The sequence below is a fragment of the Aminobacter sp. HY435 genome, from assembly GCF_027568395.1.
Classification (GTDB): Bacteria; Pseudomonadota; Alphaproteobacteria; order Rhizobiales; family Rhizobiaceae; genus Aminobacter.
Map to the genome: position 1 here is coordinate 225319 of NZ_JANKZL010000001.1, position 55885 is coordinate 281203.

A 55885-nucleotide genomic window follows, 5' to 3' on the forward strand; every position below is an offset into this window, starting at 1 on the left:
GCGCACCGGCAACAAGAAGCTCGCCGCCGCCACTCTGCTGCTCGATGCGCTCAAGGGCACCGTCGCTGTCATGGTCGCCGCGAATTGGAGCCATGATGCTGCGATCGCCGCCGGCTTCGGCGCCTTCATCGGCCATCTCTATCCCATTTGGCTCGGCTTCAAGGGCGGCAAGGGCGTCGCCACCTATCTCGGCGTGCTGTTCGGCCTGTCGGGACTTGGCGCGCTGGTCTTCGCCGTGACCTGGCTGCTCGTCGCCTTTGTCAGCCGCTACTCGTCGCTTGCAGCGCTTGTCGCGGCGGTAGTGGTGCCGGTCGCCCTCTACATGACCGAGCAGCCGAAGGCTGCCGGATTGCTTGCCTTGATGAGCGCCATCGTCTTCATCAGGCACCGCGCCAACATCTCGCGGCTGCTCGACGGCACCGAATCGCGGATCGGATCCAAGGGATGACCCTGCCCGCCGCCGGACCGCAACTCAGCGACCGGCAGCGGCTCCACTGGCTGCGCCTGATCCGCACGCCCAATGTCGGACCGGCCAGCTTTCGCGACCTGGTCAATCGCTTCGGCTCCGCCGAAACAGCCATCGCAATGCTGCCTGAAGTCATGCGTGCGGGTGGCGCAAGCAGGCAGGCGCATGTCCCCTCCCTTGCCGAGGCCGAAGCCGAGATGGCGGCGGCCCACAAGGTGGGTGCGCGTTTCGTCGCCATCGGCGAGCCGGACTACCCGGCCATCCTCAAGCGCATGGACCATCCCCCGCCCCTGCTGGCGATCAAAGGCACAGGCGCCGTGTTCCAGTTGCCACCGGTCGCCGTCGTCGGCGCTCGCAACGCTTCATTGGCGGGCATGAAGATGGCGCGATCCCTGGCATCGGAGCTGGGTCGCAGCGGCTTCGCCATCGTTTCCGGGCTGGCACGCGGGATCGACACCGCAGCGCATCGCGGCAGCCTCGATACAGGAACCGTCGGAGTCCTGGCCGGAGGACTGGACCGTCCCTACCCTCCCGAGAACTCCGGGCTCTGCGACGAGATCGCCGAGCGCGGCGCAATCGTCTCGGAAATGCCGTTTGGCTGGGAGCCGCGCGCGCAGGATTTTCCACGCCGCAATCGCATCGTCGCCGGCATGGCGCTCGGCCTCGTCGTCGTCGAGGCGGCGCAACGCTCGGGCTCGCTCATCAGCGCCAGGCTCGCCGGAGAGATGGGCCGGCTGGTCTTCGCCGTGCCCGGCTCACCGCTTGATCCGCGCGCCGCCGGCGCCAACGGCCTGCTCAAGGAAGGCGCAACCCTGGTGACCGAGGCGAGCGACGTCGTCGAAGCCTTGTCGCCGCTGGCCGGGATCGCGATCCAGGCGCCGTCGAAGCTGGAAGAACCGCCGGATTTCAGCGCCACGCCGCCGCCACAGGACGATGATCGCGCGCGGTTGGCTGAAGCGCTCGGCCCGACGCCCGTGGAGATCGACGAGCTCATCCGTCACACCGGGCTGCACCCGGCCCAGGTTTTCATGATCCTTCTGGAACTGGACCTCGCCGGCCGCCTCGAACGCCATTCAGGAGGACAGGTTTCGCTTCTTATGTCCGAGCGATGAAGGCAGGTCGCCGCCGATGATGTCGCTGGCTTCGATGCAGGCCATTTCGATCAGGTAGGCCAGCATGTAGCATTGCTCGGTCTCCGCCATCGCGCGCAGTTGTCCGAGCATGGACTGCATGTAGTCCAGCGTTTCGGTCCGCCTGCGCCGTGGCGCCGCTTGGTGCATAACAGTGACTTTCCTCGAATGGCCCTATGGAATCAGGCGGTCCGCCGCATGCTGACGCCGGCCAATTCTGCTCAACCTGCGCTGGCGAAAGCATATCAAAGCTACTTACGATTGCAATACATTCAAATATACACGCCGACGTTGCATTCGGGCCAGGCAGGTCCGTTTTTGCCCCGCTCCCCTTGACCGAACCGAAAAGCGCGGCCATGTGACGAGCGAATTGATAAATCGTCGCCACGCGCCTCAGCCGTTGTTTTGGCGCTTCACTGGAAAATCAGCCACATATGGACGTCGTTGTCGTCGAGTCACCGAACAAGGTGAAAAGCATCAACAAGTACCTGGGCAAGAACTACAAGGTTCTGGCCTCGTTTGGCCACGTCCGCGACCTGCCGCCCAAGGACGGCTCGGTCAAGCCGGACGACGATTTTGCCATGTCCTGGGCAGTCGACACGGCCTCAGCCAAGCGGCTCAACGACATCGCCAAGGCGGTGAAGGACGCCGACGGCCTGATCCTCGCCACCGATCCGGATCGCGAAGGCGAAGCCATTGCCTGGCACGTGCTCGAGGTTCTCAAGCAGAAGCGCGTGCTCAAGGACAAGACGATCAAGCGCGTCGCCTTCAACTCGATCACCAAGCAGGCGGTTCTCGAAGCGATCGAAAACCCACGCGAGATCGACCCGCCGCTGGTCGACGCCTATCTGGCCCGCCGTGCGCTCGACTATCTCGTCGGCTTCACGCTGTCGCCGGTGCTGTGGCGCAAGCTGCCGGGCGCTCGCTCGGCCGGCCGCGTCCAGTCGGTCGCCTTGCGCTTCGTTTGCGACCGCGAGGCAGAAATCGAGCGCTTCGTACGCGAGGAATATTGGCAGATTGCAGCCATCCTCGGCACCCCGCGTTCCGACACGTTCGAAGCCCGGCTCACCGTCTATGACGGCAAGAAGCTGCAAAAGCTCGACATCTCTTCCCAGGCGATGGCCGATGACATCAAGGCGATGCTCGACGGCGCGAGCTTCAAGACGCTGTCGGTCGAAGCCAAGCCGACGAGGCGCAATCCGGGCGCCCCGTTCACCACTTCGACGCTGCAGCAGGCGGCATCCTCGCGCCTGAGCTTTTCGGCGAGCCGCACCATGCAGGTGGCGCAGCGTCTGTATGAAGGCATGGAGATCGGCGGCGAAACGGCCGGCCTGATCACCTATATGCGTACCGATGGCGTGCAGATGGCGCCGGAGGCCATCGAGGCGGCGCGCGAGGCGATCGTCAAGGAGTTCGGTGCCAGGTATCTGCCCGAGAAGCCGCGCCAGTACACGACCAAGGCCAAGAACGCGCAGGAAGCGCACGAAGCCATCCGCCCGACCGATTTCAATCGCACGCCGGCCGAGATGCGCAAGTTCCTCGACCCCGACCAGGCGCGTCTTTACGAACTGATCTGGAAGCGCGCGATCGCCTCCCAGATGCAGCCGGCCGAGATCGAGCGCACCACCGTCGAGATCGAGGCGCGCAACGGCGCCAGGACCGCGGGCCTGCGCGCCGTCGGCTCGGTCACCCGCTTTGACGGCTTCATCGCCGCCTACACCGAGCAGAAGGAAGAGGATGCCGACGACGAGGAAAACCGTCGCCTGCCGGAGATCCGCGCCGATGAGGTACTGAAGCGCGAACAGGTCACCGCCTCCCATCACACCACCGAGCCGCCTCCCCGCTATTCCGAAGCGAGCTTCATCAAGAAGATGGAAGAACTCGGCATCGGCCGTCCGTCGACCTATGTGGCGACGCTGAAGACGCTCGAAGACCGCGAATATGTGAAGATCGACAACCGCAAGCTCGTCCCCGAACCCAAGGGCCGGCTCGTCACCGCCTTCATGGAGAGCTTCTTCGAACACTACGTCGAGTATGACTTCACGGCGTCGCTCGAAGAAAAGCTCGACGAGGTCTCCGACGGCAAGCTCGCCTGGCGCGACGTGCTGCGCGATTTCTGGAAGGATTTCTCCGGCGCAGTCGACGAAATCAAGGAACTGCGCGTCACCGACGTGCTCGATGCCTTGAACGAGGAACTGGCGCCGCTGGTCTTCCCCGAGCGCGAGGACGGCTCCAACCCGCGCATCTGCCCGAAATGCGGCACCGGCAACCTGTCGCTCAAGCTCGGCAAGTACGGCGCCTTCGTCGGCTGCTCGAACTATCCGGAGTGCGGCTTCACCCGCCAGCTCGACGGACCCGGCGGCAATGGCGAAAATGGCGGCCTCGAGGACGGCACCAAGGTGCTTGGCACCGACCCCTACACCAACGAGGAAATCACACTGCGCAGCGGCCGCTTCGGCCCCTACCTGCAGCGTGGCGACGGCAAGGAAGCCAAGCGCTCCAGCCTGCCCAAGGGCTGGACGCCGGCGTCGATCGATCACGAGAAGGCGCTTGCCCTGCTTGCGCTGCCACGCGACGTCGGCCAGCACCCGGAATCGGGCAAGATGATTTCCGCCGGTCTCGGCCGCTACGGCCCGTTCATTCTGCATGACGGCACCTACGCCAATCTCGAAGGCATCGAGGACGTCTTCTCGATCGGCTTGAACCGTGCGGTCACCGTGCTTGCCGAAAAGCAGGCCAAGGGCAAGGGCGGACGCGGCGGCGCGGCCGCTGCAGCGCTCAAGGAACTGGGCGAGCATCCGGGCGGCGGCGGGAACGTCACCGTGCGCGACGGCAAGTACGGCCCCTATGTCAATTTCGGCAAGGTCAATGCTACCCTGCCGAAGGGCAAGGATCCGGCGACCGTGACGATGGAAGACGCGCTTGCGCTGATTGCCGAGAAAGAGGCCAAGGGCGGCGGGGCGAAGAAGCCGGCGCGCGCTGCGGCGAAAAAGCCGGCTGCCGCCAAAAAACCGGCGGCGGCAAAGAAAACTGCCGGCGCTGCGGCGAAGAAGCCGGCCGCCAGCAAGGCCAAGAAGAAGGACTGACGCACCTTGGCGCGAAAGATTTCCGGACGGAACGCCGGCACCAGACGCGCCGCAAGCGACGAGATCCGTGGCAAGGACGTCTACAGGCCATCGCGCGACGAGATTCTCCGCTACATCGCGGAGAACCCGGATCGCAGCGGCAAGCGCGACATCGCCAAGGCCTTTGCGCTCAAGAACGAAGACCGCATCTGGCTCAAGGGCCTTTTGCGCGAGCTTCAGGATGAAGGCCTGCTGGAAAAGAGCCGCAAGCGCCTGAGCCGCGCTGGCGCTATCCCGCATGTCGCCGTGCTCGACATTTTCGGCCGCGATGCCGAAGGCACGCTTTTGGCGCGCGCGTCCGAGCAACCGGATGGGCCGATCATCGCCGTCAAGCTGTCGCGCGGCGCGAGCGGCCCGACGCCGGGCGTCGGCGACCGCGTCCTGGCCAAGACCTTCCCGATCGAGGATCACCTCGACGACAACGAGCCCGCCTACACGGCGCGCATCATGAAGGTGTTCGAAAAGCGCAGCGACACTGCGCTCGGCATCTTCCGCATCCTCAAGGACGGCACATTCCGCATCGAGCCGGTCGAGCGCCGCCAGCCTGAATTGGTCATCGACAAGGACCAGCAGAACGGCGCCAAGGACGGCGACCTCGTCGAAGTGGTGCCCGAGCGGGCCAGCCGCTACGGCTTGCCGCGCGCCAAGGTGGTTTCGGTGCTCGGCTCGCTGACCAACGAGAAGGCGGTCTCGATGATCGCCATCCACGCGCACGACATCCCGCATATCTTCCCGACAGAGGTGATTGCCGAGGCCGATGCGGCCAAGCCGGCGACTCTCGACGGCAAGCGCGAAGACTGGCGTGAACTTCCGCTGGTCACCATCGACCCGGCCGACGCCAAGGACCATGACGACGCGGTCTACGCCGAGCCCGACACGGACGAGAAGAATCCTGGCGGCTTCGTCGCCACCGTCGCCATCGCCGACGTCGCGGCTTACGTGCGGCCAGGCACCGCGCTCGACCGCGAAGCCCTGAAGCGCGGCAACTCGGTCTATTTCCCCGACCGCGTCGTGCCGATGCTGCCCGAGCGCATCTCAAACGACCTGTGCTCGTTGCGCGAAGGCGTCGACAGGCCGGCGCTCGCGGTGCGCATGACCTTTTCGGCCGAGGGCCGCAAGATAAGGCACAGCTTCCACCGCATCATGATGCGCTCTCACGCACGCCTCGCCTATCCCCAGGCGCAGGCGGCGATCGACGGCGCGCCCGACGACAGGACCGGGCCGATCCTCGAGACGATTCTCAAGCCCCTGTGGGCCGCATACGAGGTCCTCAAGCGCGGCCGCGATGCGCGGCAGCCGCTCGAACTCGACCTGCCCGAGCGCAAGATCCTGCTCAAGCCCGACGGCACGGTCGACAGGGTCATCATTCCGGACCGCCTCGACGCGCACAAGCTGATCGAAGAGTTCATGATCCAGGCCAATGTCGCTGCGGCCGAAACGCTGGAGAACAAGAAGCAGAAGCTGGTCTACCGCATCCACGACGGCCCCTCGCTCGCCAAGCAGGAATCGCTGCGCGAGTTCCTCCAGACCATCGGCCTGTCGCTCGCCCGCGGCGCCGAGATGCGCCCGAGCCAGTTCAACGGCATTCTCGCCAGGGTGCGCGGCAACGACAACGAACAGCTGGTCAACGAAGTGGTGCTGCGTTCTCAGAGCCAGGCCGAGTACAACCCTGACAACATTGGCCATTTCGGCCTGAACCTGCGCCGCTATGCGCATTTCACCTCACCGATCAGGCGCTATGCCGACCTGATCGTCCACCGGGCGCTGATCGGTTCGCTCGGGCTTGGCGCCGGCGGTCTGACGCCGTCGGAAGAAGCCCGCATGGAGGAGATCGCCGGTCTGATTTCGCAGACAGAACGCCGCGCCATGGCAGCCGAACGCGACACCGTCGACCGTCTGGTCGCGGGCTTCCTCGCCGAGCGCATCGACGAGACCTTCGAGGCGCGCATCTCCGGTGTGGTCAAGGCGGGACTATTTGTCCAATTGCCGCAATATGGCGCAGATGGTTTCATCCCCGTGTCATCGTTGGGTGACGACTACTACCACTTCGACGAAGCCGCACGCTCCCTGTTTGGGGAACGCACCGGCAAGGGCTACCAGCTTGCCGACCGCGTCGAAGTGCGCCTCGTCGAGATTGCCCCCCTGGCCGGCGCCATGCGCTTCGAAATGCTGACCGAACCGAAGCCATTGCCCGGCTCCAAGCGGTCGTTCCACAAGGCGAAAGGGCAGCGATCGCGTGCCCGCGCTTCTCAGCCGAGACGTGGACCGCGCGACAGGAGATGACGATGGAAGAACAGGTTTTCGGCGGTGGTCAGCAAAAGGTCGCCCGACAGGCGCGCCCGCTTTGGCCGGCAATCAAGCGTAGCCTGTTCTGCAAATGCCCCAATTGTGGCCAGGGCAGGCTGTTTGCCTCGTTCATCAAGACGGTCGATCGCTGCGAAGTCTGCAATGAGGAGATATCCCACCATCGCGCCGACGACCTTCCGGCCTATCTGGTGGTGGTCATCGTCGGACACATCGTCGTTGGCGCCTTCATGGGCGTCGAAGCCACAAGCACGCTGTCGACCTGGCAGCATCTGGCCATCTGGGTGCCGCTGACCATCGTTTCGTCGCTCGCGCTATTGCGCCCGATCAAGGGGGCGGTCGTCGGCATGCAGTGGGCGCTGTACATGCACGGTTTCGGCGGCGAAGACGACGTGATCGAGACCCACCCCGAAGCCTGATCGGTGGCTGGCGCAATCGCAAGGCACAGCCAAGTGCTTCCTTCCGCTCCGACATTCCGTTAGGACAGCCGCGATGGATGGCATAACCATGACCGAACTCGACAAGCTCGAACCAAGCGCATTGGCGCGCAACGGCCCCTTGAGGCCACGCGATGCCGCCACCCTCATTTTGCTCGACCGCAAGGACGGCGATGTCGTCGTCCTTATGGGACGCAGGCATATGAAGCATGCCTTCATGCCCGGGAAGTTCGTCTTCCCCGGCGGCCGCACCGACCCAGCCGACAGCCGCATCAAGGCGGCGGACGACCTCCATCCCGACGAAACGGCCAAGCTGCGTGCCGGCATCGGCCGAGTCAGCCTTGCACGCGCCAGGGCAATTGCCCTTTCGGCGATTCGCGAGACCTACGAGGAAGCAGGCCTGCTGATCGGCCGGCGCGGTGCGTTTTCGACCACCAAGGCCGACTGGCAGGGTTTCGCCGACCATGGCGTGGCGCCTGCTCTTGCTCCGCTGCGTTTCATTGCCCGCGCCGTGACGCCTCCCGGCCGCGTACGCCGTTTCGACACGCGCTTTCTCTCGGCGTGGCGCAGCGACGTGGCGGTGGAGTTGCCCGACGGCGGCCCGACCAATGAACTTGAGGAGCTGATGTGGCTGCCGCTCGACGAAGCGATGCGGTCCGACATCCCGGCCATCACGCAGTCGGTGCTCGGCGATCTCAAACAGCGGCTGGCCGTCGACCCAGGTCTCGAGCCGGGCGGCGACGTGCCGTTCTACCGCATGATCAACCAACGCTTCCGGCGCGACATCCTCTAGGCCCCAAATGAACGACATACCCCAGGAGGCCGAAACCGTCGAAGGCGTGCACTGGCGCTCCATCTCGGCAGCCATTGCCTCGATCAGTGTCGTCGGGATCGCCATCGGGCTCGGCATCCCCCTGCTCAGCGCGATTCTCGAATCGCGCGGCTACTCCTCCTCGATGATCGGCCTGAACACGGCGATCGCCGGTGTGGCCTCCATCGCCGCGGCGCCGCTCGCAACGCCGATAGCCGTGCGCTTCGGCGTCGTGCCGACAATGCTGGCGATGATTCTGGTCGGGGCGCTGGCATTCATCGGCTTCTATTTCGCCCCCGCTTTCTGGATGTGGTTTCCGCTGCGCGTGGCCTTGCACTTTGCCCTGACGGTGCTGTTCATCCTGTCCGAGTTCTGGATCAGCACCTGCGCCCCGCCGCACCGGCGCGGCCTAGTGCTGGGCGTCTACGCCACCGTCCTGTCGCTCGGCTTCGCTGCCGGGCCCTGGCTGTTTTCGATGATCGGCAGCGGCGGATTCCTGCCGTTCGGCCTGACTTTCGGCCTGGTCATGTTCGCATCGATCCCGGTGCTTCTGGCTTACGGCGAAAGCCCCAGGATCGTCTCCGATGGAAGCAAGGGCGGCGGTTTTTTCCGCTACATCTGGATCGTGCCCACCGCAACCGCGGCCGTTCTGGTCTTCGGCGCGGTTGAAACCGGCGGGTTCGCGCTGTTTCCCGTCTATGGCCAGCGCATCGGCTACAGCGAAGCCGAGGCTGCGCTGCTACTGACCATGATCGGGCTTGGCAACGTCATCCTGCAGATCCCGATCGGCATGCTCAGCGACCGCATGCGCGACCGCCGCACGCTGCTGCTGATCTGCGCCGCAACCGGCCTTGCCGGCACGCTCGCCATGCCCTGGCTGGTCGGCAACTGGCATGTCATGGCCGGCATGCTGTTCTTGTGGGGCGGCGTCGTGGCGGCACTCTACACCGTCGGCCTCGCCCATCTCGGTTCGCAGCTTTCCGGCCGCGATCTCGCCTCGGCCAACGCAGCCTTCATCTTCTGCTACGGTCTCGGCATGATCCTGGGGCCGCAGATGATCGGCATTTTCATGGATCTGTTCGGTCCCAACGGATTCGGCTGGGCTCTGGCCGTCTTTTTCGGCGGTTACATCGTCATCGGCCTTGGTCGAATTGCCGCGAGATCGGGCCTTTCACGCTCCGAGGCTTGACTTTCCAGGCGCGATCTTTATGTGTCCCGCAAGGTTTTCCGCGTCCGGGTTGTTTTCCCGTCCTGAAGCGGGTGCAACTCTAGACGAATAACGGACGAGAATCATGGCCAAGGCTGCAAACATCAAGATCAAGCTTCTGTCGACCGCCGACACCGGTTTCTTCTACGTGACGAGCAAGAACAGCCGCACGAAGACGGAAAAGATGTCGTTCCGCAAGTACGACCCGGTTGCCAAGAAGCACGTTGAATTCAAGGAAACCAAGATCAAGTAATCTCGGTTTTCCGCCGGAATACCAAAAACGCCGCCCTCTGGGCGGCGTTTTTCGTTTGAGCATCCCCCGCGCATAGGGTCGGCGACAGTCGGTCACTGAGTCGCCGGCGGCGTTGGCGCTTGCTGGCGCAGCCGCTCTATCACCTTGGCCAGCTGTGCGGGGTAGTCGGGCGTGAATGTCCAGTAGTGCGCGCCAGTTCCCGCCTTGCCGGCTGCCAGCCCGCGTTCTCCGGCCGGCAGATGGTGCAGGAGAGTTATCAGCACATCGCTGCTCACCCAGGGATCGTCGTACCAGAAGGTGTGCGAGCGATTGGAGAGGCCGGGAATGTTTTCCGGGCGCACCCTGAGAAGCTCGGTGCCATAGGTCTTGCTCGCCCCGAGCAGCCAGTTGGTCGCTTCCGGGTCGAGTTCACTCATGTCCGGACGCCCTGCCCGGGACGCGCGGTTGATGACCTGGGAGAGCCGGAGCGCACTGTCGCTCATGTTGACCGCGACCGTCACCCGCTCGGCCTTGTCGGCATAGTCGCGCATGTCGTCGACGAAGCTGCGGAAATCGGCGTCGGGTGCTGCGTGGTAGACCTCGCCCAGCCGCGGCGCTGCTGCGCCCGGCCGCGCGGCGTCGCGACCGACCATGGCCATCGCGTCGCTGCCCACAGTCGCGCCGGCGCTATAGGTGAAGACATCGACCTTCGCGGCATCGGTGTTCTGCGACAGCAGCTCGACCAGCTTGGCAAGGTGCGGGGCAGCACCGAATGCCGTTACCATATCCCGGGAATAGCGCAGGAAGTTTTCCGCCGTGGGCCAGACGAACAGCACCACGACGGAGTTACGGCCAGTGAAGTGATGCAGCTGGGCTGCCTGGCCGGCGGCGCGCTCGACCGTCGTGTTGGCGCCATGCACGTAGACGATGATGTCCTTGTCGGCGCTGTTCCTGAGCGCTTCGTTGATCTCGGCGAACCAGGCCTTCGCCTCGCCCGAAAGATCGCCTTCGCTCTCGATCGTCGCCTGCTCGTTCATGCGCTGAAGGTGCAGGAATGGGCGGCGGTCGTCGCTCATGCCGGTCGACCAGGCATATATCTTGTCCCAGGTCGTGCCCTCCTCGCCGATCCGGACAGTCGCAACACCGGCCTGCATGTCGCGGCCTGGCACCACCGCATAGAGCCGGTTGTCGCGGGGACCGACCGGAAGACGATTGGTGGCGAAAAACAGCGATATCTCCGGATCGGCGGCTTTTTCGGGGTTGTCCGAAAAGGCGCTGCTCTGTTGGTCGACGAAGACGAACGGCGCCGGCATCAGACGCATCGGCGGTTGGTAGAACGACATGGCGATGGTGCCGACAGCGACCACAAGGGCAAAGATTCCAACGTAGCGAAGCATCATTTCTTCCCTGCCCCTCAGGGCGTATGTCTAGCTGAACGGGATGGCACCAACAGCCTTCCCAACCTCGATGCGACCGGCCAGGTGGCTCAGTTCCCCAAGCCGCGGCGCAAAAGCTCACGCCAGGTCAACTTGTGATCGAACTGTCCGGTGCGCAGGAAACTCAGCGTCTGGGCGATGACAAGCGGGTTGTTCATCATGAAGGTGTGTGTGGTCGGCAGCACGATATGGTCCTTCATGCCTTCCAGCTTGGTGCTTTCGACCGAGACCTTGCCGTCATTCGGCCCCTTGAACATGCCCGACAGCAGCGGGTTGATCGACCGGTCGCCTGCGATGATGCCCAATTCGAAATCTGCTGCGCCGAGCTGGCTGGGGACGCTGTTCGGGCCAGTTCCGAGCTGCACCCCGGCAGGTCCGTTCACCATCTCGAAGATCGCCAGGTCACCGAACACGTCCACCACTTCCGAGCCATGGTTCGGCGGCCCCAGCATGACGACCCGGCCCATGTTCTTCGGCCTGTTGTCCATCAACCATGCCCGCACCAGGATGCCGCCCATGGAGTGGGTGACGAAATGCAGCTTGCTGGCCTCACCGCATTTGGCGACGGACCCGTCGACATAAGCCATGAGCTTTTCGATCGGCGCGTCGGTTGACGGATAGGACTCGTTGACGACCTTGAAGTCGAACACCCTCAACGTCTCTTCCATCAGCATCAGCGACGCATCGGTACGCGACAATCCGTGGAGCATGACGACGCATTCCTGCGCCAGGGCAACGGGGGACAAAAGCAGAAAAATCAAAAATGAAAAAATACGCATGACCAAGACTAATCCGAAAATTCGGCAAGTCTCAAGGTGTCGGCAACCAGCGGTTTAAGAAAGAAAATTGGGGGCCGGTCGGCGCTGGCAGCGGTACGAGGAGGCCACTAATTGCCAGAGCCGGCCGGCCGACCCCACGGACCCAGGAGATGCGGCGGACCTGAGCATCATGGGGTATCAAACAGGGCTACCCGGCCAATGCTCCTCGCGCCGATGCCCGTCCTTTTGCTCGACCTCACAGTCGCGCAAGATCACTTGAAAATCAACACTTTCTTAACCACGGCTGGCCGTTGGCCATAGTTAAGGTAAACAATCAAGGTTAGCGCGAGAGACCGATTGAATTCAGGTCTCAAGCCGCACGCGCGACCACCCGGTTGCGGCCACGCGTCTTGGCATCGTAAAGCGCAAGGTCGGCGCGCTTGAGCAGCGCCGCCACCGAGTCTTCCTGTGGCCAGACAGACGACACCCCCACACTGACGGTGACAGCGACACTCTTTGCTCCGCCACCTATGGCAAACGGCGCCCTGGCGACCTCCGCCCGGACCCGCTCTGCCACCATCTCGGCCAGCGCCGCATCGGTATCCGGCATCACAATGATGAATTCCTCGCCGCCAAAACGGCAAGCAAGATCAATGCCTCGAACACTTTTCCTCAATCTTCGCGCAAATTCGCGCAGAACCTCGTCGCCGCCATCGTGACCGTAGGTGTCGTTGACGCTCTTGAAGCGGTCGAGATCAGTAATCATCAAGGACAGTGGACGTTTCCGCGCCATCGCCCGATCGAACAGGCGGGGCAGATGCCCGTCGAGGTAGCGCCTGTTGTGCAGCCCTGTCAGCCCGTCGGTGACGGCCATTTCGATGGACTGGCTGACGCTCTGCCGCAATTCGTCATTGTAGCGCTTGCGGCGCACCTGGGTGCGCAGCCGGGCAATCAGTTCCTGTCGGTCGAGCGGCCGTACGAGATAGTCATTAATGCCGAGCTCGAGCCCACGAATGATACGGTTGTCTTCCTCCTTGCCAACCAAAAGGATGATCGGAAGCGATCGGGTACGGTCGAGCGAGCGCAGCTGCGAGCAAAGCCTGAGCGGGTCGAAATCGGCGAAGCCGTTCGACACGATCACGCATTCGAACCCGCCCTCGGCGGCATGGAACAGGCCTGACTGCGGGTCGGCGGCGACTTGAACATCGGCCGCGCCGTCGAGCAATGCGCAGATGTGAGCAACCGAGGAAGAGCGTTCGTCGATCAGCAGAACCCTTGGCATTGTGCCTTCCGGCAGGTCGCCTTGCGCCAGCGGTTCCTCGATCCCGATGTTCTGGGTCGTCAGGGCGCGCAGGCGCAACTCGTCCGTCAGGACCTTGAGCCGGACCAGGCTTTTGACCCGCGTCACCAGTTGCAGGTCGTTCACCGGCTTGGTCAGGAAATCGTCGGCGCCGACGTCAAGGCCGCGGACACGGTCGGCGACATGATCGAGCGCTGTCACCATCACGACGGGAATATGGGCGGTCGCCGGATCGGCCTTCAGGCGGCGGCAGACCTCGAATCCGTCCATGCCGGGCATCATCACGTCGAGCAGCACGACATCGACCTGGCCCGCAGCGCAGGCCTCCAGCGCATCGGGACCGTTGAAAGCGGAAAGCACTTCGAAATATTCGGCCAGAAGCCGGACTTCGAGCAGTCTTACGTTCGCCGGGATGTCGTCCACGACGAGGATGCGAGCTGTCATGCCAGTACCTCGTGAGGGGCCGGCGAGCGCATCAGGCGTCGCCGAGATAGGATTTGATTGTCTCGATGAAGCGCGGCACCGAGATCGGCTTGGAAATGTAGGCTTCGCAGCCTCCCTGCCGGATCCGCTCCTCGTCGCCCTTCATGGCGAATGCGGTGACGGCAATGACCGGGATGGTGTGGAGATCGTCGTCCTCCTTCAGCCACTTGGTCACTTCCAGACCCGAAACCTCGGGCAGTTGGATATCCATCAAGATAAGGTCAGGCCGGTGCTGGCGCGCGAGATCAAGCGCTTCCAGGCCGTTGCGTGTGCGCACGGTCTCGTAGCCGCTTGCTTCGATGAGGTCGCGAAAGAGCTTCATGTTGAGCTCGTTGTCCTCGACGATCATCACTTTCTTAGCCATCGAATTTCCGTCCCGGATTGTGCGTCACGATTCGGCAACGCCAATCATGTGCGCCGAACGCGCACACCAAGCCCGAATCCAACGTTAACTCAAGAACATTACGAAACGTAAAACACGGCAACCAATCACGGATGGGTGCTTTTCATGGATTTCAGATTGCCCCGTAACGTGCTTGGGGCTACTTCGGCTGGGGCGTACACGGAGCGGGATCAACGATGCAAAAGAACCAGAAACTGCAGGAAAACGCTGAATCGCTTGCTATTCAGGCCCTGGGATTCGTCGCTTCCGATCCGGAACTTTTGCCTCGTTTTCTGGCGATCACCGGCATCGAGGCGCAGCAGATCCGCCGGGCAGCCCTGGAGCCGGGTTTTCTCGCCGGCGTCATGCAGTTTGTTCTGGCCCATGAGCCGACCCTGCTGCGCTTTGCAGAGGTTGCAGGCATCGCCCCCGATGAGATCGCCCGCGCCGCCCGCGCCCTGCCGCTCGGCGATACCAACCACGAGCGGTCGATATGAGCGAGGACCCCGAAACCGCCCGCCAGATCGCCGAGCTTGCGCGCGATACGCGCCCTTTGCTGGTGCTCGACGTCGATGAGGTGCTGCTCGAATTCATGAGCCCGTTCATGCGCTTCCTTGGCACTCAGGGGTTCGAGTTCCTGGCCCGCTCGTTCCGGCTGACCGGCAACATCGTCGACATCAAGACCGGAACACCGGTGACGCAGGAGGCAGTCACGGCGCTGCTGGACGGCTTCTTCCATGCCCAGCGCGACTGGCAGACAGTGGCACAGGGTGCGGCCGAGGCAGTGGCGGCAATAGCCGCGAGTGCCGAGGTGGTGATGCTGACGGCGATGCCGCACCGTCATCGCGCCATCCGGCGCCAGCATCTCGACGCGCTCGGTTTCCCCTATCCGTTGCTCACCACCGAAACGGCGAAAGGTCCGGCCCTTCGGCAACTCAGGGGACAGCACGCCCGACCGGTCGCCTTCGTCGACGACATTCCGCACAATCTCGTGTCGGTGCGCGAGGCGGTTGCCGACGCCCACCTGTTCAATCTCATGGCTTATCGCGAAATGCGCCCCCTGCTGCCGCCGATGCCTGATGGCATCATCGTCGCCGACGACTGGACCGAGGCAGCACCGAAGATCGCCAAGGCGCTCGGGATCTAGCGTCGCGCGCCCAATGGGCGGCGCGATGCAACGCAGCTTCTACTCGCCGATGTTGCGCCACCAGTCCTGGCCGGACTCCAGCCTCTCGATGCCGGCGCGGTCGAGGCTTGACGCCCATTCGGCTGCCGTCTTGCCGGCGAGCATCAGCTCGGGCGCGATTTCGGCAAGCGGCACCATGACGAATGCCCGGTCGAGCATGCGCGGATGAGGGATGTCCAGCCCGACGTCGCTGACATTGGTATTGCCGAGCAGAAGCACGTCGATATCGATCAGGCGCGGTCCCCAGCGCTCGATGCGCACGCGCTTGAGCCGCCGCTCAAGCTCCAGGCAAAGCTCCAGCAATTCGAGCGGCGCCAGCGTGGTTGCAACCTCGGCGGTGACGTTCAGAAAATCGGGCTGGTCGACCTTGCCCCACGGCGGCGTGCGATGCAGCGACGACACCGCGACCACCCGCGTGCTGCCGCTGGCGTCCAGCATGTGCAGCGCTGCAGCCATCGATTTGGTCGGATCGCCGAGATTGCCGCCGAGGCTGAGAAAGCCGCGCTCCTCAGCCTGGCCAGACAACGGTCACCTCTACGTAGTCGAGAACGCCGGGTACCGGGGCATTCGGCTTGCGCACCGTGATCTCGGCGCGCCTGATCTGCGGGAAACGGGCTGCAAGCGCCCTGCCGACCTCTTGCGCGAGAGCCTCGATCAGGAACCGGCGCTGGCCGGTGATGATCTTTTCGATGACCTGGTACGCAACACCGTAATCGACAGTACTCTGCATCGAATCGTCATCGAGCGGGCGATCCGGCTCGACTGTCAGTTCGGCATCGACGTAGAATCGCTGGCCCAGCCGCTCTTCTTCGTCGAGCACGCCGTGCCGGGCAAAGAAGGCGCAGTTTTTCATCCGGATAAGGTACATTTTCGGTCAGCGTCCCGGCAGGTTAGCGTTGCGCGCCAGCATAGCATCGGCGAAGGCCAGCGCGTCCATGTTGATTGCGACATTATGGACGCGAAATATATTCGCGCCCTGCAAGCGTAGTATGACGCTTGTGGCTGCTGTTCCGGCATCGCGCTCGGCGGCGTCGCGCCCGGTCACGTGGCCGACGAACCGCTTTCGCGAGGTGCCGGCAAGCAGCGGATAGCCAAGCTGAGACAGTTCGACAAACCTTGCCATCAGGTCCAGGTTTTCGTCGGCGTCCTTGGCGAAACCAAATCCCGGATCGAGCATTATCTGATCGCTGCCCACGCCCGCTTCCCGGGCAATCTCCAGGGATCGGCGAAGGAAGAGCAACTGGTCGTCGATCACGTCAGGCAGTTTGTCGCGATCGCGACCGGTGTGCATGATGACCAGTCCCGCGCCGGTCTCGGCGGCAACCTTGCCAATGCCAGGTTCGCGCTGCAGTCCCCAGACGTCATTGACGATGTGCGCGCCGGCGGCGACGGCCAGCCGGGCGGTCGTCTCGCGATAGGTATCGACGGAAATCAGCGCCTTGCTCTCGGCGGCAAGCGCCTCGATGATCGGCAACACGCGATCCTGCTCTTCTTCGGCGGAAACGGGAGCAGCGCCGGGTCGGGTCGATTCACCGCCGACGTCGATGATTGTGGCGCCCTCGGCGGTCATCCGCCGCGCCTGTTCGAGCGCGCGCGCCGGCGCATCGAACTGCCCGCCATCGGAAAAGCTGTCCGGCGTGACGTTCAAGATGCCCATCACGATCGCCCTGTCGCCGAGGTCGACATGACGTCCATGCGCCAGTTGCCATCGTTTCCCGGTCATGCCGTCGCCACAAAAGAACTCCAGAGCACTCACCGCGTCACGAAATATCAACGCTTGCAGCATCAACTCGCCGTGCGGCCACGTCTTGCGCACGACCCGATTTCCATTGCGCCGCCAACGCCCCTAACGCAAGGTAGGCCAAGAGGCAACATAATGAAGCAACTCTTCCTTGCCGCCCTGCTCGCCGCAGGCATCGCCCTGCCTGCCCAGGCGGCGAATGTTTCGAAAACCTACAGCTATTTCACCATCACCGGCAAAACGCTGGACGAGATCGAACAGCAGCTGATGACGCGCGGGCCGGAAGTGAAAAGCACCGGTGGACGGCATCCCGGCGCCACCCAGATGGAGTTTACAAGCCGCATCGGCTACGGCGAGGTCAAGGGCGGCTGCGCCATCGTTTCGGCCCAGGTCAACGTCAAGGCCAGGATCATCCTGCCGCGGTGGCGCCAGAACGGCAAAGCGCCGCAGGACGTCAAGCTGATCTGGAACACGCTTTCCTCCGACATCAAGCGCCACGAGGAAAGTCACGTCGTCATCGCCAAGAACCACGCCCGCGAGCTCGAACAGGCGCTGAAGAAGATCGGCAAGCAGAAGTCCTGCGATATCGCGGCGGCCAAGGCCAAGGCGACCAGCAACAGGATCCTCGGCGCCCACGACCGGGCTCAGGAAGAGTTCGACCGCATCGAAGGCATCAACTTCGAGAACCGTATCGTCAGGCTGCTGCGTTATCGGCTGGAACGCATCGACGCCGGCAAGCTCAAGAATTAGTCGGGCACGCCGAGCTTCTTGTGCAGGCTGGTCGAAGAGGTCGTGTACTGGAAGACGATGCGCTCGGTCGGACTGACGATGTGCTTCGCGGCCTGCGCCATCAAGGCGGCCTCGTGAAAGCCTGACAGGATCAGCTTGAGCTTGCCGGGATACCAGTTGATGTCGCCAATGGCGAAAATCCCGGGCTCCGAGGTTGCGAATTTCTCCGTGTCGACCGGGATCTGGTTTTCGTGAAGATTGAGCCCCCAGTCGGCAACCGGTCCGAGCTTCATCGTCAGCCCGAAGAACGGCAACAGCTGCGTGCATGGCACCTCGACCTCGGTGTCCGCCCCCTTGACGCTGATCGAGCGCAACTGCCCGCCCTCGCCGCTCAACCCGGAGACTTGGCCAAATGCCAGGTCGATTGCCCCGGCGTCGTGCAGCGCATGCATCTTGTTGACGCTGTCGGGCGCCGCACGGAATTCCGGCCTGCGATGAACGAGGGTGACGCGCCTGGCGACAGGTTGCAGGTTGCGGGTCCAGTCGAGCGCGGAATCCCCGCCGCCGACGATCACCACGTCCTGGCCACGAAACGCCTCCAAGCGACGCACGGCGTAGTGGACGCTTTTGCCCTCATAGGCCTCGATGCCGGGGATGGGCGGACGCTTGGGCTGGAATGAACCGCCACCGGCGGCGATAACCACCACCTTGGCTTCGAAAAGCTCGCCCTCATCGGTGGTGATCCGGAAGCCGCCGTCTTCCAGCCGTTCGAGCCCGGTCACCATGCGGTTGAAGGTAAAGCCTGGGTGGAACGGCGCGATCTGTTCGAGCAGCTTGTCGACGAGTTCCTGCGCCCCGATCGAGGGATAGCCGGGAATGTCGTAGATGGGCTTGTCCGGATAAAGCTCGGCGCACTGACCGCCCGGGCGGTCGAGGATGTCGATCAGGTGGCAGCGCATGTCGAACAGGCCCAGTTCGAACACGGCAAAAAGGCCGATCGGGCCGGCACCGATGATCAGGACGTCGGTTCTTGTGATGTCGCCCACAGCCGCCCTCGCCGCTTGGTCAGATCAGCCGAACTGTGCACGACATGGTCAGGCATGCCAAGCGTCGCGGCGAGCGTCGAAACGGCTAGCCCTGTCGCTCTGGAACCGTAACGACCAGCCCGTCGAGCTCGTCCCTGACCTTGATCTGGCACGACAGCCGCGAATTCGGCCGCACATCATAGGCGAAGTCGAGCATGTCTTCTTCCATCGCCTCGGGTTCGCCGACCAGCGCGGTCCATGCTTCATCGACATAGACATGGCAGGTCGCGCAAGCGCAGGCGCCGCCGCACTCCGCCTCGATGCCGGGCACTGCATTGCGAATGGCATTTTCCATCACGGTCGAACCGTTTTCGGCCTCGACGTCAAAACGTGTCCCATCGTGGGAAATATAGCTCAGCTTGGTCATGCTCGTTCCTGAAAGAGATCACCCGGCAGATAATCACTCCACCGGTCAAGTCAACTGCAGCGCAAAAGCGCCCGACGATGTCGGTGGCAGGCCTGGCCCTATCGATTGATGGCGGAAACGAAGTCCCTGACCTCGTCGATGAGCATGGTGAGGCGCTTGATGAGCGTCTCGTCGTCCGGCTGCAATTCGATCCTGGCGACGCAATCGGCGACATGGAAAGCGCCGACACCGCGCGCCGACCCCTTCAGGGCATGTGCCAGTCTCAGGCGCTCCTGGATGTCGGCAACGGCAATTTCGTCGCGAACCGCGAGAGCCTGGTGGACGAACATATCGAGCACCTCGCGTTCGACGTCGCGATCGTCCATAGTCTGTCTGGCGAGGTGTTCGAGGTCGATCGGGCGCCCGTGGGTAAGCCCTGCGGATTCGCCTCCCGGCATGCCAAAGGCCACGGAATCCGTTTCGCGCGCCACCATAGAAGCCCTACCCTGCCACTCGCCCTAGGGTTGGTAAGCTAGGGCTTTCATGTGGATAACCCGTTAACCCGACAACCCCAGCAATCGCATGGCCTCGCGGCCAATAATCACTCCAATGTTAACCTTATATTTAAACTTTTACGTATCGCGGCGAATGCATGTTTTCTTTACCCGATTGTGTCATTACGATACGGGCGGTCCATATTGAGCCTCGGACGCGGTCAAAAATAGGACAAAAAGTCCAGCAATTCCGCGTCGTTAGTACAGGGTAGCGAAGGCATGGCGAAGAAATCCACTCCGAGCAAGAACCTCGATCTCGACGTAGCCAAGGAGCTCGAGGATGCACTCGACCTCGACTTGAGCGGCGGCGACGGCGGCCTCGACATGGCGGCCTCGATGGACGATCTGGAATTGCAGATTTCCCAGGCCGCCGAAGAGCTGGCGCGCGAAAGCAACAAACAGAAGCCGCAGACTCAAAAGCCGGCGCCTGCTCCTGTTGCCGCGAAGCCTGCCCGCGCTCCGGAGCCCCCGGCCGAGCTTCGCCCGGTCGAAACACGGCCCCCGCTGCAGCCTGCCGGCTTCACCCCTGCCAACGACGACCGGCAGAAGGATTACAAGTCGCTGCTGCACGGTCTGAACCGGCGTGCGTCGAGCACCATCTACTGGATGGTCGGCCTCGTTTCCGTGGCCTGGGTCGCCGGCGCCGTGGCGCTGGCCGACCGCATCGTCACGCCCAGTATCTGGACCATCCGGTCGCTTGACGACGCCCTCGCCCGCCCCGGCCTGCTGATGCTGCTGGTCGCGACCATCGTTCCGATCGCCTTGTTCTGGGCCTTTGCTGCGATGATCCGTCGCGCCCAGGAAATGCGCATTGCCGCCCAGTCGATGACTGAAGTGGCCTTCCGCCTCGCCGAACCGGAAAACATGGCGCAGGATCGCGTCATGATGGTCGGCCAGGCCGTTCGCCGTGAAGTCGCCGCAATGGGCGAAGGCATCGAGCGCACCTTGGCCCGCGCGGTCGAGCTCGAAACGCTGGTACACACCGAAGTCAACCAGATCGAACGTTCCTACTCCGAAAACGCCGCCCGCATCCGTTCGCTCGTCGACGGTCTCGGCAGCGAGCGCGAAGCCGTCGTCTCGCACGCCGAACGCGTCCGCGCCTCGATTGCCGGCGCACACGAGACGCTGCGCGACGAGCTCGGCTCGGCCAGCGACATCATCCGCGACAGCATCCTGAATGCCTCGACTAAGCTGTCGATGACGATCACCAACTCCGGCGACACGCTCATCGACCGCATAAACGAAGGCGGCATGGGCCTGTTCGAGGCCATCGACAACCGCATGGACTCGATCAGCGACCGCCTGTCGACTTCGGGCGAGGCCTTCGCCAGCCTGCTCGATACCCGCATCGCCAAGCTGACGCAGAGCACCGACGAGGTGACGCGCTCGCTCACCGACATGCTTGACGACCGCACTTCGGGCATGGTCTCGCTGCTCGGCGGCGCCGCCAAGACGATCAACTCCGAATTCGAAACCAGCCTGCACGGCATCGAACGCACCTTGGCCGAACGCGGCCAGGCGCTGATCAGTGAGTTCCAGACCCGCGCCGAGGCGCTGGACACCGGCACCGCCAAGCTCAACGCCGCTCTCGAAGCGCGCGCCCGCCAGATCAACGAAACGCTCGTCGAGCGCGCTCGCGAGATCGCCACGACCTTCGTCCAGGGCCGCGATTCGCTGTCTGCGATGATCGACCAGGGCAAGACCCAGATCGGCACCGACCTCGCCGACATCATCACCTCGACCTCGACGATGCTCGAAGCACGCGCCAGCGATTTCGCCGGCCGCATGGAAGCCGCCCGTCATCAGGTTTCAAACGCCTTCGACGGCGACATCCAGCGCCTCTCGGACGCCCGCCAGGGCATCGAGCAGGCTGTCGACGAGCACACCCGCAAACTCTCCGAGGCGCGCGACCGCATGGCCGCCGCCCTCAAGGACGATCTCAGCAAGTTTGCCGAAGGCCGTGCCAGCATCGAAGCCGCCGTCGGCTTCCAGGTTCAGAAGCTGGCCGAAGGCCGCAGCCTCATCACGCGCGCTCTCGACGACGACATGCGCAAGCTGGAGCAGTCGCGCCAGTCGATCGACGACACGCTGTCGAGCCAGTTCCGCCAGCTGGCCCAGGGTCGCGAACAGCTTGCCCAGGCGCTCGTCGAAGACTCCGAGAAACTCGTCCAGGCCCGTACCAACATTGACGAAATGGTCGCTGGTCACGTCGGCAAGCTGGCCGAGGGCCGCTCGATCCTGACGCGTGCTCTGGAGGCGGATCTCAACAAGCTCGCCGACAGCCGCGGCAGCATCGACGGCCTCGTCGCCGGCCAGGTCGAAAAGATCGCGGAAGGCCGCGCCATCCTCGCCAAGGCGCTGGAAACCGACCTCGACGGCATCAAGGCGCTGGTCGATGGTCACTCCTCGAAGATCGCTGCCGACCGCGCCGGCCTGTCCCAGGCGCTCGAAACCGATCTGGGCGGCATCCAGGCCCTGATTGAGGGCCATTCGTCGAAGATCGCGACCGATCGCACCAACCTGTCCAACAATCTGCAGACCGACATCGCCGCCGTTCACGGCCTCATCGAGGACCACGCAGGCAAGCTCGCCGATGAGCGCGTCCTGCTGTCGAGGACCCTGGAATCCGACCTTGCCAAGCTGGCCGAGAGCCGCGCCGGCATCGACGGCCTCGTCGCCGGTCAGGTCGAGAAGCTGGCCGAAGGCCGCGACATCCTCAAGCGTGCGCTCGAAGCCGACCTGAATGCGATCCAGAGCACGATCTCGTCGCAGTCGGACAAACTCGCAGCCGACCGCGCGACCCTGTCGCAGGCGCTCGCTGCCGACGTCGACAATGTCAGCGGCATGGTCGCCTCGCATGCCGAGCGCCTCGCCGCCGAACGCGGAGCGCTCTCCAAGGCCCTTGAGGACGACATTGCCAAGCTGGCCGAAAGCCGCTCCGGCATCGACGGCCTCGTTGCCGGCCAGGTCGAGAAGCTGGCCGAAGGCCGTGATATCCTCAAGCGCGCGCTGGAAGCCGACCTCAACGCCATCCACGGCACGATCGCGTCGCAGTCGGAGAAGCTCGCCGAAGACCGCGCGTCGCTTACCCGCTCGCTCGAAGCCGACCTCGAGAACGTCCGCGGTTTGGTGTCGAGCCATGCCGACCGGCTCGTCGCCGAACGCAGCACGCTGTCGCGGGCCCTCGAAGACGATCTCGCCAAGCTGGCCGAAAGCCGCTCCGGCATCGACGGCCTCGTCGCCGGCCAGGTCGAGAAGCTGGCCGAGGGCCGCGATATCCTGCGCCGCGCGCTCGAAGCTGACCTCGCCAAGATCGACGGCATGATGCTCGGCCAGGTCGACAAGCTGGCCGCTGGCCGCGACGCCCTGACCAGGGCGCTCGAAGACGATCTGGCCCTGCTCAACAGCAGCCGCTCCAGCATCGACGACCTCGTCGCCGGTCATGTCGGCAAGCTCGCCGAGGGCCGCAACATTCTGTCCCAGGCACTTGACACGGACCTCGCCAAGCTCGGCGACACCCGCCGCGAGATCGACCTGGCCATCTCCGGCCATATCGACCAGATCGCCGCCCGCCGCGTCGACATCTCCGACGCGATCGCCGGTGACATCGAAAAGATCGAGGAAAGCTTCCGTCGCCAGACCGGCGTCATCGAAGAGCGCACTGGAACCATGGAGCGTGCGCTTTCGCTGGGCGTCGACAATGTCCGTGGCGTCCTCGAAAAGAGCGCGGTGTTCGTCGCCGGCGCCCTGCGCGAAAAGGTCATGGAAGTGACCGCCGCGCTCAACGAGGAAGCCGGCCGCGCCTTCACCGACGCCGACCGCGTCATCGCCGAGCGCGCCGAGCAGACCTCCAACGCCCTGCTCGCCCGTGCCGAAGACATCAGCCGTGCCTTTGAAGAGGCAGACCGCCGTCTTGCCGTCCGTGCCGAGGAAACCTCCAGTTCGCTGCTCGCACGCGCTGAAGAGACCGCCGAAACGCTTTCGGCCAAGGCAGGCGAAATCTCCCGTACCTTCGACGCGGCCGACCGCACGCTCATCTCCCGCGCCATCGAGACGGCGGAATCGCTGTCGGCCCGTGCCGGCGACATCCTGCGCAACTTCGACAATGCCGACGAACGACTCGGCCTGCGCATCGGCGAATCCGCCGACGCGCTTGCCGCCCGCGCTGCCGAACTCGGCCGCATCTTCGACACCGCCGACGAGAAGCTGGCTACCCGCATCTCCGAAGGCGCGGATTCGCTCGGCAATCGCGCCGGCGAACTGAGCCGCATCTTCGATGCCGCGGACGAGCGCATCGCCGCCCGCGTCGCAGACAGCTCGGCAACGCTCGGCAGCCGTGCCGGCGAAATCGTCCGCAACTTCGAGGAAGCCGACGAACGGCTCGCCGCACGCGCCACCCAGACCGCCGACAGCCTCGCAGGCCGCGCCGCCGAACTCGGGCGTGTCTTCGAAGAAGCCGACGGCAGGATCGCTGCACGCGTCGACCAGACATCGCAGTCGTTGCTTGGCCAGGCTTCCGAAATCGGCCAGGCATTCGACGAGGCCGGCCGCCAGCTCGCCGCGCGCATTGCCGACAGCACGTCGGGTATCGGCGAACACGCCGCCCAGATCGCCAACGCGTTCACCGAGACCGAACAGCGCGTGGTCGCTCGCGCCCACCGCACCTCTGCCGATCTCGAGGCCCGCGCCAAGTCGATCGAGGAAACGCTGGCCAATGTCGACGAGCGCCTCGCTGCCGGCGCAGAGGGCGTCGCAGCACGCATCGGTGAGCACCTGTCGAGCGCCGAGAACCGCCTCGCCTACGGTGCGGAATCGATGGGCCAGAAGCTCCACGAGCAGGTCGCCCAGGCGGAATCCCAGCTCGTCGCCCGCGCCAACGTGATCGCCGAAACCTTTACCGCTGTTGGCCAGCACATCGGCCAGAGCACCAACGAGGCGGCCCGCGCCATTGGCGCCAACACGCGTGAACTCAACGCCATGCTCTCCGAGCGTTCGAACGAGATCGCCAAGATCCTCGACGAGACCGCCCGTCCGCTGGTCGACAAGTTCGCCGAAGGCGGCACCGAGCTGCAGCGCAGCATGGAAGCGGCAACCGCTCGTGCGACCGATAAGTTGCGCGCCGAAAACGCCGCCCTTGTCGATGCCCTCGCCAGCCGCACGGCCGAGACGCTGTCGGCCGTCGATGGCGCCCGTTCGACGCTTGCCGAAAGCGTTGCCGATCTCATCGGCCGCATGACCGCTTCCAGCTCGCAGCTCGGCGAACTGATCGAGCGCGCCGCGCAGAACCTTGCCAGCGTCGACGACCGCCTGACGGGCAGCACGACCAACTTCTCGGCGACCACCGAAAAAGCGGCGCAGACCTTCGCCAGCGCCGCTCGCCTGGTCGATTCCAACACCAATCGCCTGACCGACCTGTCGTCGAGCACGTTGCGCGAAGTGGCCTCCATTGCCACCAAGTTCGACGAGCACAGCCGCCTGCTGTCGAGCGCGTCCAACCTGCTGGCATCGGCGCAGAGCAATCTCGAGCACACGCTCGAGCGCCAGTCGTCGCTGGAAGACCTCGCCGTCGGCCTGGTCAAGAAGTCGGAAGACCTCGAGCGTGTGATGCAGTCGTTCGAGCATCTCGTCGGCCAGACGCTGGAAAGCGCCGAAGGCAAGACGCTGGCGTCGGCCGACAAGATCCGCGCCGCAATCTCCGATGTCGTGGAAACCGCCACCAAGCGCTTTGCCGACGCCACCGAAGACATGCGCCGCACCGCCGGCTCCATCAAGAGCGAGCTCGAAAGCACCCGCGCCGAGCTCAAGAAGGGCGTGCTCGACATGCCCGAGGAAGCCAAGGAGTCAACGACCGCCATTCGCCGCGCCGTTTCCGAGCAGATCAACGCGCTCAAGGAACTGTCGGCGATTGTCGCCAAGTCCGGCCGCAACGTCGACGTTTCGGATGCGACCTTGCGCAACCCGCAGCCGCTGGTGCAGCAGCCGCGTCGTCCGGCCCCGCAGCCTGAGCAGCGCCGCGAACCCGCAGCGCCCCAGGTCCCGCTTGGCGGCGCCGGACTGCGCGGTGCGCTCGATGTCGAACGTCCGGCGGCACAGCCGCAACCGGCGCGCGACAATCGTGGCCAGCAGCAGGGCGGCTGGGTCCGCGACCTCCTGACGGGCGCTTCGCGCGAACAGCAGCTCGCCCGTCCGAACCAGGCCGAGCCCCGCGCGGTCCCGGCCCAGCGTTCGCCGATGCATGTCGTGGAATCGCTGAACTCGCTGTCGGTCGACATCGCCCGCGCCATCGACCATGACGCCTCGATCGAACTCTGGGACCGCTACCGCCAGGGCGAACGCGACGTCTTCACCCGCCGGCTCTACACGCTCAAGGGCCAGCAGACCTTCGACGAGATCCGCCGCAAGTACCAGTCCGACAGCGAGTTCCGCGCCGCCGTCGACCGCTACTGCGACGACTTCGAAAAGCTGCTCAAGGACGTCTCGCGCAACGACCGCGATTCGATGATGACCAAGACCTACCTGACCTCGGATACGGGCAAGGTCTACACCATGCTCGCACATGCGGCCGGCCGCCTGAAGTAAGGCGGATCAGACGCCCGGAAGGGCGCTCCAAGACGACAAAAAGGCGGGATTTTGTCCCGCCTTTTTTTGTCCATGTTCGCTTGCCCCTGCCGGCCCTCGCCCGTCGGGCGGTTATTAGAGCGCCGTGCGTCCGAATGGACGCACAAAGGGACGCTGTAACTTACTGAGTTGGCGCATCGTGCTTTCCGAAAGTCGATTCCGATTTTTGGGCCGATGCGCTAGATCTGCGATTTGGTCCAGCTGACGATCTCGCCCGCCACCTGGCCGAATGCCTGGTTGAGAGCCGCGACATAGGCGTCGTTGCCGGTGCCCGGCACCGGCACGCTGGCAACGAAGTCGCGCGAGGCATGGATCTGGCCGGTGCGGTCGTTGAGCAGGCGGACGAACAGCTCGACCTCGGCGCGCTGGCTTCCGCCGACGCTGATGCCGAAACTGCGCATTTCCATGATGACCTGGTAGTCGATGGCAAGACCGTCGCCCGGCTTGCCGACGCCAACATAGCCGGTGCGCTGGAACGTCTCGATCAGCCGCGCCTGGACGATGCGCGGCAGCCGGTCCGACCATTGCGCGCCCTTGAGAAATTCAACCGATCCGGCACTTGGCTTGATCACGATGTTCTGGCCGTCGAGCTGCTTCAGCGTCGATGGCTCGACGATGAGCAACTGCCGCTGCGTGCGCACGGCCTGGCCGTTCACGGCGGGGGTGGAGAGTTCATAGGTGTCGAGTGGCGCCGGCTTGCTCACCAGCAGGCTGGCGCAGCCCGACAACGACAGGGCCACTGCGCTCAGCAGTATGGTCGATCTTGCAGCCTTCACGTGATGTCCCCGGCCAGTACTTGCATGCGCCGTGCGCGAACCACCCTCGCCACTTTCATGCGGCGACATGCTTTCGATGTCAACGACGCGTCCTTCCGTCGAATTCGCGCACCGTGCCATCGCCACCAGTGATGATGCGTTGCGGATTGCGCTCGAAATCGGTGACCGCTTCCTCGATGCGGTTGATCGAGCGGCGGCTGTCGCGGACCAGTGCGTCGACACCGCGCAGGCCTTCGCCCGAGAAGCGCGATAGCCCGTCCATGATCGTGCCGAGGCGCGAGTTCAGCGTATCGGCGACCTGCTTGAACGCCTTCAACGTCGAGCTGGCCTCGGCCATCACGCCATTGGCGTCGCCGCTGCCGAGCATCTTGTCGATCTTGGCGAGAACGCCGTCGACACGCACCGACGCCTGGTTCAGCCGGCCCATCATTTCCTTGGCGTCGGCAACGATCTGGCTGACGTCACCCGGATTGTCGCCGAGCTTGTCGGTGATCTTGGCGATGTCGGCGGCCACCCTGTTGGCGTTTTCGCTGGCCTTGCTGATGTTATCGAGCGACTGGCGCACCGTCGCCGGATCGACCCCGTCCAGCACGCCATCGACCTTGCCAAGCGTCGCCCCGCCGCGCTGCGCGAACTCGTTGATCGATGCAACCGTCGTGCTGACGCTTTTCACGATCTGGTCGATCTGGTCGCTCTGCTTGCTGATGCTCGTGGTGAAGGTTTCGACGTTGGCGACGATCTCCTTGACCTTGTCGGGGTCGACCGCTTTCAGGATGCCTTCGGCGGCATTGATCGCCCCGTCGAGCTTGCCTGAAACGCCGGAAAGCTCCTCCGACAATGCGCTGACGCTCGATAGGAATTTGTCGATTCCATCCGAATTCCGGGCCAGGGCCTGGGAGAACTTCTCGGCGTTCTTGACCGTATCGGTCAGGGGGCCGCGGACATCGTTGGTGAAGCCCTCGAGATTGTTCAGCACCGTGTCGGCGCGCTTGAAGATGTCCTGCGCCGTCTGCAGCAGGTTGGTCACCGCCGAAGGATTGGCGACGATTTCGGCGACGGTCTCGTTGGCGGTGGCCTCGGCCAGAAGGTTGGGTTCGTTGCTCGCCGCACCCTTCAGCTCGATATTCGCCTGGCCTGTGAGGCCAGCCAGGCCGATGTCGGCCTGGGTCGACTTGGTGATCGGGGTCAGCGCGTCAACCTCTGCGTCGGCGATGGCGACGGTCGGGTTTGAGACGTCGAGATAGACCCGGCGCACGTCGCCGACCTTGACGCCGTTGAACAGGACGAAGCTGCCGCGGCTCAGGCCTGAGGCGGAACCCGGAATGCGCACACGCAAAAGCGTGGTTGCACCGCCCTCGCCGATGCCGGCTGTCCAATAGACGAAGCCGAAGGCCGAGAGAATCGCAACCAGCGTGAAGATGCCGACGATGACGTAGTTTGCCCTTGTCTCCATCAAGTCATCCCATTCTCTGCCCGTGCCGTCAGGTCAAGTTGCCGCGCGCGTTTTCCGCGGAAATACGACTTCACCCAAGGTTCTTCGCTCTTGAGCATGTCCTCGATCGTGCCCTGGACCAGAACCTTCTTGTTACCCAGCACCGCTACCCTGTCGCAGACCGAAAACAGCGAGTCGAGATCGTGCGTGACCATGTAGACGGTCAAGCCCATCGTATCCCGCATCTTGCCAACCAACTCATCGAACTCGGCGGCGCTGATCGGGTCGAGGCCGGACGTTGGCTCGTCGAGGAAAACGATGTCGGGATCGAGCGCCAGCGCGCGCGCCAGAGCCGCACGCTTGGTCATACCGCCCGACAATTCCGAGGGAAACTTGCTCGCCGCATCGCGTGGCAATCCGACCAGTTCGATCTTCAGCAGGGCGAGTTCGTCCATCAGTTGTTTCGGCAGGTCGAGATACTCGCGCATCGGCACCTGCACGTTTTCGAGCACGCTCAACGCCGAAAACAGCGCTCCATGCTGGAACAGCATCCCGGTTCGCATATCGATCTTGAGCCGTTCCTCGTCGGTCGCCTTCTCGAGGTCGACGTCGAACAGCTTGATGGTTCCGGAGCGCTTGTGAATCAGCCCGAGGATCGTGCGCAGCAGGACTGATTTGCCCGCTCCGGAGGCGCCGACGAAACCGAGGATCTCGCCGCGCATGATGTCGAGCGAAAGGTTGTCGAGGATGAGCTTGTCGCCAAATCCAACGGTCAGGTCGCGTACCGACAGCAGCACGTCTCCCCTGGCTTGCGAGCCGGGAACGTCCTCTTCCATCTGCTGTGCCGGGCTTGCCATATCAGAAATCGATCGCTGCGTAGAACATGGCGAACATGCCATCGAGAATGATGACGACGAAGATCGACTTGACCACCGACGCCGTCACCTGCCGGCCCAGCGACTCCGCGCTGCCGCCGACTTTCAGCCCTTCGACCGAGCCGATGGTGCCGATGATCAGCGCCATGAACGGCGCCTTGATCAGGCCGGCAAAGATCGTGCTGACGTCGATCGCGACGCGCAAACGGTCGATGAACGCCGCCGGGGGAATATCCGAGTAAAACCAGGCGGTCGCCATGCCGCCGCCGAGAGCGGCGAAATTGGCCAGGATGGTCAGGCATGGCAAGGCGATCACCAGCGCCACCAGCCGCGGAAACACCAGCACGCCGATCGGATTGAGCCCGATGACGGTCAGTGCGTCGACCTCCTCGCGCATCTTCATCGAGCCGATCTCGGCGGTTATGGCCGATCCGGAGCGACCGGCGATCATGATCGCCGTCATCAGCACTCCGAGCTCACGCAGCACGAGCACGCCGATCAGGTCGACGACAAAAATGTCGGCGCCGAAGTAGCTGAGCTGAAACGCGCCCTGTTGGGCAACGATTGCACCGACGATCGCCGACATCAGCACGACAACCGGGATCGCGCCGACACCCATGCGGTCGATCTGGTTGAAGATGGCGGCTGGATTGACCGCGTGGCCGCGCCCCAGTTTCATCTGGGCGCCGCGAATGGTGGCGCCAAGGATGTTCATCGCCTGGAGGAAATCGTCCCGCGTCTCGTAAACTCGCCGTCCGATCGCCTCAAGCATGCGGATGACGACGTTGGGCCCAGGTTTGTCGGAAGAATCGCCACCGCCGCGGACTGCTTCGCCGACCGCATCAAGCAGGATGTCGGCGGCCGCGCTTCGACCCTCGACCTTGACGTCGATGCCGTTGTTCTTGTTGGCGCGAACCAGCCTGTCGATCAGCCAGGCGCCCGCTGTGTCCATCTTTTCTATGCGGGACAGATCGAGCGCCAGTTGGCGAAACCCTCTGCGCTCCTGGATCTGGCGCATATCGGCATCGATCAGCGCCACTGTACGCGTGGTCCAGATCCCCGACAGCACGCACGCCAGCACGCCATCGCGCTCGGCCACGGCAACCTGCGGCCGGTGGTCGCCTCCGTCCGCCGCTGTCTGGCTTGCTTCCGGTTTGCCGATGGTCAACATGGCACACTGTTTAACGCGTCGGGTTGGGCATGTCGATTTTCGCCACCCTGCCTTGGCGCCAATCGGAGCAGTTTTCCATGCCGCGTGTCCTTTCGGCCGTATCCGAGAGCTTCCCAATCGCCGGAACGTTCACCATTTCGCGCGGATCGAAAACCCAAGCTGAGGTGATCCTGTGCACCGTCGCCGAATCAGGCCGCGTCGGGCGCGGCGAATGCGTGCCTTACAAGCGCTATGGCGAAACCATGGAAAGTGTCGCAGAAACAATAGAATCGGCGCGCCGGGCCATCGAAGGCGGCGCGAGCCGCATCGAGCTGCTCGAACTCATGCCGGCAGGCGCCGCGCGCAATGCCGTCGACTGCGCGCTGTGGGACCTGGAGGCGAAGATAAGCGGCGCGCAAGCCTGGCGCAGCCTAGGCACTGCCCATCCAACGCCTCTTGAGACAGCCTACACATTGTCGCTCGGCACGCCCGAGGCGATGGCGAGCCAGGCCCGCGCCAACGCGCATCGCCCGCTGCTCAAGGTGAAAATCGGCGGTGACAATGACATCGCGCGCATTCGCGCCGTAACCGGGTCGGCGCCCCGCAGCCGCATCATCCTCGACGCGAACGAGGGCTGGACCGACGCCAACATCGAGGAAAACCTTGCCGCCGCAGCCGATCTCGGCATCGCCCTGATCGAACAGCCCCTGCCCGCCGGTGCCGACCGGATCCTCGGCCGCATCCCTCATCCGGTGCCGATCTGCGCCGATGAGAGCGTTCATGGCGCGGGCGACCTCGATCAGTTGAAGGGGCTCTATGACGCCGTCAACATCAAGCTCGACAAGTCGGGCGGCCTGACAGCGGCGCTTGAACTGCGAAACCGCGCCCGCGAGTTGGGGTTCCAGGTGATGGTCGGCTGCATGGTCGGCACCTCGCTCGCCATGGCCCCTGCCGTGCTGCTCGCGCAGGGCGCGGAGTATGTCGATCTCGACGGACCGCTGCTTCTGGCGCGCGACCGCTCTCCCAGCCTCGTCTACGAGGGATCAGTGGTCTCGCCGCCCTTGCCCGAGTTGTGGGGCTAGCGGCGCGGCGACCATGACCAGCGCCACGGCGATCAGCGCCACGCCGGCCATGAAATAGAAGCCGTTGGCGCCAAAGCGCTCGTAGAGCGGACCTGAAATCAGCGTCACGACGGCCATCGCCATGCCGTTGGTGAAGTAGGCAATCCCCTGCGCGGCGCCGGTGCGTTCTTCCGGCACCGATTCGGCGATCAGCTTCTGCACGCCGATCAGCACCAGGGCGGTCGACAGTGCGTGCAGGCTCTGCACGGCGAAGAAGCCGGGCACGCCCAGTCCCAGCGGCCAGATCAGCGGAAAGGCGATCCAGCGCACGATCGCGCCGCCGCCCGACAGCAGCAGCACGAAGCCGGTGGAGCGCCTGCCGAACAGCCGGGTGAAGAACATGAACATGACGATCTCGGCCATCACGCCCCAGCTCCACAACAGGCCGACGATGGTTTCGCTGATGCCGAGCGACTTCCAGTAGATCGACACGAAGCCGTAGAGAAAGCCGTGGCTGGCAACGATGATGCCGCAGCCCGCCGCCATGATCAGGAAATAGCGGTTGAACAGCTTGGGCGCCGCCTGCTGCATTTCGCTGGCCGTCGGCGAGGCCTGGCGCGGCCGGCCCAGCCGGGGCGCGACGAAAGAGGCAAGGAAGCAGCCCAGCAGTCCGACCGAGATGATTGCCGGAACGGCGTCCGCGCCGGTTCGCGACAGGATGAAGCCGGCGGCGAGGCTGCCGACCAAAAAGGCGATGGAGCCCCAGATGCGCATCGCCGCGTAATCGCTGCCGAACCGACGCACGCCCGACAGAGCGAGCGAATCGGAAATCGGCGCATGCGGCGTCCAGACCACCGAAAGGGCCAGAGAAACCAGCACGATGGTGAGGTATGCCGGCTCGAGGAAATAGCCGAGCGAGAGCAACAGCGCCGCCGCAGCCAGGAATATGAAGACGTTGGCCCTGTCCTTGGCGCGGTCGGCCATGGCCGCGATAATCGGCGTGGTGATGACGCGCAGGAACATCGGCGCCGAGAGCGCTACCGCAATCTGCTCGGGATTGAGGCCCTTGGCTTCCAGCCAGAGCGGGAAATAGGGCAGATGAACGCCCATCGGCAGAAACAGCGCCGCAAACAGCAACGAGATGCGCAACTCGAAGCGGCGCGGCTTGACCTGCTGTTCTGGCGTTAGGGGCGGAAGCTTCATGTCAAGGCTGCGATCCGGGCGAAAGCCCGAACAAGACAAGCCTCACCTCTACTGCATTATCACGGGCACCTGCGCCATGAAAGCCGCACTTCCCGTCGGTGCCTGGGCGATGTTGCACCGTCTTGAAGGCTCCGGCGGCGACGGCCGCGTCAGCGCTCCGATGCGGTCCGCCCACGCGGTCGCCGGCGGCAACATCCTTTGCGCTTCGGCATGCCCCGGTCCATCGCGCCAGCGTCGCGCGGCATGTCTGGCTTCGCACATCTCGAAATGTCCTGCTCAGGCTGCCTTGCCGACGGGCACGAACGGCTCCGACACCAGCTTGCCGGCCAACACATGCGGCCAATGCAGGATGACGAAGCTGCCGTCGAAATTTTCTGCCACGGCCGTGCAGTTTTCGACCCAGTCGCCGGTGTTGATGTATTCGACGCCGTCGAAACTCTCGATCGTCGGATGATGGATATGGCCGCAAATCACGCCGTCCACCTCCGAGCGCCGCGCCTCCTCGGTCAGAACCTGCTGGAACGCGCCGATGAAATTCACCGCCTTCTTGACCTTCACCTTGGCCCATGACGAAAACGACCAGTAAGGCATGCCGAAGGTCCGGCGGAAACGCGCCACCACGCGATTGGTCGCCATGGCTGCGTCGTAGGCGAAGTCGCCGAGATAGGCGAGCCAGCGCGCATTGTGCACGACCGCGTCGAACTGGTCGCCGTGGATGACCAGGAAGCGCCTGCCGTCCGCCGCCTCGTGGATGGCCCGGTCGGCGACGACGATGCCGCCGAAATGCACGCCCTGGAACATCCGGGCGAACTCGTCGTGATTGCCGGCGATGTAGGTGATCGCAGTGCCCTTGCGCGCCTGCCGCAACAGCTTCTGCACCACGTCATTGTGGCTCTGCGGCCAGTGCCACGAGCGGCGCAGGCGCCAGCCATCCACGATGTCGCCGACGAGGTAGATGCTGTCAGCCTCGTGATGGCGCAGAAAATCGATCAGATAGTCGGCCTTCGCCGCCTTCGACCCAAGATGGACGTCGGAGATGAACAGCGTCCGAAAACTGCGTGTGCTCGTGCCTGACATTGGCAATCGACCCGTTGCTTTGGCGTGCCTATGCCCAGATTCATGCTACAGCCGTATGACGGCGATATCGCCCAAATCTCCGTTCTGGCGGGCCTGTAGCGGTCGATCCATTTGGCGTTTCGTTTCCGTGCATGACCGTTTCTGAAAATTGATTCCGAATTTCCAGCCAATGCTCTAGGTTTGGCCATCACCGGCAGGAGACGCAAAAAATGGATCTCGGCATCCGCGGGAAGAAAGCAATCGTCTGCGCTTCGAGCCGCGGGCTCGGCAAGGGTTGCGCCATGGCGCTGGCTGAAGCCGGCTGCGAACTGTTCCTCAATGGCCGCAACGCCACAGCCTTGAGCGCGACGGCAAGCGAAATCCGCCAGCGCTTCGGCGTCAAGGTCACCGAAATTGTCGGCGACGTCGCCGATCCCGAAGTGCAGAAGGCGCTTCTGGCCGCTTGCCCGTCACCGGACATCCTGGTCAACAACAATGGCGGACCGCCCTACCGCGATTTCCGCGAACTCGACCGCGCCAAAATCCTGGAGGGCGTGACAAACAACATGGTCGCTCCGATCGAACTGATCAAAGCGGTAATCGACGGCATGGCGGCGCGCGGATTTGGCCGTATCGTCAACATCACCTCACTCTCGGTCTACACGCCTATCCCCGGCCTCGATCTGTCGTCGGGTGCCCGCGCCGGACTGACCGCCTTCCTGGCAGGCGTGGCGCGCACGGTCGCCAACCGCAACGTCACCATCAACAACATCCTTCCCGGCAAGCTCGACACCGACCGACTGCGCGGCCCGCATGAACCCGGCAGCGTCGAGGACCCGGCGGAAGGTGCTGCCCGCCGCGCGCGGCTGAGCGCCGAAGTGCCCGCCGGCCGACTCGGCACGCCGGAGGAATTCGGCCAGATCTGCGCCTTCCTGTGCTCGGTTCATGCCGGTTACATGACCGGACAGAACATCCCGGTCGACGGCGGACTCTACGTCAGCGCCTTCTAAAAGGCGGAGCAAAGCTGATTCGGCATATCAGCAAATTGGGGCAAGCGACTGGAATAATTGCAGTTCCAGCGCTTGAAACTGATTCAACGTCCATTTGGCCGAGACAGTCTCGAAAATTGCGCAAGGCGTGCTAATAACAGCCTTTGGTATTGGATTCTAAGGAGCAGGACATGGCCGGGGACGACAAGAAGAAGGACGCGCTGTCCGATCTGGATCACGCGGCGCTCTTCTTCCACAAGCACCCGGTTCCCGGAAAGCTCGAAATCCAGGCGACAAAGCCGCTCGGCAACCAGCGCGACCTGGCCCTTGCCTATTCGCCCGGCGTCGCTGCGCCCTGCCTCGCCATCAAGGAAGATCCCGAGGCCGCGGCCGACTACACCAGCCGCGCCAACCTCGTCGCCGTCATCTCCAACGGCACCGCCGTGCTCGGTCTCGGCAACATCGGCCCGCTGGCGTCCAAGCCTGTAATGGAAGGCAAGGCCGTCCTGTTCAAGAAATTCGCAGGCATCGACGTCTTTGACATCGAGATCGACGCACCCGAGATCGACCAGATGGTCAGCACGATTTCGGCGCTCGAACCGACCTTCGGCGGCATCAATCTCGAAGACATCAAGGCGCCTGAGTGCTTCGAGGTCGAGGAGCAACTGAAGGCCAGGATGGGCATTCCCGTCTTCCACGACGACCAACACGGCACCGCCATCATCGTCGCCGCCGCCGTCCTCAACGGCCTGGAACTCGCCGGCAAGAAGATCGACGACGTCAAGATCGTGACGTCGGGCGCGGGCGCAGCCGCCCTGGCCTGCCTCAACCTTCTGGTCTCGCTCGGCGCGCAGGTCGACAACATCTGGGTCACCGACCGGTTCGGCGTCGCCTACAAGGGCCGCATCGAAGAGATGGACCGCTGGAAGGATCCTTACGTCAAGGACACCAACGCGCGCGTCCTGGCCGACGTCATCGGCGGCGCCGACGTCTTCCTCGGCCTGTCGGCTGCCGGCGTGCTCAAGCCCGAACTGCTCACGGAGATGGCCGAGAAGCCGCTGATCCTGGCGCTGGCCAACCCCAATCCCGAGATCATGCCGGAAGTAGCGCGCGCCGCGCGTCCCGATGCGATGATCTGCACCGGCCGCTCGGACTTCCCCAACCAGGTCAACAACGTCCTGTGCTTCCCCTACATTTTCCGCGGCGCGCTCGACTGTGGCGCGAGTGCCATCAACGAAGAGATGAAGATGGCCGCCGTGCGCGCGATCGCCGCGCTTGCCCGCGAAGAGCCGTCTGACGTCGCCGCCCGCGCCTATTCCGGCGAAACGCCGACCTTCGGCCCGGATTTCCTGATCCCGTCGCCCTTTGATCCCCGGCTGATCCTGCGCATCGCACCCGCAGTTGCAAAGGCTGCCTGCGAAACCGGCGTGGCGCGCCGTCCGATCGCCGACTTCGCCGCCTATGTCGACAAGCTCAGCCGCTTTGTCTTCCGCTCCGGTCTGGTGATGAAGCCGATCTTCTCCAACGCCAAACAGGCAAAGTCCAAGCGCGTCATCTATGCCGACGGCGAGGACGAGCGCGTCCTGCGCGCCGCCCAGGTGGTGCTTGAGGAAGGCCTTGCGACACCGATCCTGATCGGCCGCCCGCATGTCATCGAGGTCAGGCTCAAGCGTTATGGCCTGCGCATCCGCCCAGGCGTCGACTTCGAGATCATCAATCCCGAGGACGATCCGCGCTATCGCCACTATGTCGATCACCTGATCGAACTCGGCGGCCGCCGCGGCATCACGCCCGAGGCAGCGCGGACAATGGTTCGAACCAACAACACGGTGATTGCCGCAATGGCGCTCAAGCGCGGCGACGCCGATGCGATGATCTGCGGACTAGAGGGACGTTTCGAGCGCCATTTGCGCAACGTGCAGCTGATCGTTGGCATCCGTGACGGTGTGAGGGACCGCGATCTTTCCGCCCTGTCGATGCTGATTTCGCAGCGCGGTGTGCTGTTTTTCACCGACACCTACGTGACCGTCGATCCGACGGCCGAGGAAATCGCCGAGATGACGACGCTTGCCGCCGACGAAATCCGTCGTTTCGGCATCGAACCCAAGGCCGCGCTCTTGTCGCATTCGAACTTCGGTTCGCGCGAATCGGCTAGCGCGCTGAAGATGCGGGAAGCGGCCGCAATTCTGAAGCGGATCGCGCCGGAGCTGGCCAGCGACGGTGAAATGCACGGCGATTCGGCACTGTCGGAGGTGCTGCGCCAGCGCGTGTTCCCGCATTCGACCTTCAAGGGCGAAGCCAACCTGCTCGTTTTCCCGAACCTCGATGCCGCCAACATCGCCCTGACCACGGTCAAGACCATGCTCGACGCGCTGCATGTCGGCCCGATCCTGCTTGGAACAGCGCAGCCCGCTCATATCCTGACGCCTTCGGTGACCTCGCGCGGTATCGTCAACATGACGGCACTTGCCGTGGTGGAGGCGTCGCAACTGGCGCATACGGCCAAGAGCTGAGTCGCCTCCCAAAGAAGCGGTTAACCTCGACGGTCTAGGCTCGCGCCCCGAGCCCATGATTTGCTGGCCACCCGCTGCGGAGCGGGCGGCGCTGCGGCGGGGAGCGAAATGTTCGGACTCAAGGCAACAGGACCATCTGCGAGAAGGACCAGGACGGCCTGGACCATCGCCATGATGCTGTCGTTTGTCGCGTCAAGCCCGGCCCTTGCCGCCTCGGCCGAATGCATCAGCTTGCAAGCCGAGCTGGATCACCTGCCTCGGGCATCGGGCAGCATCATGCTCCCAAACGACTACGCCGCTGCAGCCGACATCCAGCAGGACCAGATCGATCTGGCCCGCATCAGGGCCGCCGATCTTGGCTGCGGCCGGGCGATATCGGGCGCAACGATCGTCGCCTGCGCCGAGCTGAACGCCAGGATCGCCGAGATGGAAGACAATCTCGGCAGCCTCGCCAGTGGCCCGGCGCCGCGCCCGAACAAAAACACGCGGCGCGAACGCATCCGCATCTTCGACGCAATGGAGCGCGCCGGCTGCAACAACCATGAGCCTGAAGACGAGGTAGCAGCTGCGCCAGTGCCGGACGGACAGACCACGATCATCCGTGGCGGCAGCGCGGAGGAACTGAGCTACAACGAGGAGTATCCTCAACACATCATCGTCGGCCCGGGAGCCGGACACGGAACAGGCGAGTACCGAACCCTGTGCGTACGCACCTGCGACGGCTTCGCCTTCCCGATGTCGAACGCCGCGAGCATGGCAGACTTCCAGCGCGACCAGAAGAATTGCGAGGCCAGTTGCCCCGGCACGGAGATTGAGTTGTTTTACCATCTGGCCGATGGCGAGCCGCAGGAGAATATGGTCTCGGCCCGCTCGGGAGCTCCCTATCGGGAGCTTGCCACTGCCTATCGCTACAGGCGGGTCGACCTGCCTCGCGTACCGGCCTGCGGCTGCAACATTGCTGCAAGCCGCAATTATTCGATCATAGGCGGCGATGGCCGGCCGGTCGCGCCGCCCAAAGCGCAGCCGAAGGTCGAGGCACCTGCGGCACCCGCGCCACCCCCTGCGCCAGCGCCCGACCGCAAGGTCAGGGCCGTCGGGCCAGCGTTCCTTCCCGACCCACAAGCGGCAATAGATCTGCAAGCTCCGGCCCCGACTCAAGGCCGGTAATGGCAAGCCGAAGCGGCATGAACAGCCCTTTGCCCTTGCGCCCGGATGCCTTCTTCACCTTGGCTGTCCAGTCCTTCCAGACATTTCCGTCCCAGGGCTCTTCAGGCAAAAGGTCGAACGCCTGACTGACGAACGCGCGGTCCTCCTCCGACAGTTCCGGCACCGTCTGCGGTCCTTCGCGCAGAATCTTCCACCACGACACGGCATCCGACAGGCGGTCGAGATTGCCGCGAACGGCCATCCAGAATGGTTCGGCGTCCTTGCCGCTGATGCTCAGCACCAGGAGGCGGTCGCGCACCTCGGCGAACGTCATATGGTGCAACAGCACCCGGTTCAGCACCACCAGTTCCTCGGGATCGAACTTGGACGCCGACTTCGACGTCGCTTCCGGTTCGAACTTGTCCGCGAGGTCGGCCATGCTGGCGACCGCGGTGACATTCTCGGAGGTTCCGACCAGCACGGCGAGCGAGGCCACCGACATCGGCTCGATGCCGCCTTCGCGCAGGCTTTCGATCGACAGCGCGCCGGTGCGCTTGGACAGGCCTTCGCCCGAAGCCGTGGTCAGCAGGTTGTGATGGCCGAAGGCAGGAACTTCGGCGCCAAGCGCCTGGAACAGGGCGATCTGCACGCCGGTATTGGTGACATGGTCGTCGCCACGGATGATGTGGGTGACGCCCATCTCGATATCGTCGACGACCGACGGCAGCGTGTAGAGATAGGTACCATCCTCGCGCACCAGCACGGGGTCGGACAGCGACGCAAGATCGACGGTCTCCTCGCCGCGAACCACGTCGTTCCAGTGAACTTCGGTGCGTTCGGTTTCAAACGGATCGGAGGCAAAGTTCGGCAGCAGGAAGCGCCAGTGCGGCTTGCGGCCGTCCTGCTCTAATCCGGCGCGTTCGGCCTCTGTCAGCTTCAGCGCTTCCCGACCGTAGATCGGCGGCAGGCCGCGCGTGCGCCGCACCTTGCGGCGCAAGTCGAGCTCCTCGGGGGTCTCATAGCAGGCATAAAGCACGCCTGCAGCCTTCAGCTTTTCGACTGCCGCGTCATAGCTGGAAAAACGCTTCGACTGATACTCGGTCTGGTCGGGGAATATGCCCAGCCAATGCAGGTCGTAGAGAATCGAGTCGGCGAATTCCTGGCGCGAGCGTTCGACATCGGTGTCGTCGAAGCGCTGGATGAAGCGCCCCTTGTGCTTGAGGGCGAACAGCCAGTTGAACAGGGCCGTGCGCGCATTGCCGATGTGGATGCGGCCGGTAGGTGAAGGGGCGAAACGAACGGTAACTGTCATGGTCGGGGCGTAGCGGATGGCTTTCAGGTTGACAAGGCAGCCCCCGCTCCTTCGCGCAAGACATAGCGAAAGCCTCCTGCCTTGGAAAGCCAGCCAAAGGAAGGATGGACTGGCGCGACGGGCCGCATTCACGATCCGTCGCGCGCATTAGACCGGTTACGGTCAGACCAGCCCCTTGGTCAGCTCAAGCGCCTGGCGTTCGAACAGGCGGCGGTAGATGCCGCCGTCGAGCCGGACCAGCGACTCGTGCCTGCCCTCCTCGACGATCCTGCCGCGATCGAAGACGAGCAACCGGTCGAGCGCCCGTACCGTCGAAAGCCGGTGCGCGATGATCAGCGTCGTGCGTCCGACCATCAGCCGCTCCATCGCCTCCTGGATCAGCACCTCCGACTCCGAATCGAGGCTCGAAGTCGCCTCGTCGAGGATCAGGATCGGCGCATCGGCAAGGAATGCACGCGCAATCGCCACGCGCTGCCTCTCGCCGCCCGACAGCTTCACGCCGCGCTCGCCAACCAGGGTGCCGTAGCCCTTGGGCAGCCGCTGGATGAAGTCGTGGGCGCTCGCCAGCTTCGCCGCGTGCTCGATCTCGGCCTGCGTTGCCCCGGGACGGGCATAGGCGATGTTTTCGGCCAGCGACCGGTGAAACAGGATCGGTTCCTGCTGAACGATGGCGATCTGCGACCGCAGCGAGGACTGCGTCGCCTCGGCGATATCCTGCCCGTCGATCAGGATGCGGCCGGAGCTGACATCGTAGAGCCGCTGGATGAGCTTGACGAATGTCGTCTTGCCCGAACCGGAGTGACCGACCAGGCCAACACGCTCGCCCGGCCGGATCGACACCGAAAAGTCCCTGTACAGCGGCACCGAATGCGTGCCGTAGTGGAACGTCACGTGGTCGAACTCAATGCCGCCGTCGCCGATCTGGATCGGCCTGGCGCCCGGCACGTCGGCAACGCCGAGGGGCTGGCTCTGGATGTCGACCAGTTCCTCCATGTCATTGACCGAACGCTGCAGGTTGCGGATATGCATGCCGACGTCGCGCAGGTAGCCCTGCAACAGGAAAAACGAGGTCAGCACGAAGGCGATGTCGCCGGCGCTCGCCTGCCCGTTGGACCAGAGCAACAGCGCAAATCCGATGATCGCCGCGCGCAACAGCACCAGCGTCACGTTCTGCGACGTGCCGTTGATCGTACCGCGCATCCAGGTACGCTCGGTCCGATGCCGCCACTTGTCGATGACCTTTCCCAGCCGGCTTTCTTCGCGCTCTTCGGCGCCAAACGCTTTGACCACCTGATTGCAGCTGACGGCATCCGCCAGCGAGCCGCCGAGGCGCGTGTCCCAGCTGTTGGCAAGGCTCGCCGCGGGCGCCACGAAGCCAAGCGACATCACCACCGTCTGGCCGATGAAGATCAGCGAGCCGGCGGCAATGATCAGCCCCATCATCGGCCAGTGCCAGCCGAGCAGGAGGGTCGAGCCCAAGAGCATGACGAACGACGGCAACAACGCCACCAGCAGCGTGTCGTTGAGCAGATCGAGCGCCCACATTCCGCGGGTAACCTTGCGCACCGTCGAGCCGGCGAAGCTGTTGGCATGCCAGTCGGTCGAAAAGCGCTGGACACGATGGAACGCGTCCTGGGCGATGTCCGACATCATCTTCAACGTCAGGTCGATGATGCCGCTGAACGCCAGGTGGCGAAACACCAGCGAACCGGTGGCAAGCCCAAGCAGGATCAGGAACGCGCTGACCGCCGCGTTCCACGCCACCACGTCGCTTGCCGCGCCGCTGGCGACGGCATCGATCAGCCGACCCGAATAGAGCGGCGTAAGCACATCGGCCATGGTCGAGACGAGCACGGCAAGAGCAATGAAGATCAGGCGCAGCGGCTGACGCCGCCAATGCTTGAAAGTAAATCCCAAAACGCTGCGGAAAGCGCCGCCGCGCAAGTTGATACGAAAACGAGCCATGATGCGATCAAGGCGCCAAGACGGACGCCATCCTCGAAGAAAGAATGTCCAAAGGCGCGACGAATAATTCTTATGGAATCAGGAAGTCGCGGTACGGCAGCGTCAGAATTGAAGGACGCCGAAGGCGGTTCGAAGGTCAGCGACCTCGGTTCGAACCTCGGGAGGACATGTCATGTTCTGGCATTCAGACCTCCCTGCTAGTGGCCGCGAAGATTTTGCTTATAGCTGAGCGATTCTGCTTCGCCAACCCCTGCCCTGGCCCCAAACCTGTTGTGCCAGCAAACGTCCGGACCGGGTGACACTTGCGAAACAGATAAGTGTATGCTTATCTCAAACTCATGAACGAACTCGACGTCTTTCGTGCCTTGTCCGACCCGACGCGCCGCGCCGTGCTCGATCGCCTGCTTGCCGGCGAGAAGAACGCGACCGAGCTGCGTGAAGGACTTGATATCTCCCAGCCCGCGGTCTCCCAGCATATCGCCATATTGCGTTCGGCCGGGCTGATCAGCGAAGCGCGCGTCGGCAGGCGCGTCAACTACAGCGTCAATCCGGACGGGCTGAACCCGCTGTTCGACTGGCTGACGCGCTACCGCGCCTTCTGGCCGGATCGCGTCGACAGGCTCAAGACACTGCTCAAGGAGATAGACCAATGACGGACATACTCGAACGCGAAGCCCCGGCGGACGACATCGTCGTCGAATGCGACCTCGAGGCTGCACCCGAAAAGGTCTGGCGGGCGCTGACGACGCCTGAACTGGTTTCGACCTGGCTCGACGTTCCGGCCACCGACGACGCCGACAGAGACCTGTCGGGGCCGGCCTATCGCCTGATCGAGGCCCTGCCCTTTTCCCGCGTTCGCTACGCCTGGAGCGACCCGGCGGCCAGCGAACCCGAGACCTTCGTAACCTTCGACCTTGTCGCCCAGCCAAGCGGCGGCACCTGGTTCAGGTTGACCCACAGCGCCGAAGCAACTGCCTCGCGGCGAAGCTTGCCGGCGAACACCAACCGTCCACCGATGGCCCGCGCCGCCTAGAAAACCGCACAACCGCGTCCCGTACATTGTCGAAAGGAACTCGCGCATGCGCGACACGATGCAGCTCGTCCCCATGGTCGTTGAGCAATCACCACGCGGCGAACGCTCATTCGACATCTTCTCGCGCCTGCTGCGCGAACGGATCGTCTTTCTCAACGGCGAGGTCGACGACAATTCGGCGTCGCTGATCTGCGCCCAGCTGTTGTTTCTGGAATCCGAAAACCCCAGTCGCGAAATCTCGTTCTACATCAATTCGCCCGGCGGCGTGGTGACCAGCGGCTTCGCCATCTACGACACGATGCAGTTCATCCGCTGCCCGGTTTCGACCCTGTGCATGGGCACGGCGGGCTCGATGGGCTCGTTCCTGCTGATGGCAGGCGCGCCCGGCCGGCGCATCGCCCTGCCCAATGCAAGCGTGATCCTGCACCAGCCTTCCGGCGGCTTCCGCGGCCAGGCCTCCGACATCGAGCGCCACGCCGAAGACATCCTCAAGCTCAAGCGGCGCATGACCAGGCTCTACGCCGAACATTGCGGGCGCACGGAGGAAGAAGTGGCACGCGTCCTCGACCGCGACTTCTTCTTCACGGCGGAAGAAGCCAGGGATTGGGGCATCGTCGACCACGTCTATGACCGGCGCGAAACCATCGAGGGCATTTCGGGGAAATAGCTGGCTACGCTCGAGCCGGAGCTGGCACTGCCTTGACTTTGCAGGGTCGTCACGATCAGGCCCGGGTCCAGTCGCGTGCATCGATCCGGCGTGCAGCAGGAAAGGTAAGACACGCGCCCGGTCTATTCGTGAGCGACCGGCTGCCGCGCCAGGCGCATGTACATGCCGTCGTTCGACACTTCGAAGCCGAACTTGTTGTAGAGGCTCTGCGCATCGGTCGTCCGCAGGCTCCAGCTGGTGACGCTGGAAAGCTCGGGATGGTCGAGCAGCGCCTGGATCAGCTTCTTGCCGATGCCGAGGCCACGCCGCTCCGGCCAGACGATGACATCGCTGACATAGGCAAAGCAGGCGTAGTCAGTCACCACGCGAGCGAAACCGACCTGTTCGCCGTCGAGATAGGCGCCGACGCAGAGCGAGTTGGCGAAGGCACGGCGATGGATATCGTCGGTGCGGCCCTCGCCCCAATAACTCGCCTTGATGACCTCCGACGTCTTGTCGAAGCCGATCCGCGACGTGCCGAAACTGATCTCGACCTCGGCCATCAACTCCTCCGGCGTGCTGGCGATTTTCAATTCAGGGTCAGCGGCTTAGCCGCGATCCCTGAATCTGTTCGTGATCGGATAGCGGCGGTCGCGGCCAAAGTTCTTTTTGGTGATCTTCACGCCGGGCGCCGCCTGCCGCCGCTTGTATTCGGCGATGTAGAGCAGGTGTTCGATCCGGTGCACCGTATCGCGGTCGTGACCGCGCGCGACGATGTCGTCAACGCCCATCTCGTTCTCGACCAGGCACTCCAGGATATCGTCGAGCACGGGATAAGGCGGCAACGAATCCTGGTCAGTCTGGTTGGGCCGAAGCTCGGCCGACGGTGCTTTGTCGATAATGTTTTTCGGGATGACCTCGCCCGAGGGCCCGAGCGCGCCCGGCGGCACATGCGTATTGCGCCAGCGCGACAGCGCATAGACCTGCATCTTGTAGAGGTCCTTGATCGGATTGAAGCCGCCGTTCATGTCGCCGTAGAGTGTGGCATAGCCGACCGACATCTCGCTCTTGTTGCCTGTCGTCACCACCATCGAGCCGAACTTGTTCGACACTGCCATCAGGATCGTACCGCGAGCGCGGCTCTGCAGGTTTTCCTCGGTGATGCCTTCCTTGGTGCCTTCGAACAGCTGCGTCAGCGCATGCGAGAAACCGTCGACCGGCTCATGGATCGGCACGATGTCGTAGCGGCAGCCGAGCGCGCGGGCGCAATCCTCGGCGTCCTTGAGCGAGTCGCTCGACGTGTAGCGATAGGGCATCATGATCGCCCGCAGCCGCTCCTCGCCGAGCGCGTCGACGGCAAGGGCAGCACAAATTGCCGAATCGATACCGCCGGACAGGCCGAGCACGACGTTCTTGAAGCCGTTCTTGTTTACGTAGTCGCGAAGGCCCAGCATGCAGGCTCGGTAATCGGCCTCCTCGCGCTCGGGAACCTTGGACATCGGGCCTTCGACGCAGGCCCAGCCTTCGTCGCCGCGCTTCCAGGTGGTGATCGCCACCGCTTCCTCGAACTGGCTCATCTGGAAGGCCAGCGAATGGTCGGCATTGATGGCGAAGGAAGCGCCGTCGAAGACCAGCTCGTCCTGGCCGCCGAGCTGGTTGGCGTAGAGCAGCGGCAGGCCGCTTTCGATAACCTGGCGGATCGCCACCTGGTGGCGTACGTCCATCTTGGCGCGATAATAGGGCGAGCCGTTCGGCACCAGCAGGATCTCGGCGCCGCTCTCGGCCAGCGTCTCGCAGACGCCGAGCTCGCCCCAGATGTCCTCGCAGATCGGGGTGCCGAGCCGCACGCCGCGAAAATTGATCGGTCCCGGCATGTCGGGACCGGCCTGGAACACGCGCTTTTCGTCGAATTCGCCATAGTTCGGCAGGTCGACCTTGAAACGCTCGGCGATGATCTTGCCGTCGTCGGCGACGATCACCGAGTTGTGCAGCCCGCTCTTGCGCCGAAGTGGCACGCCGATGATGACTCCCGGGCCTCCATCGGCGGTGTCGTTGGCGAAATCCTCCGCCGCTCGCTCGCAGGCCGAAACGAAGGCCGGCTTGAGCACCAGATCCTCCGGCGGATAGCCGGCAATGAACAGTTCGGTGAACAGAACGAGGTCCGCGCCCTGTCGCGCTGCGTCCGCTCTGGCTTCACGCGCCTTGGCAAGGTTGCCTGCGATGTCGCCGACCGTCGGATTGAGCTGGGCGACGGCGATGCGGAGGATGTCGGGCGTGGATTTTTTCGTCATGTCAGCGGTTTAGCCTCAGTATTTCCGTCGGGCAATGGGCATCGATTGGACCATCATTCGCCCATATAGGATCGCAGCTCGTCGGCTGAATGGTTGACCCCGATCGACATCGACAGGATACGAGAGATGTGCGCGCGCGGCAGCCCGGTATCGTCCGCCCATATGTTGATCTGCGCCTGGATCTTGGCCTGGTCCTTTTTCGACGTGGCAGCTTCGCCGATGTCGAGCCCAGCGTCCCGCAAGGCCAGGATCATGTCCTGCGACATGATGAAGGTGTCCCATCCGAGCCAGCGCAGCAGATACTGGCCGGTGTTGCCGCCAAGCCGGCTGCCATGCTTGCCAAGATAGGCGGTCAGCCCGACCTGCTCGCCCGCCGGCCATGCCGCAAGGAACTTGCCGAAGCTGCCATGTTCCTTGGCCACCTGTTCGACGAAAACCGCATTGTCGCGCACCGAACGTATCTTTTGCGGATTGCGCACGATGCGCTTGTCGGCGGCCAATTCGTGCCAGAAATCGTCTGGCTGGAACAATAGTCGCTTCGGCTCAAAGCCAAGGAACGCCTCTTCGAAACCTGGCCATTTCTGTTCGATGACACGCCAGACAAATCCGGCCGCGAAGACACGCTCGGCCATGGTCGACAGCACACGGTCGTCCGAAAGATTTGCCAGCGATGCGTTGTCCGGAACCGGCCCGAGCAAGGAATTGAGCACGGCCTCGCCGCCTTTGCGCTCGGCCGCGCGAGCCCGTATTCTGGCAAAATCCGGCATGTCACCTCCCAATAGCCACTGTGGCCGCTATCTTTCTATACTGATTTCCGACTGCCAAGCAGGTGAGTCATTTGCGGAGAACAAGATGAGCAAGACCGTGGCGGACCTGGCTGGCCGGTGGCTGACCCGGAAGCCGGAGCACTTGAGCGAGGTCGAAAGCAAGGTCCTGCAAAGCACCATCGACCGGCAGCCGATCTCGCGTGACGTCAACGCCAGCGTCGCCCGCCACGAAAGCACCGGCGACCGCCTTGCCGACAGCATCGCCCGGGTTGGCGGCTCCTGGGGCTTCATCCTCGGGTTTGTCGCTTTCCTCATTTTCTGGACTGCGCTCAACGCCTGGCTTCTGGGCCAGAAATCCTTCGACCCCTACCCCTTCATTTTCCTCAACCTCGTTTTGTCGATGGTCGCGGCCCTCCAGGCGCCGATCATCATGATGTCCCAGAACCGTCAGACCGAGCGCGACCGCATCGATGCCTCGCACGACTATGCCGTCAACCTGAAGGCCGAGATCGAGATCATGGCGCTGCACGAAAAGCTCGACGAGATGCGCTTCCAGGAAATCCTCATGCTGCGCGACGAGATCCGTGCCCTGTCCAGCCAAATCGACCGCATTGCCGGCGGCCAGGCGGGCAAGTCGCCGGCATGATGGCCGACGCGATCCCGTCACCTTGTCGAGCGCTTCGGGCTGCTGGCGCTGTTCACCGGCGGCGTGGCGGAGGGAATAGCCCTAGTCGATGCCGAGCGCCCTGTCGCCGCGGTCGAGGATGAGCGGGATGATGAGGTCTTCCTCATCGTCCAGGTGACGCGACAGCATGGCGACAAGACGCGCGTTCTCGTCGGCATAGGCATCTGCGGCAAAGCGCTGCCTGTCTTCGCTTTCCGCAAGGGCCTTGAGAAAGGCGTTCGCCGTCTCGGCATTGCGCTCGAGCGCGTCGTGGATCAGATGATGGTCCGCATCGAGGATCTCGAAGCCGCGCTTCAGCCGCTGCTCCACCTTGGCGAAGACCGGGAAATAGTGATGGTCCTCGACATTGTGGTGGCCATCGAGATTGCCGAGGAAATAGTTCAGGCGCGGTGCGAACCAGTTGGCGAAGCTGCGCGCGTCGAGTCGGCCCTCGCGATAGTTGCCGATGCCGTCGCTCAGCATGGCGCCGAGTTCACGGAACATGGCGTGACGCTGCAGCCACATCGACGCCATGCCGTGGACGTTCTGATGTGCTTGCCAGTCCTCGCGCGGGTATTTTTCGGCAAGCCAGCGCAGGTCTTCGGGAAGTCCGCTGCGCGCTTCAAGGTTAAGGGTGTCGGCCAGGTCAGCCATGTCGGTCTCCTTTGGTAACCGGCATGTAGGTACGCATCGCTTAGATCGGTAGTCCGAACAGACGTTCGGCGATGGCCAGGCCCCAGACGCCCAACACGATGACGATCGAGATCAACACTGCCAGCGAGCCGCAGTCCTTGGCGAGTTGGATATCGATGTTGAATTCGCGGCTGACGGCATCGCAAGCCGCTTCGATGCCCGTATTCAGCACCTCGACGGTGATCAAGAACAGGATCGAACCTATCAGCAGCGCATAGCCGCTCCACGTCGATGCGACGAACCATCCAATGGGAAATGCCGCAATCAACAGGATGATCTCCTGCTGAAAAGCCGCCTCGGTGCGCACAAGGCGGGAGAACGCACGCACCGAATTCTGGAAAGCCTTGGCAAGCCGCTCCATCAAATGCCCTTTCAATCTCTACGAAAGGGCATCATTTAGCCGCTCACGGCTCAGTCGAACAGATAGGAATCGTTGGCAAAGAAGCCATGATCGACCGAATCGTGGACCCGGCGCCCCTTGGCGCCCTCGCCAGCAGCCCCATAGGCAAAGAAGATAGGCATCAAGTGTTCGTCGGTCGGATGATTCTCGGCCGGATAAGGCGCCTTTTCCTTCCAGTTTATCAGGGCGTCGGTATCGCCCGAACCGATCTTGTCGGCGAACCACTCGGTAAAGTCGTGGACCTTGCCGGCCAGAACCGGATCGAGCTCCGCACCCCGGCGCACCGTGGTGAAATAGGCGCGCAGATTGTGCGTGATGTGCCCGGAACCGATCAGCAACACGCCTTCGTCACGCAGCGGCGCCAGCGCCTCGCCGATGGCCATATGCCACGCGGCGTCGCGATGCGGATCGATTGACACCTGGACAATGGGAATATCCGCGTCCGGGAATGCCAGCATCATCGGTGTCCAGGTGCCATGGTCATAGCCGCGCTTCTCATAGGTATGCGGGCTGAGGCCGGCGGTCTCGAGCATGCGAATACCTTCGCAGCCAGAGCTGGTTCGCCTGAAGCCGGATAGACCATCTTGTAGAGCTCTGGCGCAAAGCCGCCGAAATCGTAAATCATTGCCGGCTTCGGGTCGGTGACCACCGCGACGCCGTCGGTCTCGAAATGCGCCGAGACGATAACGATCGCCTTCGGCTTGGGCATCAGTTTCGAGACGGTCTCCAGATAGTGGCGCGCCGGCGTGTCGGCCAGGACGATGTCGGGTCCGCCATGAGAAATGAAAAGTGTGGGCAACGAGGTCATGTTCTTTTCTCCTTGCCTGGAATATACGCCGTGCGGCCCACGACGAGCAGATCGCCGTCCAGCGACGAAGCGTTCACCAAACGTGAACGCCACGAACGAAGTCGTTCACTCGTCTGCCACCACGAGATGAGGCGACGACCGTTCGTATTTCGGCAGCCCGTCATCGATCTCGTAGTAGGTGCCCTTCTGTCCGACGAAGATATGGCAGGAGCCCTCCAGGGAGACAGCCTCGTCGAAAGCGCCGGCCATGATCGAAATTTCGGGTTCGCTGTTGGCTTTCCAGAACAGCAACGATCCGCAACGGCTGCAGAAACCACGCCGAGCGAAGCCAGACGCAGCATACCAGGTGATATTTTCGCTGCCCTTGATCTCAAGCTGGCCGTCATCGACGCTCGTCGCCGCGTAATAATGACCGCTTTGTTTGCGGCATTGGGTACAATGGCAATAGACGACGCCGCGCAGCGGTCCCCTTGTGAGGAAACTCACCGCGCCGCACAGACACGCGCCCTTGCTTGAATTGTCCATCTACACCTCCACTACTGACTTGGCCCAGATTGATCCTGATCAAAGCGCAGCGGGAGCAAGATTGCGACTTTGGCTTGCTGAAAGGTACCGGCAGCAAAAATCCGGACGGAAGAATACACCTTATGGTAGAAAATCGGATGGCTTAATGGCGCAAATTAAGGAAACTTTAGCCGGATCGAATTAAGGCTGACTGCAAGCGATGGGCGCAGACGGGAACTGCGTTGTTGCCAGCACTTCTATTTCCATGCCGATAACGCCCCCGACCGGCCGAGCGTCCAGCATATCGCAGGCACGCAGGCTTTAGGCAGGCCAACTGAAACGGGTCATAGATGCAATCTGCCGCCGCCCCGACCGATCGAGGCAACGACATTGCGAGCACAGTGGTGGCAACGATGGGCCAGTTGGGCATCGTCGGCTTGCCGCGCAACTATGAGATTTTCTACGAGGCGTTGACCGGCTCCAATCCGGCGCTCAGCCTGGAAGTAATCTCGCTTGGCGACCATCCCACCCAGGAACAGCTCGACGGCATAGGGCAGAAATTCTTTGCCCAGAACCACGGCCAGGGCATCGTCGAGCAGGCACGTGAAATCCTCGCTCGCGAGTTGGAGGGCATCGCCGGCCTTTTGCGCAACGAACGCAACCACATCGAGCGTTATGGCAAGGTGCTGGACGAGACCTCGAGCGGGCTCAACAGCCGCACTGCCATGTCGCAGGAACTGCTCCAGAAGATCGCCGGCGTCATGTCTGTCGCCACCGCGTCGACGATCGATCATGGCAAGCAATTCGCCAGCACACTCGGCGACAAGACGGCAGAACTGGAGACAGTGAAGTCGAAGCTCGAGGAATACAAGAAGCTCGCCGACACCGATCCGCTCACCCATATCTGCAACCGCCGCGCCTTCGACAAGCGCATCGCCCGAATCTACAACGACAACAAGGGCATCCTGTTCTCGGCGCTGATCCTGGCCGACGTCGACCGCTTCAAAGACATCAACGATCGCCACGGCCACCCGGTCGGCGACAAGATCCTGCGCATCATTGCCGACATCTTCCAGACCAGCGTGCACAGCGACATGTTCGTCGCCCGCACCGGCGGCGAGGAGTTCGCTTTGATCGTCGAAGGCACGACCGAGGAAGCGACCTACGAGATTGCCGACCGCATCCGGCTGCTGGTCGCGCAGACGCAGTTCAAGGACATCGAACCCGGCGTCAATTGCGGCCAGGTCACGGTATCGATGGGCGTCTGCATGGCTTCCGACGGCGAAAGCCCCGAGGACCTCTACGCCAAGGCGGACCGGGCGCTCTACCGCTCCAAGCTGGTCGGCCGCAACCGCGTCACGCGCTACTCGATGATCGCCGAGCGGCCAAGCAAGAACTGGCTGCTTTACAAGAAGGACTGAAGGCAGTTCGCCTGCCAAGGGTCGCAGCCCTTTCCACCGAAGCTTTTCTGGCCTATATTTTCCAGAGAAACGGAGAGAGCCATGCAGCCCCTTCCATCACCCGGCGCAGCCACAGCCCCCGGCGCAGTCATCACCAAGGCAGCCTTGCGCGCGGCCGACATGCTTGGGCTGACCTCGAAGATCCTGTCAGCGGTCATCGGCGTGTCCGAGGCGACGGTCTCGCGCATGCGAAAGCAGGAATTTGCGCTCGAAGCCGGCAGCAAACCCTTCGAACTCGCGGTGCTGTTTGTCCGGCTGTTTCGCTCGCTCGACGCCATCGTCGGCGGCGAGGAGCCGGTGGCGCGCGCCTGGTTGCGCAACAACAACACCGCACTTGGCGCGGTTCCGCTGGAAAAGATCGTTACCATATCCGGGCTTGTCGATGTCATCTCCTACCTGGACGCCCGCCGCGCTCTCGTCTGAGGCCCGCGCCATCGATGGCCGGTGCTGGCGGCTGGTCGAGGCCCAGCACCGCATATCGACGTTGAAGCTTGTCGACGACCTCGACGAGCAGGCGGTGCTTGAACAGTTGATCGAGACGACAAAGCCTTCGATCCCCATCGAATGCCGCCACCTGCACTATCTGCTGGCGACGCCGTTCCGCTATGGCTCGAACTATCCCGCCGGCTCGCGCTTCCGCCGCGCCGGCAAGACGTTGGGCGTCTACTATGCGTCTGAAACCGTTGGCACGGCTGTCGCCGAAATGGCCTTCTACCGGCTGCTGTTCTTTTCGGAATCGCCGGATACGCCCTGGCCGAGCGACGCCGCCGAATACACGGCCTTTGCGGCGGCAATCAGCATAAGTCGCGCCATAGACCTCGGCGCCCCGCCACTGTCGTCCGACCGGGCGATCTGGACGCACCCTACCGACTATGCCGCCTGCCAGGACCTGGCCGACAGCGTCCGCGAGGCCGAAATCGGGGCGATCCGCTATATCTCGGTGCGTGATCCCTCGGGCGGCGTCAACTTCGCTCTCATGAGTTGCCGCAGCTTCGCCAAGCCAGATCCGGTCGACCACCAGACCTGGCGCATCCGCATCGGGCCGTCGGGCGTCCAGGCGCTGTGCGAATTCCCCGAGATCCGCATCGGCTTCGACCGAACCTCGTTTGCCGCAGATCCGCGCCTCAAGGACATGCGCTGGCAGCGGTAGGAGACCGAACGGCGCGGAGGCGCGCGTTCGGCATGCCACTGGGATCTCGAACGAAAAAGGCGCCGGTCGAAACCGGCGCCTTGTCTCATTGAACGGCTGGGATGCCGATCAGGCGCTGACCGCCTTCTTTTCCGGCTTCGGCGCGCTCTTGCGGAGCAGTTCCGAGACCAGGAACGCCAGCTCGATCGCCTGGTCGGCGTTGAGGCGCGGGTCACAATGCGTGTGGTAGCGGTCCTGCAGCTCTTCCGCCGTGATGGCGCGGGCGCCGCCCGTGCATTCGGTGACATTCTTGCCGGTCATCTCGACATGGATTCCGCCCGGGTGCGTGCCCTCGGAGCGGTGAATATCGAAGAAGCTCTGCACTTCGCTCAGGATGCGATCAAACGGACGCGTCTTGTAGCCGGCGGCAGTGATCGTGTTGCCGTGCATCGGGTCGCACGACCAGACGACCTTGCGACCTTCCTTCTCGACGGCGCGGATCAGCTTCGGCAGGTGCTCGCCAACCTTGTCGTGGCCGAAGCGCGCGATCAGGGTCAGACGGCCGGCCTCGTTCTCCGGGTTGAGCAGGTCGATCAGCTTGAGCAGGTTGTCGGGCGTAATCGACGGGCCGCACTTGAGGCCAAGCGGATTCTTCACGCCACGGCAATACTCGATATGCGCGTGGTCGGCCTGGCGCGTGCGGTCGCCGATCCAGATCATGTGGCCCGAGGTCGCGTACCAGTCGCCCGACGTCGAGTCGACGCGTGTCAGCGCCTGCTCATAGCCGAGCAGCAGCGCCTCATGGCTGGTGTAGAAATCGGTCTCGCGCAGCGCGTAGTTGGTCTCGGACGTGATGCCCACCGCGCGCATGAAATCCATGGTCTCGGTGATACGGTTGGCCAAGGCCTCGTAGCGCTCGCCCTGCGGGCTGTTCGACACGAAGCCGAGCATCCACTGATGCACGTTCTCAAGGCTGGCGTAGCCACCCTGCGCGAAGGCGCGCAGCAGGTTCAACGTCGCGGCCGACTGGCGGTACGCCATCTCCTGACGCGCCGGATCGGGCACGCGCGACTTCTCGTCGAAGGCCGGGCCGTTGATGATGTCGCCGCGATAGCTCGGCAGCGTCACATCGCCCTTGGTCTCGTTGTCGGCCGAACGCGGCTTGGCGAACTGGCCGGCGATGCGGCCGACCTTCACCACCGGCTGCGCACCGGCGAAGGTCAGCACGACCGACATCTGCAGGAACACGCGGAAGAAGTCGCGGATGTTGTCCGCGCCATGCTCGGCGAAGCTCTCGGCGCAATCGCCGCCCTGCAGCAGGAAGGCTTCGCCATTGGCGACGGCGGCGAGCTGCTTTTTCAGTTTTCGCGCCTCGCCTGCAAAAACCAAGGGAGGAAAGGTTGCGAGACGAGCTTCCGTTTCCGCGAGAGCCGCAGCGTCCGGATAAGCCGGAACCTGCTGAATCGGCATGTTTCTCCAGGAAGTCGGGGACCATTTCGTCATGTTCGCACCCAAAAGTTACGTAGGCGGGCACCTCACCCGCGCCATCACCCGCCTATGCGGGAACGCGGCTGTTTACACGATGCACAGCCGCTATTCCACCCTGTTTTGGGAATGTGATCGAACCTTGGGTTGCGAGTGCCTTTGGCGCTTCCCTCAACCGTCGGCTCTGACCCCGTCCCTCACCAGATAACTGGGCTTGTACATCGTCACCAGTTCTTCGGCGGCAGTCGGATGGATCGCCATGGTGCGATCGAAATCGTCCTTGGTAAGACCCGCCTTCAGCGTGATGCCAAGCAATTGCGCCATCTCGCCGGCATCCGGTCCGAGCACGTGCGCGCCAAGCACCAGACGGGTGTCGCCGTCGACGACCAGCTTCATCAGCATCTTTTCCTGCCGGCCCGAAAGCGTGTGACGCATCGGACGGAAGCTGGTGCGGTAGATTTCGAGGTTCTTGAAGCGCTTGGCGGCCTCATCCTCGGACAGGCCGACGGTGCCGATTTCCGGCTGCGAGAACACCGCCGTTGCGATGCAGTCGTGGTCGGGCTGGGTCGGATTGTCCTTGAAAGCCGTTTCAATGAAGCACATCGCCTCGTGGATGGCGACCGGGGTCAGCTGGACGCGATTGGTGACATCGCCCACAGCCCAGATGTTGTCGACGCTGGTGCGCGAAAACCCGTCGACCACGACCGCACCTTGCTTGTCGAGCTCGACACCGGCAGCCTCGAGGCCCAGCTTTTCCGTGTTCGGCGTTCGGCCGATCGCCAGCAGCACCTGGTCGACGGCCAGCGACTGGCCGGAGCTCAGCCTGACGTCGAGACGACCGTCGCCACGCCTGGTGACTTCCTGCGACACCGAATGCAAAAGGATCTTGATGCCCTTCTGCTCCATGGCTTCATGCAGGGTCCGCCTCAGGTCCATGTCGAAGCGGCTGAGGATTTCCTTGCCGCGATAGACCAGCGTGGTGTCGACGCCGAGACCGTGGAAGATGTTGGCGAACTCTACGGCAATGTAGCCGCCGCCCTCGATCATGATCGCCTTGGGCAATTCCGGGAGGTCGAACACCTCGTTGGAATAGATGCAGTGCTCGTTGCCCGGCAGCGCCGGATGGACGGCCGCGCGACCGCCCGTCGCGATCAGGATCTGGTCGGCGGTGACGGTTCTGCCGTCGGCTTCGAGGCGGATCGTGTGCTTGTCGACCAAAACGGCGCGCGAATGGATGGTCTCCCCGCCCGATCCTTCGACGTTGCGTTTGTAGATAGCCTCGAGCCGCGAAATCTCGCGCTCCTTGTTGGCGACCAGCGTCGCCCAGTCGAACTTCGCTTCGCCGACCGTCCAGCCATAACCGGCGGCATCCTCGAAATGCTCGGGAAACTGCGACGCGTAGACATAGAGCTTCTTGGGCACGCAACCGCGGATGACGCAGGTGCCGCCGAAGCGGAACTCTTCGGCGAGCGCCACGCGCTTGCCCATCGCCGCTGCGACGCGCGCCGCGCGCACGCCACCCGAACCGCCGCCGATGACGAAGAGATCGTAGTCGTACTGGGTCATGAATTCCGTCCTGAGGCTGTCATGCGGCGGGCCCGCGCGAACCCGCAAGGTCAATCAAGGTCTTTGAAGGCGCTCAACCGGCTCCGGTGCTGGAGCCGTCCCCTGGCGCCGTTTGCGCGATGTCTGGTGCGCCACAGGTAGTGGCCAACGCACCAAAAGAAAAGCCCGGCAAATGCCGGGCTCTCGCTATAGTGACCGTTGGTCGCGGAAGATCAGTTCTTCGGCGCTTCCGGTGCTGCCGCACCTTCAGCCGCGGGCGCCTTGGTTCCGGCGACAGCCTTGAGCTTCTCACCGACCTGCTCGGCCAGATCGCGGGCGATGCCGTTCTGCCAGATGTCGGCGGCCTTGACCAATTCGCGCGTCGCAATCGGGCCATTCTCGATCAGCTTCTTGCCGGCTTCGGAACTGTAGAAGGCGGCGATCTCGGTGAGATCCTTCTCGCTGAACGCCTTGGCGTAAGCGAGCGCCGATTCCTTTTCCAGGTCGGCGCGACGCGACGCGAGCGCCAGCGTGTTCTCGTCGACGGTCTGGGTGATCAGCTCCTGCATGTCGGGGTTCTGCTGGATCAACTGCTGCTTCAGGGCTGCGGCAGCCTGCGGCAGGATGCCGTCGAACGAGTCGGTTGCGTGGA

The 55885-nt window shown here is 63.6% G+C and carries 53 protein-coding genes (2 of these 53 running past the window's edge); 23 read left to right on the plus strand and 30 right to left on the minus strand.

Translation table 11 applies throughout. The features are described from left to right. Together plsY and dprA are read left to right on the plus strand one after the other, a co-directional pair. Positions 1–448, plus strand: the 3' portion of a protein-coding gene (gene plsY / locus PCJ21_RS01085; protein ID WP_269929531.1) for a glycerol-3-phosphate 1-O-acyltransferase PlsY. The gene continues 164 nt to the left of window position 1, outside the view; 448 of the gene's 612 nt are visible here — the last part of the coding sequence; its start codon lies off the left edge, out of view; the stop codon is at positions 446–448. Then, on the plus strand, positions 445–1578 hold the full coding sequence (dprA, locus tag PCJ21_RS01090; protein WP_269929532.1) for a DNA-processing protein DprA: 1134 nt from the start codon (positions 445–447) through the stop codon (positions 1576–1578). Before plsY ends, dprA begins: the two co-directional genes overlap by 4 nt. On the opposite strand, the gene PCJ21_RS01095 is transcribed toward dprA, so the two are convergent. Beyond that, positions 1540–1746 carry a hypothetical protein gene (locus PCJ21_RS01095; protein WP_269929533.1) on the minus strand — a complete coding sequence of 69 codons (207 nt, stop codon included), beginning with the start codon at positions 1744–1746 and terminating at the stop codon, positions 1540–1542. The genes dprA and PCJ21_RS01095 overlap by 39 nt on opposite strands. A 284-nt stretch (positions 1747–2030) precedes the next feature. Between PCJ21_RS01095 and topA the strand changes: the two genes are divergently transcribed. The 6 genes from topA to rpmG all read left to right on the plus strand — a co-directional run bounded on the left by topA (position 2031) and on the right by rpmG (position 9733). Continuing rightward, positions 2031–4682 carry a type I DNA topoisomerase gene (gene topA, locus PCJ21_RS01100; RefSeq protein WP_269929534.1) on the plus strand — a complete coding sequence of 884 codons (2652 nt, stop codon included), beginning with the start codon at positions 2031–2033 and terminating at the stop codon, positions 4680–4682. Between the two features lie 6 nt (positions 4683–4688). Continuing rightward, positions 4689–7004 (plus strand): ribonuclease R, encoded by a 2316-nt coding sequence (rnr, locus tag PCJ21_RS01105; RefSeq protein WP_269929535.1) that lies wholly within the window; start codon positions 4689–4691, stop codon positions 7002–7004. A 2-nt stretch (positions 7005–7006) separates the two neighbouring features. Beyond that, positions 7007–7444 (plus strand): DUF983 domain-containing protein, encoded by a 438-nt coding sequence (locus tag PCJ21_RS01110; RefSeq protein ID WP_269929536.1) that lies wholly within the window; start codon positions 7007–7009, stop codon positions 7442–7444. 73 nt (positions 7445–7517) lie between these two features. Then, entirely contained in the window at positions 7518–8255 is a 738-nt protein-coding gene (locus PCJ21_RS01115) for an NUDIX hydrolase (protein WP_269929537.1), read from the plus strand. Between the two features lie 7 nt (positions 8256–8262). After that, entirely contained in the window at positions 8263–9462 is a 1200-nt protein-coding gene (locus PCJ21_RS01120; protein WP_269929538.1) for an MFS transporter, read from the plus strand. 103 nt (positions 9463–9565) lie between these two features. Beyond that, positions 9566–9733, plus strand: coding sequence for a 50S ribosomal protein L33 (gene rpmG, locus PCJ21_RS01125; protein ID WP_018428147.1), 168 nt, complete (start codon positions 9566–9568; stop codon positions 9731–9733). A 92-nt stretch (positions 9734–9825) separates the two neighbouring features. Here rpmG and PCJ21_RS01130 read toward each other — a convergent pair whose 3' ends face one another. The 4 genes from PCJ21_RS01130 to PCJ21_RS01145 all read right to left on the minus strand — a co-directional run bounded on the left by PCJ21_RS01130 (position 9826) and on the right by PCJ21_RS01145 (position 14053). After that, positions 9826–11109, minus strand: coding sequence for an alpha/beta hydrolase (locus PCJ21_RS01130; RefSeq protein WP_269929539.1), 1284 nt, complete (start codon positions 11107–11109; stop codon positions 9826–9828). A gap of 89 nt (positions 11110–11198) precedes the next feature. Next, on the minus strand, positions 11199–11858 hold the full coding sequence (locus tag PCJ21_RS01135; protein WP_269929540.1) for an esterase/lipase family protein: 660 nt from the start codon (positions 11856–11858) through the stop codon (positions 11199–11201). A 418-nt stretch (positions 11859–12276) separates the two neighbouring features. Further along, the gene (locus PCJ21_RS01140; RefSeq protein ID WP_269929541.1) at positions 12277–13650 is read right to left on the minus strand and encodes a PleD family two-component system response regulator; all 1374 of its coding nucleotides are present in this window, start codon (positions 13648–13650) and stop codon (positions 12277–12279) included. A 31-nt stretch (positions 13651–13681) separates the two neighbouring features. After that, entirely contained in the window at positions 13682–14053 is a 372-nt protein-coding gene (locus PCJ21_RS01145) for a response regulator (protein WP_269929542.1), read from the minus strand. Positions 14054–14268: 215 nt separating this feature from the next. Between PCJ21_RS01145 and PCJ21_RS01150 the strand changes: the two genes are divergently transcribed. Together PCJ21_RS01150 and PCJ21_RS01155 are read left to right on the plus strand one after the other, a co-directional pair. Continuing rightward, a complete protein-coding gene (locus PCJ21_RS01150; protein WP_269929543.1) occupies positions 14269–14568 on the plus strand; it encodes a DUF3572 domain-containing protein in 300 nt (99 codons plus the stop codon). Further along, positions 14565–15218, plus strand: coding sequence for a hypothetical protein (locus PCJ21_RS01155; RefSeq protein ID WP_269929544.1), 654 nt, complete (start codon positions 14565–14567; stop codon positions 15216–15218). The genes PCJ21_RS01150 and PCJ21_RS01155 overlap by 4 nt, the downstream gene beginning before the upstream one ends. A gap of 39 nt (positions 15219–15257) precedes the next feature. Here the strand turns inward: PCJ21_RS01155 and folK are convergent, their stop codons facing one another. Genes folK through folP form a run of 3 tightly spaced genes read right to left on the minus strand, consistent with a single transcriptional unit; the run spans position 15258 to position 16980 of the window. Further along, the gene (gene folK, locus PCJ21_RS01160) at positions 15258–15782 is read right to left on the minus strand and encodes a 2-amino-4-hydroxy-6-hydroxymethyldihydropteridine diphosphokinase (RefSeq protein WP_269929545.1); all 525 of its coding nucleotides are present in this window, start codon (positions 15780–15782) and stop codon (positions 15258–15260) included. Next, on the minus strand, positions 15766–16125 hold the full coding sequence (folB, locus tag PCJ21_RS01165) for a dihydroneopterin aldolase (RefSeq protein ID WP_269929546.1): 360 nt from the start codon (positions 16123–16125) through the stop codon (positions 15766–15768). The genes folK and folB overlap by 17 nt, the downstream gene beginning before the upstream one ends. A gap of 6 nt (positions 16126–16131) precedes the next feature. Beyond that, a complete protein-coding gene (gene folP, locus PCJ21_RS01170) occupies positions 16132–16980 on the minus strand; it encodes a dihydropteroate synthase (protein WP_269929809.1) in 849 nt (282 codons plus the stop codon). A 153-nt stretch (positions 16981–17133) separates the two neighbouring features. Between folP and PCJ21_RS01175 the strand changes: the two genes are divergently transcribed. After that, positions 17134–17748, plus strand: coding sequence for a DUF922 domain-containing Zn-dependent protease (locus PCJ21_RS01175; RefSeq protein ID WP_269929547.1), 615 nt, complete (start codon positions 17134–17136; stop codon positions 17746–17748). On the opposite strand, the gene PCJ21_RS01180 is transcribed toward PCJ21_RS01175, so the two are convergent. The 3 genes from PCJ21_RS01180 to PCJ21_RS01190 all read right to left on the minus strand — a co-directional run bounded on the left by PCJ21_RS01180 (position 17745) and on the right by PCJ21_RS01190 (position 19544). After that, entirely contained in the window at positions 17745–18773 is a 1029-nt protein-coding gene (locus tag PCJ21_RS01180; protein WP_269929548.1) for an NAD(P)/FAD-dependent oxidoreductase, read from the minus strand. The two genes, PCJ21_RS01175 and PCJ21_RS01180, sit on opposite strands and share 4 nt — an antisense overlap. An 85-nt stretch (positions 18774–18858) precedes the next feature. Then, positions 18859–19179 (minus strand): 2Fe-2S iron-sulfur cluster-binding protein, encoded by a 321-nt coding sequence (locus PCJ21_RS01185; RefSeq protein ID WP_269929549.1) that lies wholly within the window; start codon positions 19177–19179, stop codon positions 18859–18861. A 98-nt stretch (positions 19180–19277) separates the two neighbouring features. After that, positions 19278–19544 (minus strand): Hpt domain-containing protein, encoded by a 267-nt coding sequence (locus tag PCJ21_RS01190; protein WP_269929550.1) that lies wholly within the window; start codon positions 19542–19544, stop codon positions 19278–19280. Between the two features lie 387 nt (positions 19545–19931). Between PCJ21_RS01190 and PCJ21_RS01195 the strand changes: the two genes are divergently transcribed. Then, positions 19932–26291 carry a kinesin gene (locus PCJ21_RS01195; protein ID WP_269929551.1) on the plus strand — a complete coding sequence of 2120 codons (6360 nt, stop codon included), beginning with the start codon at positions 19932–19934 and terminating at the stop codon, positions 26289–26291. Positions 26292–26509: 218 nt separating this feature from the next. On the opposite strand, the gene PCJ21_RS01200 is transcribed toward PCJ21_RS01195, so the two are convergent. From PCJ21_RS01200 to PCJ21_RS01215, 4 genes are all read right to left on the minus strand, one after another. Next, positions 26510–27106: an ABC-type transport auxiliary lipoprotein family protein gene (locus tag PCJ21_RS01200; RefSeq protein ID WP_269929552.1), complete on the minus strand. Its 597-nt coding sequence runs from the start codon at positions 27104–27106 to the stop codon at positions 26510–26512. A 79-nt stretch (positions 27107–27185) separates the two neighbouring features. Next, positions 27186–28559: an MlaD family protein gene (locus tag PCJ21_RS01205; protein WP_269929553.1), complete on the minus strand. Its 1374-nt coding sequence runs from the start codon at positions 28557–28559 to the stop codon at positions 27186–27188. Continuing rightward, on the minus strand, positions 28559–29374 hold the full coding sequence (locus PCJ21_RS01210; protein WP_442865944.1) for an ABC transporter ATP-binding protein: 816 nt from the start codon (positions 29372–29374) through the stop codon (positions 28559–28561). Before PCJ21_RS01210 ends, PCJ21_RS01205 begins: the two co-directional genes overlap by 1 nt. A gap of 22 nt (positions 29375–29396) precedes the next feature. Next, positions 29397–30584, minus strand: coding sequence for an ABC transporter permease (locus tag PCJ21_RS01215; RefSeq protein ID WP_269929555.1), 1188 nt, complete (start codon positions 30582–30584; stop codon positions 29397–29399). A gap of 77 nt (positions 30585–30661) precedes the next feature. Here PCJ21_RS01215 and dgcA point away from each other — a divergent pair, with 77 nt between their 5' ends. Beyond that, positions 30662–31645 (plus strand): N-acetyl-D-Glu racemase DgcA, encoded by a 984-nt coding sequence (gene dgcA / locus PCJ21_RS01220; protein ID WP_269929556.1) that lies wholly within the window; start codon positions 30662–30664, stop codon positions 31643–31645. Here dgcA and PCJ21_RS01225 read toward each other — a convergent pair. Both PCJ21_RS01225 and PCJ21_RS01230 read right to left on the minus strand, forming a co-directional pair. Continuing rightward, complete coding sequence (locus PCJ21_RS01225; protein ID WP_269929557.1) at positions 31607–32827, minus strand: MFS transporter; 1221 nt, start codon at positions 32825–32827, stop codon at positions 31607–31609. The genes dgcA and PCJ21_RS01225 overlap by 39 nt on opposite strands. Before the next feature lie 276 nt (positions 32828–33103). Further along, positions 33104–33904 carry a UDP-2,3-diacylglucosamine diphosphatase gene (locus tag PCJ21_RS01230; RefSeq protein ID WP_269929558.1) on the minus strand — a complete coding sequence of 267 codons (801 nt, stop codon included), beginning with the start codon at positions 33902–33904 and terminating at the stop codon, positions 33104–33106. Between the two features lie 209 nt (positions 33905–34113). Between PCJ21_RS01230 and PCJ21_RS01235 the strand changes: the two genes are divergently transcribed. The 3 genes from PCJ21_RS01235 (at position 34114) to PCJ21_RS01245 (ending at position 38552) form a co-directional block, all read left to right on the plus strand. Then, positions 34114–34893, plus strand: a complete 780-nt coding sequence (locus tag PCJ21_RS01235; RefSeq protein WP_269929559.1) for an SDR family oxidoreductase — start codon at positions 34114–34116, stop codon at positions 34891–34893. A gap of 170 nt (positions 34894–35063) precedes the next feature. Then, complete coding sequence (locus PCJ21_RS01240; protein WP_269929560.1) at positions 35064–37385, plus strand: NADP-dependent malic enzyme; 2322 nt, start codon at positions 35064–35066, stop codon at positions 37383–37385. A 276-nt stretch (positions 37386–37661) separates the two neighbouring features. Beyond that, the gene (locus PCJ21_RS01245) at positions 37662–38552 is read left to right on the plus strand and encodes a DUF2865 domain-containing protein (protein ID WP_269929561.1); all 891 of its coding nucleotides are present in this window, start codon (positions 37662–37664) and stop codon (positions 38550–38552) included. On the opposite strand, the gene gltX is transcribed toward PCJ21_RS01245, so the two are convergent. Further along, entirely contained in the window at positions 38470–39843 is a 1374-nt protein-coding gene (gltX, locus tag PCJ21_RS01250; protein WP_269929562.1) for a glutamate--tRNA ligase, read from the minus strand. The genes PCJ21_RS01245 and gltX overlap by 83 nt on opposite strands. 162 nt (positions 39844–40005) lie before the next feature. After that, complete coding sequence (locus tag PCJ21_RS01255; protein WP_269929563.1) at positions 40006–41808, minus strand: ABC transporter ATP-binding protein; 1803 nt, start codon at positions 41806–41808, stop codon at positions 40006–40008. A 338-nt stretch (positions 41809–42146) separates the two neighbouring features. Here PCJ21_RS01255 and PCJ21_RS01260 point away from each other — a divergent pair, with 338 nt between their 5' ends. From PCJ21_RS01260 to PCJ21_RS01270, 3 genes are read left to right on the plus strand one after another with little or no spacing between them, the layout of a single operon-like run. Beyond that, on the plus strand, positions 42147–42461 hold the full coding sequence (locus PCJ21_RS01260; protein ID WP_269929810.1) for an ArsR/SmtB family transcription factor: 315 nt from the start codon (positions 42147–42149) through the stop codon (positions 42459–42461). After that, entirely contained in the window at positions 42458–42841 is a 384-nt protein-coding gene (locus tag PCJ21_RS01265) for an SRPBCC family protein (protein WP_269929564.1), read from the plus strand. The genes PCJ21_RS01260 and PCJ21_RS01265 overlap by 4 nt, the downstream gene beginning before the upstream one ends. A gap of 46 nt (positions 42842–42887) precedes the next feature. Further along, the gene (locus PCJ21_RS01270) at positions 42888–43508 is read left to right on the plus strand and encodes an ATP-dependent Clp protease proteolytic subunit (protein ID WP_269929565.1); all 621 of its coding nucleotides are present in this window, start codon (positions 42888–42890) and stop codon (positions 43506–43508) included. A gap of 122 nt (positions 43509–43630) precedes the next feature. On the opposite strand, the gene PCJ21_RS01275 is transcribed toward PCJ21_RS01270, so the two are convergent. Genes PCJ21_RS01275 through PCJ21_RS01285 form a run of 3 tightly spaced genes read right to left on the minus strand, consistent with a single transcriptional unit; the run spans position 43631 to position 46545 of the window. After that, positions 43631–44080 (minus strand): GNAT family N-acetyltransferase, encoded by a 450-nt coding sequence (locus PCJ21_RS01275; RefSeq protein WP_333474374.1) that lies wholly within the window; start codon positions 44078–44080, stop codon positions 43631–43633. A gap of 15 nt (positions 44081–44095) precedes the next feature. Beyond that, positions 44096–45778 (minus strand): NAD+ synthase, encoded by a 1683-nt coding sequence (locus PCJ21_RS01280; protein ID WP_269929566.1) that lies wholly within the window; start codon positions 45776–45778, stop codon positions 44096–44098. Positions 45779–45831: 53 nt separating this feature from the next. Beyond that, a complete protein-coding gene (locus tag PCJ21_RS01285) occupies positions 45832–46545 on the minus strand; it encodes a DNA-3-methyladenine glycosylase I (RefSeq protein ID WP_269929567.1) in 714 nt (237 codons plus the stop codon). 85 nt (positions 46546–46630) lie between these two features. Here PCJ21_RS01285 and PCJ21_RS01290 point away from each other — a divergent pair, with 85 nt between their 5' ends. After that, the gene (locus PCJ21_RS01290; protein ID WP_269929568.1) at positions 46631–47191 is read left to right on the plus strand and encodes a DUF1003 domain-containing protein; all 561 of its coding nucleotides are present in this window, start codon (positions 46631–46633) and stop codon (positions 47189–47191) included. A gap of 81 nt (positions 47192–47272) precedes the next feature. Here PCJ21_RS01290 and PCJ21_RS01295 read toward each other — a convergent pair whose 3' ends face one another. The 5 genes from PCJ21_RS01295 to PCJ21_RS01315 form a co-directional block, all read right to left on the minus strand. Further along, the gene (locus PCJ21_RS01295) at positions 47273–47863 is read right to left on the minus strand and encodes a hemerythrin domain-containing protein (RefSeq protein WP_269929569.1); all 591 of its coding nucleotides are present in this window, start codon (positions 47861–47863) and stop codon (positions 47273–47275) included. A 40-nt stretch (positions 47864–47903) separates the two neighbouring features. After that, on the minus strand, positions 47904–48263 hold the full coding sequence (locus tag PCJ21_RS01300; protein ID WP_269929570.1) for a diacylglycerol kinase: 360 nt from the start codon (positions 48261–48263) through the stop codon (positions 47904–47906). 50 nt (positions 48264–48313) lie between these two features. Then, the gene (locus PCJ21_RS01305; RefSeq protein WP_269929571.1) at positions 48314–48835 is read right to left on the minus strand and encodes a DODA-type extradiol aromatic ring-opening family dioxygenase; all 522 of its coding nucleotides are present in this window, start codon (positions 48833–48835) and stop codon (positions 48314–48316) included. Continuing rightward, on the minus strand, positions 48760–49110 hold the full coding sequence (locus tag PCJ21_RS01310; RefSeq protein WP_269929572.1) for a dioxygenase family protein: 351 nt from the start codon (positions 49108–49110) through the stop codon (positions 48760–48762). The genes PCJ21_RS01305 and PCJ21_RS01310 overlap by 76 nt, the downstream gene beginning before the upstream one ends. A 105-nt stretch (positions 49111–49215) precedes the next feature. Beyond that, the gene (locus PCJ21_RS01315; RefSeq protein WP_269929573.1) at positions 49216–49635 is read right to left on the minus strand and encodes a GFA family protein; all 420 of its coding nucleotides are present in this window, start codon (positions 49633–49635) and stop codon (positions 49216–49218) included. 329 nt (positions 49636–49964) lie between these two features. Here PCJ21_RS01315 and PCJ21_RS01320 point away from each other — a divergent pair, with 329 nt between their 5' ends. From PCJ21_RS01320 to PCJ21_RS01330, 3 genes are all read left to right on the plus strand, one after another. Beyond that, entirely contained in the window at positions 49965–51035 is a 1071-nt protein-coding gene (locus PCJ21_RS01320) for a GGDEF domain-containing protein (protein WP_269929574.1), read from the plus strand. 81 nt (positions 51036–51116) lie between these two features. Continuing rightward, on the plus strand, positions 51117–51497 hold the full coding sequence (locus PCJ21_RS01325) for an MbcA/ParS/Xre antitoxin family protein (RefSeq protein WP_269929575.1): 381 nt from the start codon (positions 51117–51119) through the stop codon (positions 51495–51497). Next, entirely contained in the window at positions 51457–52224 is a 768-nt protein-coding gene (locus PCJ21_RS01330) for an RES family NAD+ phosphorylase (protein ID WP_269929576.1), read from the plus strand. The genes PCJ21_RS01325 and PCJ21_RS01330 overlap by 41 nt, the downstream gene beginning before the upstream one ends. A gap of 108 nt (positions 52225–52332) precedes the next feature. Here PCJ21_RS01330 and PCJ21_RS01335 read toward each other — a convergent pair whose 3' ends face one another. The 3 genes from PCJ21_RS01335 to PCJ21_RS01345 all read right to left on the minus strand — a co-directional run. Next, complete coding sequence (locus PCJ21_RS01335; RefSeq protein ID WP_269929577.1) at positions 52333–53706, minus strand: class II 3-deoxy-7-phosphoheptulonate synthase; 1374 nt, start codon at positions 53704–53706, stop codon at positions 52333–52335. A 153-nt stretch (positions 53707–53859) separates the two neighbouring features. Then, positions 53860–55254: a glutathione-disulfide reductase gene (gene gor, locus PCJ21_RS01340; RefSeq protein ID WP_269929578.1), complete on the minus strand. Its 1395-nt coding sequence runs from the start codon at positions 55252–55254 to the stop codon at positions 53860–53862. Positions 55255–55466: 212 nt separating this feature from the next. Continuing rightward, on the minus strand, positions 55467–55885 hold the 3' portion of the coding sequence (locus tag PCJ21_RS01345; protein WP_269929579.1) for a DUF2059 domain-containing protein. The gene runs 136 nt beyond the window's last position; the window shows 419 of its 555 coding nt (coding positions 137–555); its start codon lies off the right edge, out of view — the gene reads right to left on this strand; the stop codon is at positions 55467–55469.

Excerpts from the sequence above, each read along its gene's own strand:
- PCJ21_RS01235 (WP_269929559.1), top strand. The coding sequence starts at position 34,114 with ATGGATCTCGGCATCCGCGGGAAGAAAGCAATCGTCTGCGCTTCGAGC.
- dprA (WP_269929532.1), top strand. The coding sequence starts at position 445 with ATGACCCTGCCCGCCGCCGGACCGCAACTCAGCGACCGGCAGCGGCTC.
- PCJ21_RS01135 (WP_269929540.1), bottom strand. The coding sequence starts at position 11,858 with ATGCTCCACGGATTGTCGCGTACCGATGCGTCGCTGATGCTGATGGAA.
- rpmG (WP_018428147.1), top strand. The coding sequence starts at position 9,566 with ATGGCCAAGGCTGCAAACATCAAGATCAAGCTTCTGTCGACCGCCGAC.
- PCJ21_RS01310 (WP_269929572.1), bottom strand. The coding sequence starts at position 49,110 with ATGACCTCGTTGCCCACACTTTTCATTTCTCATGGCGGACCCGACATC.
- folB (WP_269929546.1), bottom strand. The coding sequence starts at position 16,125 with ATGTACCTTATCCGGATGAAAAACTGCGCCTTCTTTGCCCGGCACGGC.
- PCJ21_RS01260 (WP_269929810.1), top strand. The coding sequence starts at position 42,147 with ATGAACGAACTCGACGTCTTTCGTGCCTTGTCCGACCCGACGCGCCGC.
- PCJ21_RS01290 (WP_269929568.1), top strand. The coding sequence starts at position 46,631 with ATGAGCAAGACCGTGGCGGACCTGGCTGGCCGGTGGCTGACCCGGAAG.
- PCJ21_RS01115 (WP_269929537.1), top strand. The coding sequence starts at position 7,518 with ATGGATGGCATAACCATGACCGAACTCGACAAGCTCGAACCAAGCGCA.
- PCJ21_RS01215 (WP_269929555.1), bottom strand. The coding sequence starts at position 30,584 with ATGTTGACCATCGGCAAACCGGAAGCAAGCCAGACAGCGGCGGACGGA.
- PCJ21_RS01145 (WP_269929542.1), bottom strand. The coding sequence starts at position 14,053 with ATGGCTAAGAAAGTGATGATCGTCGAGGACAACGAGCTCAACATGAAG.
- gltX (WP_269929562.1), bottom strand. The coding sequence starts at position 39,843 with ATGACAGTTACCGTTCGTTTCGCCCCTTCACCTACCGGCCGCATCCAC.
- PCJ21_RS01255 (WP_269929563.1), bottom strand. The coding sequence starts at position 41,808 with ATGGCTCGTTTTCGTATCAACTTGCGCGGCGGCGCTTTCCGCAGCGTT.
- PCJ21_RS01325 (WP_269929575.1), top strand. The coding sequence starts at position 51,117 with ATGCAGCCCCTTCCATCACCCGGCGCAGCCACAGCCCCCGGCGCAGTC.
- topA (WP_269929534.1), top strand. The coding sequence starts at position 2,031 with ATGGACGTCGTTGTCGTCGAGTCACCGAACAAGGTGAAAAGCATCAAC.
- gor (WP_269929578.1), bottom strand. The coding sequence starts at position 55,254 with ATGACCCAGTACGACTACGATCTCTTCGTCATCGGCGGCGGTTCGGGT.
- PCJ21_RS01330 (WP_269929576.1), top strand. The coding sequence starts at position 51,457 with ATGTCATCTCCTACCTGGACGCCCGCCGCGCTCTCGTCTGAGGCCCGC.
- PCJ21_RS01140 (WP_269929541.1), bottom strand. The coding sequence starts at position 13,650 with ATGACAGCTCGCATCCTCGTCGTGGACGACATCCCGGCGAACGTAAGA.
- PCJ21_RS01190 (WP_269929550.1), bottom strand. The coding sequence starts at position 19,544 with ATGGACGATCGCGACGTCGAACGCGAGGTGCTCGATATGTTCGTCCAC.
- PCJ21_RS01265 (WP_269929564.1), top strand. The coding sequence starts at position 42,458 with ATGACGGACATACTCGAACGCGAAGCCCCGGCGGACGACATCGTCGTC.
- PCJ21_RS01280 (WP_269929566.1), bottom strand. The coding sequence starts at position 45,778 with ATGACGAAAAAATCCACGCCCGACATCCTCCGCATCGCCGTCGCCCAG.
- PCJ21_RS01130 (WP_269929539.1), bottom strand. The coding sequence starts at position 11,109 with ATGCTTCGCTACGTTGGAATCTTTGCCCTTGTGGTCGCTGTCGGCACC.
- PCJ21_RS01270 (WP_269929565.1), top strand. The coding sequence starts at position 42,888 with ATGCGCGACACGATGCAGCTCGTCCCCATGGTCGTTGAGCAATCACCA.
- PCJ21_RS01110 (WP_269929536.1), top strand. The coding sequence starts at position 7,007 with ATGGAAGAACAGGTTTTCGGCGGTGGTCAGCAAAAGGTCGCCCGACAG.
- PCJ21_RS01305 (WP_269929571.1), bottom strand. The coding sequence starts at position 48,835 with ATGCTCGAGACCGCCGGCCTCAGCCCGCATACCTATGAGAAGCGCGGC.
- PCJ21_RS01245 (WP_269929561.1), top strand. The coding sequence starts at position 37,662 with ATGCTCCCAAACGACTACGCCGCTGCAGCCGACATCCAGCAGGACCAG.
- PCJ21_RS01185 (WP_269929549.1), bottom strand. The coding sequence starts at position 19,179 with ATGACCAAGCTGAGCTATATTTCCCACGATGGGACACGTTTTGACGTC.
- PCJ21_RS01335 (WP_269929577.1), bottom strand. The coding sequence starts at position 53,706 with ATGACGAAATGGTCCCCGACTTCCTGGAGAAACATGCCGATTCAGCAG.
- dgcA (WP_269929556.1), top strand. The coding sequence starts at position 30,662 with ATGCCGCGTGTCCTTTCGGCCGTATCCGAGAGCTTCCCAATCGCCGGA.
- PCJ21_RS01285 (WP_269929567.1), bottom strand. The coding sequence starts at position 46,545 with ATGCCGGATTTTGCCAGAATACGGGCTCGCGCGGCCGAGCGCAAAGGC.
- PCJ21_RS01155 (WP_269929544.1), top strand. The coding sequence starts at position 14,565 with ATGAGCGAGGACCCCGAAACCGCCCGCCAGATCGCCGAGCTTGCGCGC.
- PCJ21_RS01295 (WP_269929569.1), bottom strand. The coding sequence starts at position 47,863 with ATGGCTGACCTGGCCGACACCCTTAACCTTGAAGCGCGCAGCGGACTT.
- PCJ21_RS01240 (WP_269929560.1), top strand. The coding sequence starts at position 35,064 with ATGGCCGGGGACGACAAGAAGAAGGACGCGCTGTCCGATCTGGATCAC.
- PCJ21_RS01300 (WP_269929570.1), bottom strand. The coding sequence starts at position 48,263 with ATGGAGCGGCTTGCCAAGGCTTTCCAGAATTCGGTGCGTGCGTTCTCC.
- PCJ21_RS01210 (WP_442865944.1), bottom strand. The coding sequence starts at position 29,374 with ATGGAAGAGGACGTTCCCGGCTCGCAAGCCAGGGGAGACGTGCTGCTG.
- PCJ21_RS01195 (WP_269929551.1), top strand. The coding sequence starts at position 19,932 with ATGGCGAAGAAATCCACTCCGAGCAAGAACCTCGATCTCGACGTAGCC.
- PCJ21_RS01230 (WP_269929558.1), bottom strand. The coding sequence starts at position 33,904 with ATGTCAGGCACGAGCACACGCAGTTTTCGGACGCTGTTCATCTCCGAC.
- folP (WP_269929809.1), bottom strand. The coding sequence starts at position 16,980 with ATGACCGGGAAACGATGGCAACTGGCGCATGGACGTCATGTCGACCTC.
- PCJ21_RS01095 (WP_269929533.1), bottom strand. The coding sequence starts at position 1,746 with ATGCACCAAGCGGCGCCACGGCGCAGGCGGACCGAAACGCTGGACTAC.
- PCJ21_RS01205 (WP_269929553.1), bottom strand. The coding sequence starts at position 28,559 with ATGGAGACAAGGGCAAACTACGTCATCGTCGGCATCTTCACGCTGGTT.
- PCJ21_RS01150 (WP_269929543.1), top strand. The coding sequence starts at position 14,269 with ATGCAAAAGAACCAGAAACTGCAGGAAAACGCTGAATCGCTTGCTATT.
- PCJ21_RS01320 (WP_269929574.1), top strand. The coding sequence starts at position 49,965 with ATGCAATCTGCCGCCGCCCCGACCGATCGAGGCAACGACATTGCGAGC.
- PCJ21_RS01175 (WP_269929547.1), top strand. The coding sequence starts at position 17,134 with ATGAAGCAACTCTTCCTTGCCGCCCTGCTCGCCGCAGGCATCGCCCTG.
- PCJ21_RS01120 (WP_269929538.1), top strand. The coding sequence starts at position 8,263 with ATGAACGACATACCCCAGGAGGCCGAAACCGTCGAAGGCGTGCACTGG.
- PCJ21_RS01225 (WP_269929557.1), bottom strand. The coding sequence starts at position 32,827 with ATGAAGCTTCCGCCCCTAACGCCAGAACAGCAGGTCAAGCCGCGCCGC.
- PCJ21_RS01315 (WP_269929573.1), bottom strand. The coding sequence starts at position 49,635 with ATGGACAATTCAAGCAAGGGCGCGTGTCTGTGCGGCGCGGTGAGTTTC.